Here is a 55819-nt window from a genome sequence, read left to right as displayed (position 1 = left end):
ACCTGCATCCATCCTATACGTATTGGAGCGCTAATTGGTAGCAAAGGAGCAGTGAAACCAGACGATTTTAATAGGTTAGGGTACTTTATGGGGGCCGCTTTTCAGATACAAGATGACGTACTCAATCTAGTTGGTGAAGAAACCTCGTATGGTAAGGAAATAGGCGGCGACATTATGGAAGGCAAACGTACCCTGATGTTGATACATTTATTGGAGAAATGTTCTGCCAGCGAACGCAGGTTTATTAAAGGGTTTTTAAATATCCCAATTTTAGATCGCAATTTGGCTGAGGCTAAAACAATCTTAGACTTCATGCATAGCTATGGTTCCATTACCTATGCAAAAAGTACTAGCAGGTATCTAGCTGGGGCAGCACTTAAAGAATTCTACACTCATTTTTCCCATTTGGAAGATAGTGAGGATAAGGCCTTTTTGGAGCGTATTATTTTATATATGATAAACCGTGATTATTAGCTATGGTACAGATACGCCAAAAAATAGAATATGATTGCGATGTGCTCATCGTTGGGGGAGGGCCTGCTGGTAGTGCCTTGGCGTATCATTTGGCGAAAGCCAACATCAAGACTATTGTTATAGAGGCTAAAAAGTTTCCCCGGGATAAGGTATGTGGCGATGGCGTGAGCCCTGTTGCATTGCGCGAACTTCATGCCATGGGCATCACCAAAACTGATACATTTAAAAAGGCCAACAGTATTGATACGGTTGGCCTGTTTATGAAAAACGACCAAGCCCATATTAACTTGGAAAAGCCAGATGACCTGCCATTTCATGCACGCATAATACCCCGAATGGAATTGGATGCTATGATTTATGATACAGCAAAAAAGGAGGGCGCTGTCTTTTATGAAAACTGTAGGATGATCGATTATAAGGTCTATGCCAACAAGGTGGTAACGACCTATAAAAATGGAAAGAAAGAAGGGCGGCTGATTTCAAAACTGATTGTAGGGGCAGACGGAAGCCGATCATTGGTAGGGCGAAAATTACGCGGCTATCAGCCAGACCCCGCGTATCAATTGTTGGGGTTGCGGTCGTATTATGAAGGTGTCAATGGCCCACGCAACCGGGTGGATGTTTATTTTAGTGAAGAAAACTTCCCTGGGATTTATTGGTTGTTCCCAAAAGGGGAAACAGGAGCCAACGTAGGGATGGCGATGATTTTTAAAACCTGTCCGAAAGAGGCTTCAGAAGTACGGCAATGTTTTGCCAACCATATAGCCACCAACCCCGATTTACGGAAACGATTGGGCAATGGCAAAGCAACCGAAAAAATACAGGGCTGGCCCATTACCTTTTACGATTCCCGGAACCCTATAACGGCAGACCGTGCGATGCTGGTAGGTGAAGCCGCTGGACTTATAAATCCCTTGAGCGGTGATGGTATTCAATATGCCGTGTTAAGCGCTCGCTGGGCTGCAGAAAGTTTAATTGATTGTATACAGCAAGATGATTGTTCAGTCGATGCGTTGGCGGGGTATAAAAAACAATTGGAGAAAGAGTTAGCCTATGATTTTTCTCTATCCAATTTACTGGTTCAGTTTGGGCGTAATAAAACTTTGACTCCTTTATGGATGACCTTTTTGAACATCCTAATTTCAAGATGTAAAAATGATCCCAAGTTTGCAGCCATCATTGCGGGTATTTTTGAAGGTACCTATCCATCATATAAAGCACTTACTCCAGATTTTATCATGAAAATTCTTCTTCAAGCGGGTATGGATGCCAATGATTACCTGCTTAACGGATTGACCCAACCAGGACAAATAGTCACCGATGGTGCTAAGTTGGCTGTAACCACTCGCAATACTGTTACAGAATTAGCTAAAAATCCTAAGGCACATTTAAGTTGGCTCGCAGACGTAGCTGGAAAAACATTGCATGTAGCGAAACATACTTTACATACAAAAATAGATAAATAAGCATTTTATCTAGCTGTGATTGTTTATAAAAAATGCTAATGTTATAAAATTTGGATTAAATTTTATAGTAGGTGTCCTTAACGTATAATAAAATATCAATTGATTGAAAAAAATAAGAAAAAACTTACAAAATGATGATTTTTAGTCGCTAAAAACCATTTTATTGACGATTATACACGTAAAAGTTAGATGAATTCAAATATTTTTTTAAATTTACATTCGATTTTTAACTTATTTATGTATTTAATTCTAGCCCCCGATGAAAAACAATACTTATTTATACCTTGGAAAAGGTACCCTTAAATTATTAGTATTTTTTATATTTATTGTTTTGCCAGCCACTGCACAAGTGGGTATTGGTACAGTAACACCTGCACCAAGTAGTGCCTTACAAATAGATAGTACTACAGGTGGATTTGTACCCCCGCGAATGACCAATACACAAATGAATGATATACCCACGCCGCTAGAAGGTTCTATTGTTTACAATACTACATTTTCTGCGTTGTTTTTATACTCTTCAGGAACTTGGAATAATATTACCCGTCCAGATCTTCCTTCCATTGTATTGAGCAAGGACTGGGGAGAAAACGATGATAACAACTTGGTACAAACTAGTACTAACACCTACTATAACTTTCCTTTGAATAAAAGTGAAATAGCTTCTACTGAAGAAAACTTTTTTACCGTTACAGCGAACGGAACCGTACAAGTGAAAAAGAGTGGTAATTATATGATTACCGCAGGTTTTTCCGTAAATAACTTGCCCATTGGCGGTCATAAATACATTATTGGTGTATATAAAAATAATAACTCTAACCTTATTGGATATTTAGTACGCGGGAATGTGGTAATGGAAACTGAAGATGAATTTGGTACCAGTGGTGTAATGACTTTCCCCTTTAACGCCGATGATAAAATAATTATGCGCTATGTGCTGAATAATAATGGGGAGCGATTAGACGCCCGTTTTTTCAAGATAGGGGTTATTAAAATATAATGAGTTATGGAATATTTAAAATTAAGACTAACAGCACTTCTCATATGTATGTCCTTTATACCTTTATTTGCTCAAAATGGAGTTGGAATCAACACCACGAACTTAGATGATGGTAGTGCTTTACAAATTGAAAGTACGATAGGTACTATGGCGCTACCCCGTATGACCAATACCCAAATGCAAGAAATAGATGGCCCTCTTGAAGGTTCAATTGTGTTCAACACCACTGACAGCAGTTTGTACATTCGTATTAATGAAAAATGGATTAAATATGTTCAGTTAAATAATACACCTTCTATAATACTTAACAAAAATGGCGGTAGTCTTGTACTACAAGAGAACCCACCATTACCGATACCACTCAATGGGACAAATATCTTACACAATGTAGCAGATTATTATGAGGTAAGCGCCGGTGAAGAGGAAACCAAAGGAGATAGTACAATAAAAATACTTCAAGATGGCCTATACCTAGTAACTGCGGGCATGTCTACAACCAACCTCCCTGCAGGACCGAGAAAATATAAGTTGCTCGTATATGTAAACGGAACTTTAAAATCGTATTTAACTAGCGGAAATGTAAATCTTAGTAAAAGTGATTTTTGGGGAACCAGTGGAAACTCTGTATTATTATTAGAGACCAATGATGTAGTAGAAATTAAGTATACTTTGGATGGTAACAGAACCATTACTGCCAAGTTTTTTAATATCGGAATTTCTAAATTGTAAAAATGTGCTTCACCAATATTCAACTACTTGAAAAGAACTAAATATAAACTAAAACCTTTAAATATTTGCTAGAAGTATTAATTTGTTAAAGCTTTTCCAACATATTTTAATTTACTTCCTTAATAGAATAGCTGAGTTTTCTTTCAGTTAACTTATAACCTCCTTTATTTTTTCAGAAAGAGTGTCAAAACCTATTATGTATTTCATTTATAAGGTTTCCAAAAATCTATCAGATTGAAGTAGTAACGGTAGAGAAACACAAAAATAAAAATTGTGAATATCTATTCTTGATTTTGAAAAGCAGGAGTGGTATAAATATTATTTTTGGCACCCTAAAAAAAATATAGATATGAGCGTAACTTGGTATGAATGTAAGGTGAAATACAGAAAAACACACGAAACAGGAGAGCAAAAAGTAACAACAGATACGTATTTATTGGATGCAGTATCGTATACAGAAGCTGAAGCTAGAATTACTGAAGAGATGAAGGCGTATACAAGTGAGGACTTCAGAATAATGAACATAAAAGTCGCAAACTTCTCAGAGGTGCACCCGTTTGAGAATTCCGATCGTTGGTTCAAGTCGAAGGTTTCCTTGGTAGCCATGGATGAGGAGAGTGGAAAAGAAAAAAAGACAAATATGTATTTGTTAGTGCAGGCCAATAACGTAAAAGAAGCATTTGAGAATAGTACGTTGGCAATGGCCGATACTATGGGAGATTATTCGATTCCTGCTATTACAGAATCTCCAATTCTGGATGTATTTCCATATTTCACTGGGGAAGAAGAGCAATTAGAAAAGTTTAATGTGCTAGAAACGGCTGAACCTGTAGAACAAGAAAATTAAAACATAAACTATTCAATTTTTAGTTTAAGAAACCCCGATGGCTATGCTTCGGGATTTCTTTTTTTCTAAACCTTTCGTTTAGGCAGACTTGAGAGCCATCAAAATCGTTTTTTGGTAGTTTCGGGTGAAGATTAAAACAGGTTTAGATTGTCTAGATTTATCTAAATTTTAAGAGCTTATTACCATTATTTAATTATGTTTAAGCGCATTGAGTTAGATGTAGCTATTGTTGATAGTTAGGCGTCTAAAAATCATTGCATTAACCCTTAAAGTAACATCTATCATGAATAGCAACAGAGCATACGGTATCGGTGGTAGTACGCCAGAAGAAGAACTTTCTAAGTTAAGCGCCCCAACCAACAAGCCGACTCCCATTACTGATAAAGAATTTAAAGACAGACTTGACAAAGCCTGTGTAGCCCTAAAAGCAAATGGATTGGATGCATTATATATTAATGCCGGCACCAATTTGTATTACTTTACTAATACGCAATGGAATGCATCAGAGCGTTTAGTTGGCGCAGTTCTTTTTGCCGATGGAAGTCTTCATTATGTAGTTCCTGAATTTGAAATAGGCACTTTTAATGATTTTATAGGAATTGAAGGCGACCTTATTCCGTGGTTGGAACACGAATCACCGGTACAGAAAATTTCAGAAGTTGCAACAGAAGGTACGCGTTTGGCCATAGATGATTCTACGCCGTTTAATTTGGTTTCTCGCTTGTAAGAACATAAAAAATTTACAATAAGCAGTGCTGAAGAACTTATCAGAGATATCAGAATGCTTAAAAGTGAAGCTGAAATTGCTCACATTCAGTACCCGATGGACTTAACGATGCAAGTACATCAAGCGGTAGCAAAAATTTTAAAACCAGGCATCACTACTGCAGAAGTGGAACGCTTTATTCATAAGGCACACCAAAAACTCGGTATTGCTAGTGGTTCTTACTTTTGCATTGTTCTATTTGGTAAAGACTCCAGTTTTCCGCACGGGGTAAAATCTCCAAAACCATTAGAAGAAAATGATATTGTTTTAGTTGATACGGGTACGCAATACAACGGCTACATTTCAGATATTACTAGAACGTATAGTTATGGTGACGCAACTGCTAAGGAAACCAAAATTTGGGATAACGAAAAAGCCGCTCAATTGGCTGCTTTTGATGCCGCACAACTCGGAAAGTCTTGCGGACATATTGACGATCAAGTTCGTGTACAATTAGAAAAAGACGGACTCGGTCCAGATTACAACCTACCAGGATTACCGCATCGAACTGGGCATGGTATAGGACTTGAAATCCATGAACATCCGTATATTCTGAAAGGAAACTATAGTAAAATACAAGTAGGAATGGCCTTTAGTATTGAACCTATGATTGTAGTACCAGAAGCATTTGGCGTGCGTTTGGAAGATCATATTTATATGACAAAAGAAGGTCCGAAATGGTTTACACAGCCAGCGCACAGCATTGAGAATCCATTTGGGGTTTAATCAATTAAAAACTTGAAAATAAACTTGTGATACTAATCTTCCTATATTTATTTTTTCAAAAAAGAGCCTCCCTCTATGCACATTCTTAATGCTTATCAAAATAACCTCAAGAACGTTGATCTACGTATTCCTGAAAATCAATTGATTGTAGTTACGGGTTTATCGGGCTCTGGGAAATCCTCCCTGGCTATGGACGTTATCGCCAATGAAGGGTATCGCTATTTTCTAGAAAGTCTCCCAGCGTATAATCAGCAAAATGGTCAAGTAATCCCTACTGCTGAAGTTGATAATATACAAAACCTCCCGCCTGTAATTAAAGTGGAGCAATCAAAACGGTTCCAGTCTATCAATACTACTTTTGGCACCCTTTCTGAACTGACGGCTGTCTTCAGAATTTTATTTGCACGCTATTCGGCTGCTGAAACGATGAGTAAGTCGCTCTTTTCTTTCAATCACCCGAGAGGAGCTTGTGAGGTCTGTCGTGGCATTGGAGAAGCGGAATATATTGACATTCATAAATTAATCGGAGATGAGAATAAGACCCTTAGAGAAGGAGCCATCACCACGACCTTGCCCAATGGTTATATTGTTTATTCTCAGATTACCGTTGAAGAATTAAATAAGGTATGTGAAGCACATGACTTTACTGTGGATATTCCTTGGAAAGAACTCACCGCCGAACAACAGGATGTAGTTTTAAATGGAAGTGACCGTCTCAAAGTCTTTTATGGCAAACACGGCTTAGAGTCCCGACTTAGATGGAAAGGAATTAAAGCAAAACCTCGGGAGGAAGGATTCTATAAAGGAATGCTTCCGATTATGCAGGACATTTTAAGACGCGATAGAAATCCTAATATTCTGAAATTTGCGAGTTCCAAGATTTGTCCAAGTTGTAAAGGCGGACGCATCAAGTCGGAACATCTAAAATATGAATGGAAAGGGCTTACCTTTCAAGCTTGGATGGAGCTTTCCTTACCTGAATTATATAAAAAACTGAAATCTCAAGAGTTGACATCCGGGGAAAAAGTATTGGTGGATAAAATCTGTACTAAACTGTTCGACCTAATTCGACTGGGTATGGAAGAATACCGACTAAGCACGCCAAGTATGGAGATTTCATCTGGAGACGGACAACGCATTAAGCTCATTAACCAAGTAAATAGCAAGCTGCAAGGTATTTTATATGTGTTTGATGAACCTTCCATCGGTTTGTCTGCAGCTTATCAACAGTATTTACTTCATATCTTGAATCGACTCATTCACAGAGGCAATACCGTGATGGTGGTGGAGCATGACTTAGATTTTATTCAGGCTGCAAATTGGATTGTAGAACTAGGCCCAGAAGCAGGAATCAAAGGAGGCGAAGTAATTTTTAACGGTCCCATTATTGATTTTTTAAAGGCAAAAAACCTAAACAGTCCAACACTAGCGACACTGAAAGCGGCCAAAAATAAAAATACAGCCAAAAATCAGCCTAAAAAAGTATCGGCAGAAGCTTTTCAGCCTAATGTAAAGGAGCTGAGCGTCGTGAGTAGAAAGACATCTCAATTGCTTGAAAATATTAGCCACTTTTGTGGAAAAGAGGACTTAAACCTTCTCACTGTAAATGATCAACCAATAGGTAAAACGCCTCGAAGTAACCCTGCTACTTATACAGGCTTAGCGAATAAAATACGTGACCTGCTCGCCAAAACTCCTGAGGCAAAGGCTTCAAAATTAACTAAGAGTGCCTTTTCTTTTAACAACAAAACCGGTAGATGTGAAGCCTGTGAAGGGGCTGGTGTCATTACTTTATCGATGAGTGCGCTGGGTACTATCAATCAGGTTTGTCCTACTTGTAATGGCAAGCGTTTTAAATCAGAAGTGCTTCGCGTGCATTGGAAGGATAAAAATATTGCAGAAATTTATACCTTAAGTATAGAAGAAGCTTACGATTTTTTTTCCGAGGAAAAGAAAATCAAAGAAATACTGTCATTAATGCTGCAGTTGGGGTTAGGCTATATCAAATTAGGACAGCCATCTAACACCTTATCCGGTGGAGAGGCGAAACGTATTAAACTGACCAAGCATTTCGCCAAGAAATCAAAAAAGACACTTCTTGTATTGGAAGAACCCAGTATAGGATTACACCAACAAAATGTACATCAGCTTTTGGAAGCCTTACACCAATTGAAGCAACAAACGGCTGGTATTATCTGCTTTGAAAATCACTCGCTATTTCAATCCACATGCGATACGTTTGTAGACAATGCATTGGAGGTTCAACCAATTGAAATAAAAGAAGAAACTGTGCAGCAGCGAGATAGTATCTCCATTCAGGGGGCGCGTACGCATTCCCTTAAAGACCTTAATTTAGATTTACAAAAGCATTCTTTAACAGTTGTCACTGGTATTTCAGGGTCTGGTAAATCCTCTTTGGTGATAGACACCCTGCATGGCTTTGGGTTACAAGAAATGACCAAACAGTTCTCGAGTTATCAGCAATCTAGAGCAGGTGTGAATTTTCAAATGGAGGTTGACCATATTGAAGGACTTACCCCAACAATTTGCGTTACCCGTAAGCAAAAGAATTACTCGCAACGTACGGACATTGCAAAACAAACAGGAATTGATAAAATCTTGCGTTTTGCTTTTTCCAGAAAGGCGCAGTATAAAGGACAAGAGTTATCAGCAAGTCATTTTTCTAATAATCATGAATTGGGGAAATGTGCAGTCTGTGAGGGACTGGGGCAAGAACTACTGCCAGATCTCAGCAAACTCGTATTGGATGAGAATAAAAGCATTGCCAACGGACTCTTTACGCACAATAAAGCAGTGGGGTATTATGGAGATCCAGCGGGCAAGCATATGGCGGTTTTAAAAAAAGTTGGCGAAGAACATGGATTTTCGCTAGAAACGCCGTTTAGGGAACTAACTAATTCACAAAAAGAAATTTTGCTTCACGGAGCAGGTGAAAAAATATGGGAAGTAAACTGGCTTTACAAAACGAAAACAAGGGAAGGAACGCAAGCCTTAAGTATGAAGTGGGAAGGACTCTTTCACTACTTGCAAGATGAATATTTTAAAACTCGGAAGAATAAACATATCAAGCAACTTACCGCGCTCTTTTCGTACAGCGAATGCAGTCGTTGTCATGGAAGCGGGTTAAAACCAGAGCGATTAGCTTTTCAAATCGCGGGTAAATCCATTCATGACATAAAATCAATGGATTTTAAAGCTTTGGGAAAGTGGCTTTCTGTTACTGATAACCAAGAAGAGGTGGATCAAAAACTCATAGCCAAAATTCAGCCCCATCTTATCAATACGATTAAAAGAGCGAAGCAATTACACATGGATCACCTGCAACTTAACCGAAAATCGCCTACGCTTTCTGGAGGAGAAAATCAAAGAGTAGAGCTTATCAAACAGTTGAATAGCCCGCTTAAAGGCATTACCTATTTGTTAGACGAACCTTCTGCTGGCTTATCGAATGACAATATTCCGGACTTGATTCAAATTCTCAAAGAACTTATTGAGAAAGGAAATACAGCGATAGTTATTGAGCACAACAAGGAGATAATCCTGGCGGGCGATCAGTTGGTTCAGCTCGGTCCCCAAGCTGGTAAATTGGGAGGTTATCTTACGTACCAAGGAAGTCCTCAGGATTTTTTGAAACAAGCCGATTGCCATCCTTATTTAAAAGCACCCACTACAGCGGTTGCGTTAAAAGAAGGAGAGGAGGAGTCTATCGTTATCCAGAAACTTTCTAAATATACATTAGTGAAAGAGGTATTAGAAGTACCTGTTGGTGGAATTACAGCTATTAGTGGTAAATCAGGAATTGGAAAAACCACCTTAGTGAAAGACATCTTGATTCCGAGTATTGAAACAAGGCAACCTGTGAACTGTGCGAATATAGTCTTTCCAAAAAATTACACAGGCGCGTATTATTTTGAGCCTAAAAAATTACGATCACATTCGAGTACTTTATTAGTATCTTATTTGAATCTGCTAAACGAGATTAGTAATTTTTTTGCAACTGAAACCGGCTTGAAGACCAAGGATTTTTCCTATAAAACAAAAAGCAGCCAATGTCCAAACTGTAAAGGAAAAGGTTCTATTGAAACTAGCTTGGATGTAGCCGCCAATGTGATTGAAAGGTGTGAGGTTTGCAAAGGACAACGGTATCAGTCGCACATTTTAGCGCATACCGTTCATTCTAAAAATATTGCGGAGGTACTTTCCTTGAATATCACGGAGTTAAGTGCATGGTTAGAAGAGAATAAGGTATCTACTAAAACGCTTCAATTGTTACATCAGTTAGAAGAAATTGGGTTGGCGCATCTTAGCTTAGAGCAGCCAGTACAATCTCTTTCTTCTGGTGAAAAACAACGCTTACTATTGTTGAATTGGTTACAGGAACGAACTACCGATACACTTTATATTTTAGATGAACCCAGCACCGGACTTCATTATGCCGATATAGATCTATTGTATGCGATTCTCAAAAAACTTAGTAAGGCCAATGATATTCTCATTATTGATCATAATCCTTATTTGCTAGAAAAAATAAAAGTAGGGGTGGTATTACAATAACAGTAGGGGAGCAATAATCCCAATTCTTACTTCATTTCTGTTATAATCAGCGGCATTAAATTGTTCAACAGCATAATTTGAATAATCATAATACCGACCAATATAAGCTAAGAAAAATCGTATGTCAAAGTCTTTAATGGGACTGTAGTATAAGGTAGGAACCATTCCGTAGCTAGTTCTCAAATGGTTACGACTGTTTCCAGTTTTACCATAAGCACTACTAGTCATAAGGCTTAATAATCCTTTCAGTTTTGGGCTGAAGCGGTACTCTGCTCGTAACCAGTTTTCAATATACAGTGCATCTTGGGCCACCGAATCATTATCAAAAATATTGGTCACAATACCTTTAGTATCCACCTCTTCATAACTGTAATTAAAGTCATACATCAGGGTGAGGTTATCATTTTGATATTTATTTCCTAACGTAAAAAAATAGGTTCCTTTATTTTTTACCTGGTTGGAGTAACTTAGACTATAGATGGTTTGAAATTTTCCATCAAAAAAGTTTCCACGCCAATTTCCAACAACCGCTACTGGCCAGATAGGTTCCTCAATATTTTCTGCAACTTCATCGCCATATAGGTCTTCATAAAGCATGGTGCGCGAATTTAATACCTGAAACCCAAATTTGTGATCCTCCATAGATTGATAAGTAATCCCAGCTCCGGTAACATATGCGAGTGCATTACTTTGAATATCATTGTATTCTAGAACCTCTAGAGCGCTGAATTCGTACTCGTAACCGCCGTAAAAAGCATATGTTTTCCCTACTAAAAGATTAAGTTTAGGACTTACTTTAAAGTCTACGTATGCCAATTCAATATTACTACCCAATTGATCAAGACTTTGAATATCGCTGCCTCTATTAAAACGATTTCTAAAATAAAAGTTCACCTGATCATGCAATTTAGCAGAGAATCCAAGTGCTGTGAACCCATTTTCAAACTGTACCCCATTGTAATAGCGATCTCCACCTCTGTAAGTATATGCTTGCAACTCTGTACGCATATCGAAAGTGATATCTATATTATTTAAGAGCTTAACATTTTTTACAGGAATTATAGGCTTAGCCAGAGTGTCATTTATCTGAGAAAAACCTAATAGAGGAGACATTAAAAGCACAATTATTAAAAATGACTTCATAAAATAATTAGGGTTTGTAAGATTAAATTATAATGAATTTGTACGCAGAAGTGTCAACAATGGTATGATTGTTCTTTTAGGGAGACTTATTTCTGCTAGAATCTCATTAAAATTACTAAATTTTTATGGAAATGAAGTTTAAGATCTAAATTCTCTGATACAGAAACTAACCAATACTAATCGTTTTTTAATTTTTTATAGAATTGGAGTTCTATTTCCCGATACAATATCTTTCAAGCACAGCATGGATAGTAGTTTTTAAAATATGAGTTGTACAAAAGGTGTACATTTAATGCGTTTCGTTGATAATTAGTAGCCTTTTTATAATCCTTTATCAATATTTCCTAAATGGTATTGATTTGCTTTTTTTATGCTAGAAAGCTCATTCCATGCTATGGGAGTAGCAACTCCAGCATTTTCCGTTGGGCGTAATGAATAGGGGCAAACCGATGTTTGGGCGTATGCATTTCTCAAGTAATCAATAAATACTTTTCCTTCTCTTTTATCTTTTCGTACTGCAGTGGTAAACAAGTCAGGATGCTCATTTTCTAAAACTTCAGCCAATTCCTTTATTTTAGGGCGTAAATTATCAAAGGTTTTGGTTCGGCGGACGGTATACCAAACATGAAATCCACTCTTTCCACTTGTCATAAGCTGTGGATCTTTTTCGTTCCGTTCTAAAAATTCTTTTGTCTTTTTTGCGGCTTCTTTTACTTTTTTAAAAGAGTTTTCTGCAGGATCCAGATCGAATACCACCTTATCGGGTTTATAAAGTTTATCTTTTTTAGATAGCCAAATGTGAAATCCTACCGTCCCTTGGTTCGCTAGATAGAGTAAACTTTTTTTCGTGTTGCAAATTACTTGTGTAATGTGACCATCTTCAGTTTCTATTTTTACCCTTTGTACAAAGTCAGGAAAATACTCTGCAGCTTTTTTCTGATAGAAACCATCTGTATGTATTCCATCTGGAAACCTATGTAGGGTAAGAGGTCTGTTTTTTAAATAGGGCAACATCTGTTTAGAAACCTTTTCATAATAATTAATCATGTCCAGTTTTGTAGCATTTATTTCTGGGAAAATTACTTTATCAGGGTGGGTTATTTCTATGCCGTATCGTTTCATTGTGGCTTCTCTTTAATTACTTTTTTTGCCTCTTTATCTTCCCGAATTCCTAAAAATCGAGGGTGACGAAGTTTGTTGTTTTTTGTCCATTCGGTAAAAGCAAATTGTCCTACGTAAATAGGCTCTATCCAGTGATTGTTGCCATTGTCAGAATCTTTAAAATTGACAAAAGGACTTTCTTCTTGTTGAATTGTATTAAACTTTTTTCGCCACTTTTCAAGAAAGTCATCATCAAATCCTGTTCCTACCTTACCTGCATAATGTAATTGCTGCTCTTTATAGAAACCGACTAATAGGGCCCCGAACCCTTTTCGTTCTCCTTGTGGTTCTGTAAAGCCGCCTATTACCAACTCTTGACCTTGTGAACATTTAAATTTTAGCCATTTTCTACTTCGGGAGGATACATAGGCAGCGGTACCGTCTTTAGCAATAATACCTTCCCAGCCTTTTTGGCAGGCTTCTTCCAAAAAAGTAGTGCCATTTTCATTGCGATGTGATGTATAGCGAATGGGGGATTGCCAGGAGATAATTTTTTTTAAAAGTTTCTTTCGGGACTTTAACGGGACTTCCATAATATCACGCGTACCATATACAAGAATGTCAAATAGATACAGATAGACCTTTGTTTTTGTTTCTGTTATTTTCTTTTTTTCGGTAAGGTGTATTCGATTTTGTAGTTTACTAAAACTCGTTTTATTACCTTCAAAAGCAACAATTTCACCATCTAACCACAAATCGGGAAGCTTTTTCTCACGTAAAGCATCAATTAGCTCAGGATACGAAGCAGAAATATCATTATTATTTCGGGAGAATAGATACACATTCCCTTTTTTAATATGAACCAAACAGCGCACCCCATCTAGCTTGCGTTCAAAAATCCAATCGGGATCATCAAAGTAATCGTCCGTTAAAGTTGCAAGCATGGGGTTGATAAAAGACTTGGATTCGGTTTTCTCAGTTTTTTCAAACGCTGCTTTCGATAATATTTTTTTTAAAGTGTCCATACTTCAATCCTTATCGCTGGTACCATTGGCTATTTGCTCCATCGTTTTATTGCTTACCACACTTTTATTTTCCGTATTTACCGGGTTTCTACGAGCATCGGCTTCATCATCATCCATTTTAATAAGTAACCAATTCCCTTTCATGTTGCCCGATTTCATTTTAACTAAAGCGTAACCACCCTTTATTTTTTCACCTTTTAAATAAACCTCTAGCGTTCCTTCTTCGTAAGCTTCTTTTAAACTCATAGCTGTGCCTTCATCTTGTTCTTTTATATTCTTAAAAGTTCCTTGGTCCCAAATCATAACCGTACCTCCCCCGTATTGACCTTTAGGAATTGTGCCTTCAAAATCTGCGTATGCTAAAGGATGGTCTTCGGTAGGAATGGCCATACGTTTAACACGAGGATCGGTACTGGGGCCTTTCGGTACAGACCATGATTTTAACGTGTTGTCTATTTCTAATCTAAAATCATAATGAAGGTTGGTAGCATCGTGCTTTTGGATAACAAAAATAGGTTCGTTATTACTTTTCTTTTTGGTGTTGTCTTGAGGTTCTTTAGTTTTTGAAAAATCTCTTTTCTGTTGATAGTCGCTTTTCTTTTTCATAATGAGATGTTATAAGTCAATACCTGAAATGTGAAGCTATTTTAGTTATGGCCTATATGATAGTCTGGAGATTTATACCAGATAATTCCTAAAATCACAAATGCCACACCAAAGAAAGTTAGCGGGTGTAACCAACTTAGGGTTTGTGAAATAAAAAATAGAATACCCCAAAGGACTAGACAAATAATACCGAGTGTTAAAAATGTTCTGTTCATAACAAGTAGCGTTTATTAAGTTAGATACTTAATATACCGTTTTTATAAAAAAAAAGAAAGTGCTTGAAGCAATCGAGCTAAAGAAAATTTTTTTAAAAGCAATTTTTGATTGATTTCGTAAATACATTTGAAATAAAGTACAATTACCATGGATAAAAAAGAAAAAGTTAGAAAAGAAAAAAATCGACAAAAAGAAAATACGAAGAATAAAAACAGAGAGAATCCTACAGCAACTACAGCAACAAATGCAGGGGTTTCTCAGAATAGCAAAAATAGAGGAACAGACGATAAATAGTAGGAGTTTCTTCTTTAAGAAGGAATAATATACAAGAGAGTGTTTTTCTTAATGAAGTAGTTAAAAAAGCTAGAAGGTGTGCTTTTTATATCCTTTCCTATAGTCGCTCAGGAAAGGATTTTTTTATTCTATTTTTTCTTACCATTGTTGTTACGCAAAGCAGAAGGGGAGAGCCCATATTTATCTTTATAAATTTTTGAAAAGTAACTTTTACTAGAAAGGCCTACCATAAAAACAATTTCTGAAATACTATAATCTGAGTTTTTCAGCAATTGGTTGGCTATTTCAAGTCTTTTGTTATGAACATAACCATTAACGGTAGATCCATAAATGCTTTTAAATCCATCTTGTAGTTTATTAGCATTAAGACCAACCTCTTGAGCTAGATTTTTAACGGTATCAAAATCGGAAATTCCATTGTCAATTAGGGAAGAGGCTTTTTGTATCATCTTAGTTTCAGACCTACGCAATATCGATTTATTTTTATCTTCTTTTAAGTCATCCTCAAATTGTAAAATTTGTAGAATTAAAATTTTAAAAGCACTACTTTCCAAAAATAACTTTTGTAAAAAGGGACCCTCTTTAAAGTTTTTCATGTCACTAAAAACATCGGCCATTTTAATGCAGTAATCCCCACGATGGTAAAAAGCAGTTTGAGCCGTTTCATCCCTAAATAGGTGTTCCATTTGTTTTTTAAGGCTTTTTACCTCACACTCCATAGTGAAAAGATATTCTTTCCGGTTCACCTCTAAACTGTTTATTACTGTTTTTTGTCCCCCTCTAAACTGAAGGATATGACCATTGTTTTGGTTACTGGCAACAATAATATTTTCAAGAAGGTCTGCATAATGCAAATCGGTTTTATCATTTTCAAAGTGATGAACAAAACTTCCTGTTTCACAGAATAAAAATTTTAGGGGGTGTATTTTATCTACCACGAAACGTATTTCCATATCTTTCGTAAAAGTGCAGTTATAAAGAATAATACCCATCCCGTGTTGAAAATCAATACCGGTTATAGATCCTTCCCCGTATATTTCGGGTATTTGCAAACTGTATTCGCTACAATTTTGTGTTACTGGAGTGTTTAGCTCTTTCGCTAGATCATTAATTACATCTTTAAGCGGAATAGACTGAGAAAGAATAGATTGCATAGAATAGGATTAATTTTATAAGGTAGGTAGGTTAAACAAGAACAACTAACTTATTTGATTTTATTTTTAACTTAAATGACGTAATAAAAAAAATATCGGGTGGAAAATCCACCCGATATTCATTGGCAATTATTCAAAATGAAAAAAAATTAATTGTCTATATAGTAAGGATGATACTCGTTAAATTCATTTTCATCTAAAGTACCATCTCGGTTTTTATCCCAAGCGCTAAGCGTTCGTTTGTTCAATTCGTCTCGGTCTATCGCACCGTCTTTGTTGGTGTCATAACTATCGTAATAATCTGAATTGGTAAAACTATCTCGGTATTCTTGTTGAGATATTTGTTGATCCTTGTTCTGGTCAAATTTACTATAAGGATTAGACGGTAAATAGTCTCGTTGTTGCTTGTCAAACCCTTTTTCCCATTCATCTTCGTTTAAGTTTCCATCTTGGTCTCTATCCATCCGATTAAAGGAAGCATCATAAAATTCACGATCGCTTATCTTTCCATCTCTGTCGGTATCATAGGTATTGTAAGTATTGCTATACCCTTCATTAAACTCCGTTTGATCGATAGACTTATCACTATTCCTGTCAAATGATTTAAAATCTCTTGTCTGCGAATATGCTATTGAAGTGATAAATAATAGCAGTAATATATTAATAGTATATTTTTTCATAATGGTTTCTTTTAAATTGCTTTTTTGTTTAAGCGACTTTTCGCTAATTCTTTTAATGTATCATCAGCTCCATATTCTTCATCAAGTGTTGTTTTTAGTTTTTGCAAGATATCGTCGTGACCTAATTCTTCAGCGTAAGTGCAAACAGTTCCATAGCCTGCTATTTCATAATGCTCAATGCGTTGCGCTTCAGCAATCATCCCAGCATTTTTAACTTCATCAGAAAGGTTTTGATCTAAAAAGTTTTTTGCTTCTTTAATTAGACCTTGCATGGCTTCACAGGTTTCAGATCCAGGCTCAACATCTAGAGTATCAAAAACTTCTTCTAGCCGCTTTTTGTGTTCTTTTGTTTCTTCTAAGTGGCTGGAAAATGCTTCTTCTAATTTAGAATTATTAGCTTGTTGCACCATTTCTGGCAAAGCTTGTATTAGTTGTTTTTCAGCACTGTACAAATCTCGTAATTGATGTATAAATAAATCGTGTAAAGTATTCATAGCTTTTTTGTTTAGAATTAATTTTTATTTCTCTACCTAAAAGTAGAAAAGCTCTTTTCTATTTATTAGTGCTATAAAAATGGATTTTAGTTCTAAAAACATAAGGGTTAAAAAAAGAAAAGCTAACGATAAGATTTAAACTTAGATTTCTTTTTTCGCTAAAGAGATATCATAATTTAAACACGATGCTTTAAAATTATGATGGAGACTACAATGACTGTTTTTAAACTAAAAAAAAAAAGTTTTTGCATCAAACTAAATGAGTATTGTAAAGTAATTTTGAGTTTTAAGTAGGTTTTGCCCCATGCCGATAGAACGAATTATTGATGATAAAAGCTATGAAGATTATAACAAACTTTACCAACACAAGAAAAGAAAGAACCAAAATACATTGGGGAAATGTAATAGCAGGAACCATGACCATATTGGGTTTTTTAATTGTACTCTATTTTTTAGGGGTAGGAACAGGTATTACAAATAAAGGTACAGAGCTAAACCCTTTGGTTTTAACAGATACTTTTATTTGGTTGTAGCTATCCACAATCCTAGCGGTTTTTACTGGTGGTTTTTTAGCCGCTATAACAAGAGGATCTACCTCAAAAATTGATGGGGGCTTACATGGTTTTTTAGCTTGGGCTCTTAGCATAGTCCTATTAGGGATATTTTTTAGTGTTACTGAAAGTTTCTTATATGTTGCTATAACCAATAAAGCCAGTATGCTTTTATTTTGGGTATTAATTATAGGGGCTTTAGTAGGACTATGTGGAGGATTGATTGCAGCTTCATCTCTTTTTACGAGTGAAGAATTAGAAAAGAGTTTTTCTAGTTAATTCTTAATTTGAATATAATATGAACCCGTTTAGAATATTACTACATGTTATAGTACCTCCCATAGCTGTATACCTAAAACAAGGTATGGGGACCGCTTTGGCTGTAAATATTGTACTTACTTTACTAGGTTGGCTACCAGGAGTGATTCATGCACTTATGGTAAACGAAGAAAGCCTATAAAATTTTAGGCTTAGCGTAGAGAGAATGATTTAAAAAAAATATTGGGGAATAGATTAAATAAAAAAATAATATTAATGCATCAATAAAATAAAAGAATATGGAACGTTTTTTATTCACCTTATCAATACTTTCTATTCTAGTTTGGGTAGTTGGAATGATTTTTTTCGAGCCGGGTTTTTTGTTTCATTCCTTGTGGTTACTGGCAATCCTTTTTTATATTTTAAAAATGATTCGAGTTGAGTTTTCAAAAAAATACCCTTATTTAAACAAAAAAAAATAATACGAACCTATCAAGCGCTTTCCTTATAAACACCCTCTTTTAGAGGGTTTTTTTTAGATTTCATTAAGATTTTTTTAAGCATTTTTAACAATCAATTTCGTTAATTTTAATTTCGATTTTGTTAAGCATTTAGACGGTAAGTATATACTTTTACTAAACTAACAAAAATAAATTAACACTAATCTTTTTGTTTTCGTAAATAAAAGGATGTATAGTGCGATTTTAATAAAAAAAACACTGTTCTATGAAACCTAACAAAAAAATCGACTCCTCCCCAGGTCAAAACGTAATTACAGCTCAACCGAATGCTTTTCCAGGAATGAAGTATGATAAAGCGCGAGTAAGCCATTCTATTTCTGAAGATTTTTATTATCTAGAATATTCCTTTTGCCTTTTAGATGATCGCGAGGTAAGTATCTCTATCACGGATGAAGAAGGCTTTTATTTTATTTATTGCTGGCAAGGAAACTTAACACTTTCTTTCCAAGGGGGCAAAAAGAAGAAGATTTATCCTTTTCAAAGTGCTATTATGTTTGATCGTTTTATTAATGGTATTAATTTAGAACTTAAAAAAGGGACACATTACGAGTTTTGTGTTATTGGGTTTACCAAGCCTAAATATTCCGAAAGTGATGTCTCAAATGCTTCCTACTATAAATTTAGGGATACATTCTGTAAACAAATTATGTGCGACTCTTTTATGTATACTGGAAAGCCCAATTTAAAGTTACTGGATAAAATAAATAATATTTCCAGAATGTCTAAAGAAAATGTAGCGTCTGAATTTATTATGGAAGGCTTAATATATGAAACACTCGGCTTGAAAATGGAACAAATGCTACAAACTTTACAAGCTGAAGAAACAGACAACGGGATACTCACACTTCGCGAAATGGAACAGATTCAAGCTATTTCTGGTTTCATTAGAGAAAACCCATCCTTAGAGTATACCATACAATTTTTGTGTACTGAGACGGGGCTTTCCCCGGCCAAACTACAAGAAGGGTTTAAAAAAATGCATGGTAAAACAGCTATTAATTTTATACGGGATATACGATTAGAAAAAGCAACGGAACTTATTAAATCGACCGACATGAATATTTCGCAAATAGTTTATAGTATTGGGTTGACAAGCAGAAGTTACTTCTCTAAAATTTTTAAGAAGAAGTATAAATGTTCCCCAAAATTCTTTCAAGCGCAATACAGGACTGTAGTAGAAACTGTATAAAAAGTTCCGCTTACTTTATTGAGAAATACGCTTCCCATTTAGTAGACACATGTAGGTTATTCATTAAACCGAAATTCCATAAGCTCTTTATAAATACTGATATACTCTTTTACCATATGCTCAGGACCTAAGGTATTATAGATCACTTTGTAATGGTGGTTCCAACGGCTTCCAATACGAGTACTAATTAGTATTAAATCGCAAAATAGTTTTTTTGAAACTTGAGAATTAAAGTTTTCGAGACGCATTCGCTCTCTATTATGTAGTGTAGTAATAAGAGCCGAATGCTCATACGGTCCCAGAGGAGCGGGCTGATTTTGAAAGGATTGGTTATGCACAATATCATAAGAACCGGTATTTATTTGTGAAAAAAGATTTGGGTACCATAACGTACTATCTATTTTTCCTGTTTTTTCAGGACCTATATCATATCCTTCTTCACCTTGATATGAAAACACTTTGGGTTTTTTAATAAAGGAACTATCAGATTTAGGATGAGCATATAAATCAACTTTATGCCCTATGGATTGTAACGATTTACATAACAGATGAGTGTGTTCCTCAAGTTTGCTCGCATAAGGTGCTATAATAGGAAATAGAGAATGTGCTAATAGAGCTATTTTCATAAAAATCTGTTTTTTAAAGTCATTAAATAGCACTTTTGTAAAAGTCGACTTGAACCAAATTTAAATTTTGTTTACTGGATCTCTTAGTGCGATACCATAAATCCTTGCACTTAAAAATTAAAATGGAAAGTTTCTTTTAAGGTTAAAATTTAATTTTATTGAATACCAGAACTATATAAATGGATTGTATATTTAAATGTGGTTACGAAAGCTATAGAAAAAGCACTTCACAAAAACAACTAAAAAACACATGCATGAAAGGGTAAAGTAATAATTGGTTGCAATGTGTTTTGCAAAACCCCCTGTATAAATTGGTGTACAGGGGGTTCTATTTTATGTAAGACAATGAGAGAATCACTTAAGTCGAAGTAAAAGTTACTAAATAAAGCTTATAATAAAATTATAGGTTAAAAGGTAAAGCTTTACAATGTTGTCAAGTTTTTAGTGTGATTATTCACTATAAGTAATTCGATAAATAACCCCGTTACTATCATCACTTAGGAGTAACGAACCATCTGGTAATTCGGCTAATCCTACGGGTCTTCCAAAGAAAGATCGGCCGTCAGTACTTAAAAATGCTGTTATAAAGTCGGTAGCTTTTACAGGAGTTCCCTCATTAAACCGAAGATGCATGACTTTATAACCTTTTGGGTCTTTCCGATTCCAGGAACCGTGAAAAGTTATAAATGCAGCATTTTGATATTCCTTCGGAAACATAGTTCCCTTATAAAATAGAAGGTTCATTGGAGCACTGTGAGCGGTAAACTCCATAACAGGGTGGGTAGACTTACGTGAGTATTCTTTATAAGTCATACTTTCAGGTTGATCGGCCTTATTATAATTGCCTTTTCCATAAATATAAGGCCAACCATAATCATTTCCTTCTTCTAGTAAATTAAGCTCTTCTTTTTGAATGTCATCTCCTAGCCAATCAATACCGTGGTCCATGCCGTATAGTTTGTTAGTTTTGGGTTCCCAGTCAAACCCTATGGTATTGCGTAAGCCTTTCGCAAAGATTTTCTTGTTTTTCCCATTGGTATCAAATTGCAATAGGGTAGCACTTTCCTCTCTTGTTTCTGCACATGCATTACAATCACTTCCAATAGAAATGTAGAGCTTACCATCTGGGCCAATTGCTAAAGTGCGGTTGGGGTGTTGTCCGCCATCTGGTAAATTTGTGATAATAGTTTTAAGCTCACCTATGGTACCATCTTTGTGTATTGAGCCTTTAAAAACATCGTTTACAGTGATTACATAGAGTGTATCTTCATGGATAGCGAGACCATGAACACCTTTTTTTGTAATAACTGTTTTTTGATTATCGGCCTTTCCATCATTGTTTGTGTCGGTTAGCATAGTTATTTCTCCAGATCTTCGACTAACATATACCTGGTTGTTATGTACAACCATCATTCTTGGTTTTCCTAAATTAGAAGCAAATACATTAATCTTAAATCCAGCCGGGAGCTTTAAACTTTTAATAGCTTTAGGAGTTGCTGCAACTTTCTGTGGCTTGAAAACGTGAACTTGAGCAGCCTCTGAGATAATACTATCCTTAGATTGACCCAATAATAAATAGGAACATAAGCACAGGCAAAAGAGAATCTTTAATTTCATAAGGTCTTTTTTATAAAGATTGAAATTTTGTTCCTTTTTAATTGATGCAATAAAATAAGAAATGGATGTAATAAAAGTAAAAAATACGATGTTTTTTTGAAGATGGCTTGTTTCTTCTACGCTTTAGATTAAGCGATCTGTTTCAATATTATCATCAAATTCATCTTCGCTTTCTTTAGAATAGGTGGTACCAGTTTGATGTTTCTTTTTAACATGTTTTTGCTTACTAATAGTATTGTTTTCAGTCTTTTTTTGATGCTTTTTACTCATGGTATGTAGAATTTAAATGATCAATGCCGTTATAGAGAAAAAGTAAAAGTAGATAGGTAGAAAATAATAGATTAACCCATTACATAAAAAAAGTGGTTTTAAAAACGTGAGAATTCATAATACCGCGATAGCTAAATTTTTTGGTTTAATTTTTTAATGTAAAGAATTAATTATCCTAATGATGTTTAGGTATTTTCGAAGTTGTAATGAAAAATTTGGGTAAGTAGATCCTTCCGCTTAAATAAAAGAATACTCTCATTTGTTAATTTTTTAAGTAGCTAACGGTTGTGGATATAGAATGAAGAAGTTTAATACATTTTAAAGGCATGAAACATACAATATCATATAAAAAACGCTATTTAAAAAAGTGTAAGATAAAACGAGAGTTTAGAAACTATTTGATAAACAAATCTTTGGTAGAGGTAAATAATGAATTTATAAAACAACCAGTACATCTTATATTGTATAGCTCTTCTAAATTAGTGAAAGAGCTATGGTTTTGGCTAAAGGGACATTCTGATAAGCATGCTAAATCTTTTATTGTGATTTTTAACAAGGAAATTGTAACCGAAAAACAAATGGAAGAACACGTATGGATTTTATTGTCAAAAATAGCGAAACTCCATGCGCTAAACATACAAGTAAGTAAAGAAACGAGTTTTCCAAGTTTTAGTTTCTACCTTCAAGAAAACCGCTTTTCAGTAGAAACCATGTACCCATTAAGTCCATGTGGTACAAAAAGAGCACCCTATCCCGCAATTGTATTTACCAAAATTGAAAATTCATTGTAGATAATATATCTCAGAAAAATTATTACAGGAATATACAGTGGTTTCTTTTAAAGTGTATTCTTACGTTGACTATTAAGAATTCAAATACCATAAAGTCTCCTATACATTAAATGAGTTAAAACCTTTTTTTATAAAGACAAGGTTTCCTTTTAGCTACAAATATATTTGAACAATAAGTAAGTACTTGATGAGTACTGGTTTATTTAGTTCAAAATTAAAAAGTTTTGAGGAGTACTTTTTAGAATCCTTTCTATTTACTTAGAGAGGATTTTTTTAATAAGTATTCTACCAATATGCGATATTCATTAAAAGCCAAAAATAACGGAACATGCATGTAGGGAAAAAAATAATACAGTATAGTACCATGGCTATCGTGGGCGGTTATTTTTTATTTTTAGTTTTAATTAAAGCAAAAGTCTTCTTCGCACCATTGGTTACGGCAGGAATATTAGCACTTCTGTTATTACCGCTCTCACAATATATGGAACACAAAATAAATCGTGTTTTAGCATCATTATTGAATACCTGCTTTTTATTAGTGCTAACCCTTGGAATGGTAACCTTATTTTCTTTTCAAATAAAAAACTTTATGAATGACTGGCCTCAAATTAAAAAAACAATAGAGCCTACCTTGAATAAAACAATAGACATTGTAAATACCCATACACCGCTAGAAAAGGAAGATTTTAAAATAGGACAACGAAATGGACTATTCAGTTTTTTGAATACTCCAAAAAATAAGCCGATTACTATTATAGATACAGTTATAGGGTATTTAGGGAGTTTTTTACTCACTTTTATTTATACCTTTTTTTTATTAAACTATCGTAGTAGGTTCAAAAAGTGTCTATTGCTATTTTTCTCTAGAGAGAAAAGAAAAAAAGTTGGTGAAATTATAAGTAGTGCCGCTAAGATAGCTCCCCAATATTTGCTTGGTAGATTAATATTAATTGGGTTTTTATCGCTTCTGTATTCATTGGGTCTCGGAATTTCCGGAGTGGATAATTTTATTTTAATTAGTATAATCGCCGCTATTTTTTCATTGATACCTTATATAGGTAATATAGTGGGTGTAGTAATGGCAATCGTCTTAGGGTATTTAGGAACAGGCGATACAACCATATTAGTGGGTATCGTTGTGACGTTTTCTATTGCTCAATTTATAGAAAGTTATGTTTTAGAGCCCTATGTAGTAGGAGATAAAGTAGATGTGCATCCTTTTATTGTAATCTTAGCAGTAGTAGTAGGAAACCTTATATGGGGGGTGATAGGAATGATAATAGCAATACCAATTATAGCAATTATAGCGCTAATATTGCTACACATTCCTGTGTTAAAACCACTCGGAATTCTATTCAGTAATAAAAATTTTAAATAAAATGAGATGGTTTGGTCATCTTAGTTTTTAAAAGAAAGAGGGTATACCATTAAAAACTTTTTTAATAAAGTTAAACAAGATACCAGAAGATTATAATCTTGTGAATAAACAGTAAAAACTCTTCAATTATGAAACATCCAATGATTTCTGTAGCGCATGGTAGTATAGTAGGGGTGATTTTAATAGGTTATTTCTTGGTGCTTTCTATTTTTGGAATACATACGCAGCCACTTTGGAGCTTTTTGAACATAGTAATTATAGGAGCAGGTATATATAGGGCGATACGAAAGTATAAAAGGGTTATGGGAGAAAGGTTTAACTACCCCAACGGTTTTAAAACTGGGTTTTATACTGGCGTTGTCGCGACAATAATTTTTACATGCTTTTTTGGAATCTATATTACAGAGATAGACACCAATTTTGTAGATGAATTAATGAAGGTTTGGAAGTTTCAATGGTTCGCTAATATAGGAATGGTTATACTAACAGTAGTGCTCATGGGGTTGGCCAGTACAATGGTACTTACATTATCTTGGATGCAGTTATTTAAAAATAGCTGGAATACAAAAGAAGGGAAAAGACATTCCCTATTCAATAAAGAAAAAAAATAAAAACCAATTAAAAATTACGACTACAATTTATCGCTTAAAAAAGTTTCTACTTCTTTTGGCAATGGTGTGGTTAAAGAATCTATGTGCGCTTCAGAAAGAAATCTTTTTAATGACTGCACGGTATTTAAAATAATTTCTTCTGTCGGTTTCTTCCACGGAAATTCATCTTCTCCATATTGTTCTTGAAGAGTTTTTACTTGGGTTTTCATCTCCTCTAAAGTGGAATATGTCAAAAGAGGGGCTTCTTGATACTTCCAGTTTTCTACATAAATTCCTTTTAAAATTATAGGAAGCTGAGAAACTAGCTTAAAAGATACCTCTAATGGTATTCTATCCCGTATAGTATGCATAACTGCCCGCCAAATTTGAAGCACACGAACTTTTTCAGTAGGATGTTCCAAGTGGTGGGCTAGATCGTTAATATATGTATGTGCATCTTTTGCAAAAGTATCAAAGTTTAAATCTGTTGAGGTCATAATGCTCTTTTATAATTAATAAGATTTAAGTTAATGAAATTACAATTCATATAAAATAATTCACGAAGGCTTAACTAATATTTATTAATATTAATTTTTTAGTATAAAATACTGTTAATTAATGGTTTGAGTCAGTAGTTGTTCTTATCGAATCAAGAAGGATAGAAAAATATAACTAAGTATTTTTGATGAATTAGCGTCTTGGAAGTAGGAGGCTATTTCTTGTTTTTTAAAGTTAATAATTTGTTTTATTAGATATAACCGTCCCAGGTTTCGGAAGTACATTTGAAATATAATAAATCTTAAAAACTAAAATTATGGAAAAGAGTAATAACCCACAGAGATCACAAAGCAATACAGGACTTGAAAACAAATGGGACAATATTAAGACGTCTTATCGTCAAAAATATCCAAATCTTACCGAGGAAGATGTACAATTCCGAGAAGGTGAATTTGATGATATGACCCAACGGGTTGCCGAACGTACTAATAGGAATAGAGATGAAGTTCGCAATGAAATACAGAACTGGGACGATAATGCCTATGAAGAAGAATAGTAGTTGGTTACTGTTTTAGGAAAAGAAACCTCAATTGTAAGCTGATTGGGGTTTCTTTATATAACACACTTTTTATTAAGGCAAAAATCAATTTTAAAGAACACCCAAACGTAACAATGATACAGTAATTTTGTTTTTTAACAATTAAAAAAAGAAACCTATGAAAATTTCACACAATTTTTTAATGGCATGCTTAATAACAGCCTTTATATCATCTTGTAACGATACAAATAGAAACAATACAGATGATGATTTAAATGACGTAGAGACCGTTGATGATAATCTCGATATTACTGATGATCGAATGGATACCGACGATAGAATGGGTACTGATGATCGAATGGACAATGAACGATTGAACACCCAAAACAATCGTAATTACAATTCACAGTCAAACTTAGATATTCAAAATAAGAACGAAATATACCGAGAGGTTAATATGGATCAAGATCAGATTAATGAATTTGAACGTGAATATAAAGATGACTTAAATAATGAACGTGGAAATAATGATGGAAATATAGATCAAGCTACACGACAACGGCTCTTGGATGAAAATATGAAAGCTGTACTTTCAAACGATCAATATGACAAATATCAGAATTGGAAAAATAATACTAATAACAATAGATGATTAAGTTGATTGCGTTTTGATTATTGTTTAAAAGAGGCGAGAGCCTCTTTTTTTAGTGTATAATCATGATTTCTTGTCTTTTCTAAAAGTAGATGGCTGCACGCCATATTCATCTTTAAAAATTCTGGAAAAATAACTTTTGCTAGAAAGGCCTATCTTATATACAATTTCAGAAATACTGTCATCTGTATTTAAAAGAAGATCTTTTGCTAGATTGAGCCGGGTTTCGTAAACATATTGATTTACGGTTTTATTGTACAGGTATTTAAACCCTTCCTGAAGCTTTGCAGCGTTAAGCCCTGTGTGCTTAGTTAGTCAAATCAGGCAAAGATTTATAAGTAGCAAGATGTGTATGAATATAATCTGAAGCTTTCTTTATGCCATCAATTTCCGTTCGTCTTAGAACGGTACGGTTTTTTTCTGGACGTTGATCGTCTAAAAATTGGGATATCTGTCTAACCAAAGTTTGATAAGCAATGCTTTCCATAAAAATCATATTAAGGAAATCACTACCTTCAAAATCAGATATTTTTTTAAAGATATCTGCCATTTTCAAGCTGTATTCCCCTTCATAATAAAAAGATTGCTTGGCATGTACATCCTTAAAGAGTTTTTTCATTTTAACGTTCATCCCGTCCCTTTTGAAGCTGGATTTTTTCTGAAACTCTTTCCGGTTTATTTCAAGACTGAAAATTGAGGTCTTAATATTCTTTTTAAAACTTAATATATGTCCGTGATTATCACAACTGGCCACAATAGCATTTTGAAATTGGTACACAATATGGGTAGTAGTGTCATTAGCAAATCGATGGTGTAAATTTCCATTACGCACGTAAATAAATTTCAAAGGATGTACTTTATTTACTAAAAATTGAATCTCGGTGTCTTCAAAAAAGGTACAATCGTATTGAATTATACCAAGACCGCCATCAAAACTAATACCTTTAATGGTACCGGTCCCTATAGCCTTAGGTAAAGTTACAAGATGTTCGCCATATTCTTTTGTATATGTTGTATTAAAAGATTGGGCAATTTCATGTAGTACATCATGTATAGGTAAAGAGGCTATTTCTATCGACCGCATGTAGTTTTGTTTAGGTTAAACCGCCAAAATTAGAGAGACAAAAAGTCTCGCTTTAACTGAAATGCATCGATATATAGCTCAATTGCGTGAAAAACCCGAAATAGTTCCAAAACGTATCTGTTCTGTAGTACAATTCCTATGAAATATTTTTTAGCGGCAATAATTAAATGGATTGCCATAATCTAATATTCTTTATTAAAATACCTTTTCGCTTATTTATAAAGTAACAGACGAACACTTAAAAAGTATTTTAAATGGAAGATAAAATAATTGATCATGTAAGCGGCGGTTCCAGACGCGAAGACAAGGAAGTTATCATCATTACCGGAAGCAGCGGTTTAATAGGATTTTCGTTAATTGAAAAGTTAGCTGAAAAATATAGGATCGTTGGATTGGATAGGCTAGGGCCTCCCTATCCACCTTTACAAGCAGAGTGTGTCAATTTTGATATTACTGATGAAAAAGCCATTGCCGCGGCTATGGAACGCATCCGGTACGGATATGGAAGTAAAATTGCTTCGGTGATACACTTAGCCGCCTTTTATGATTTCACTACAGAAAATAGCGAAAAATACGATGCTATTAACGTAGAAGGTACCCGCAAGTTTTTGAATCAGTTACAGGACTTTGAAGTAGATCAGTTTATATTTTCAAGTTCCGACCTTATTTATAAACCTACAGATACCGGAATTAAAATCGATGAGAATGCACCAATAGAAGCCAATTGGGGATATCCAGAATCTAAAGTTCAAACAGAACAATTAATTAAAGAGAATAACGAGGACATTCAAACCGTATTTCTGCGGATTGCAGGGGTGTATACAGATTACGGTCATTCAATCCCTGTTACACAACAAATAAAAAGAATTTACGAAAAAGAGTTGGTGGCTCATTTTTATTCCGGTGATGTAACGCACGGCGATGTCTATATTCATTTAGAAGACCTTTTAGATGCTATTGTAAATACGGTAGAAAAACGAGATACATTAGAAAATGAAATCGCCATTAATATTGGAGAGCCCGAAACCCCAACCTACAAAGAATTACAAGATGAGATTGGCAAACAGATCCATGGAACAGCCTGGGAAACTTTTGAAATGCCTAAGACAGTAGCAAAAGCGGGTGCTTGGCTTCGAAACGCTACAGGCGATCCATTTATAAAACCTTGGATGATAGATCGTGCGGGCGAGCATTATGAGCTCGATATAAGCCGCGCAAAAAAACTATTGGACTGGCAACCAAAACATAAACTGCTCGATACGGTACCTAAAATGGTGAAAAACCTAAAGGAAGATCCCGAAAAATGGTATAAACAAAACAATTTAAACTAAAAGATGGGGCAAGTAGAAAAATATATTCCGCCCGGCTGGGAATATAACCCAGCAAAATGGTCTCAGCGTATCCCTATTGTGGTGTTGGCCATCATTGGGTTTCTTATTGCAGGATATCTTTCATTGTATCAGTTTGATATAATCGATTCGGTATATGAGCCTTTTTTTGGAGATGGGAGTGTGAAAATCCTTAATTCAAAAATAAGCCATATACTTCCAATACCCGATGCGGCATTGGGAGCTTTTGGATATTTGGTAGATGCTGTAACCGGTATTATAGGGGGAACTAATAGATGGCGTAGAAAACCATGGATAGTTATTGTATTTGGGCTGGCTGTAGGACCTTTAGGATTTGTAAGTGTGATGTTGGTTGTTTTTCAACCGGTTCTCTTTTCTGCTTGGTGCTCCTTGTGTTTGGCTTCAGCAGTCATATCAATTTTAATGATAGGTCCCGCAATGGATGAGATGCTGGCAAGCCTTCAATATATGCAACGCGTAAAACGATCCAATGCTTCGTTTTGGAAGGCATTTTGGGGAGTAACATCAGAAACCGATAAAGTAGAATAATTATGTGGCCTAGATTTATAAATATAATAATTGGAATGTGGTTAATGGCGGCACCGGCACTATTGCGATATGGATCTGCCGCAACTGACAACGGACATATAATAGGACCGGTGTTAGCAACCTTTTCGGCTATAGCCATTTGGGAGGCTACTCGAAATGTACGCCTATGGAACTATCCCCTAGGTATATGGTTGTTGATAGCACCATGGATTTTAGGGTATGACAATACAATAGCAATTGTAAGTGATATGGGATCGGGGGTATTAATTCTTATTCTCAGTTCTATTCGTGGGAAAGTAGCACAACAATTTGGAGGGGGATGGAGAGCTTTATGGACCAACCACCCAAAACATATGAAGATTAATTCTAATACAAAGGAAGATACGCTAAGAGATAATAATATAAATTGAAAAAAAGCACGATGAAAAACTCAAAATCAGAAGAAAAGAAATCCAAGAAAATAAAGGATTTAGAAAAGGATACAAAAGAAATTAAAGACACTACCTTAACTACTAATCAAGGAGTAAAAGTAAATGACACAAACAATTCATTAAAAGCGGGGGAAAGAGGGGCTACTTTATTAGAAGATTTTCTTCTTCGCGAAAAGATAACAAACTTTGATCATGAACGAATCCCAGAACGCATTGTCCATGCGCGGGGTAGTGGGGCTCATGGCTATTTCGAATTATATGAAAGTTTAGAAGAATATACCAAAGCCGGAATTTTCACTGATACTAGCCGGAAAACCCCAGTTTTTGTCCGTTTTTCTACGGTAGCAGGATCAAAAGGTTCTACAGATCTCGCTCGTGATGTACGGGGCTTTGCAGTAAAGTTATATACCGATGAGGGGACGTGGGACCTAGTAGGAAACAACATGCCTATATTTTTTATTCAAGATGCTATGAAGTTTCCCGATTTAATTCATTCGGTAAAACCAGAACCGAATAGAGAAATACCTCAGGCAGCTTCTGCACATGATACCTTTTACGATTTTGTGTCCCATTCCACTGAGACATTACACAATCAAATTTGGTTAATGAGCGATCGTGCCATTCCGCGTAGCTACAGAATGATGGAAGGATTTGGTATTCATACCTTTCGGCTAATTAATGAAGAAGGGAAAGCACATTTTGTGAAATTTCATTGGAAACCTTTATTAGGAATACACTCAGTTACTTGGGACGAAGCCGTAAAAATAAGCGGAGCCGATTCCGATTTCCACCGTCGTGATCTATGGGATGCAATTGATGCAGGTCATTATCCAGAATGGGAACTTGGCTTGCAAATAATTCCTGAAGAAGACGAACACAAATTCGATTTTGATTTGTTAGACCCTACTAAGTTAATACCCGAAGAAATGGTACCTGTAAAGAGAGTAGGTAAAATGACACTTAATAAAAACCCAGAAAATTTCTTTGCAGAAACAGAGCAAGTCGCCTTCTTACCAGGACACATTATTCCTGGAATTGATTTTACCAACGATCCACTACTACAAGGCCGTTTATTTTCATATAGAGATACTCAGTTATCCCGACTAGGGAGCCCGAACTTTCATCAAATACCAATTAATAGACCGGTGGCAGAAACGCATAACAATCAACGAGATGCTAAAATGCAAACCACCATCCCCAAAGGAAAGACGGCTTATTTCCCTAATTCTATAAGTGGGGGATGCCCACATTTGGCTAAAATTTCTGAAGGGGCTTTTAATACGTATGAAGAAAAGATAGATGCTAAAAAAATTAGGACCCGAAGTGAAAGTTTTAATGACCATTTTTCACAACCGGCATTGTTTTATAGAAGTTTGGCGCCTTGGGAACAAGAACATGTGGCAGAAGCCTATACATTTGAATTAGGAAAGTGTACCTACGATCATATTAAAGAACGAATGTTATGGATATTGAACCAAATTGACGAATCCCTAGCACAAACAGTAGCCGATGGCTTAGGGAAAAAAATCCCTGATAGCATAGATGAACCAATTAATCAAGCCATTGGAGCAGATGCTGATGTAAATAAACACCAGCCAGATACTAAAAAAATATATTTAAAGAAGGACCCCGCATTAAGTCAAGCGAATACCGAGTTTTCATCAATAAAAACCAGAAAAATTGCCGTACTAGTAGCAAATGGTTTTTCTATGAAAAATTTCAAATCAATAAAAGAGGCGCTAGAAAATGATGGGGCCATATGTAACTTAATTGCTCCCCATGGCGGCTCAGTAACTTGCGATGCGAATAAAGACCATAAAGTAGACGCATCAATAACCACGACGGAAAGTGTTTTATTCGATGCCTTATACATTCCAGGAGGAGATAAATCAATTCAAACTTTAATAGAAAATGGAAAAGTTAAAAAGTTTATCAATGAGACCTTTAAGCATTGTAAAGCAATCGCTGCCGATGACGAGGGAGAACAACTCTTAGATAAAACAGTAATTAAAGATCATAAAGATGATGCGGCTATCTTAATTAATGAAGAATCAAGCAAATTTAAGGAAGCTATATCAAAACACAGAAATTGGGAAAGAAGAAAAATCACCAATAAAATTCCAGTATAGTTTAACGAAGTCTAATACATGAAAATGTACTTTAAAATGGGATAATGAGTTCACAATAGCGCAATTTTTTAATACTTCATTAGGCTATAGTTAACAGATTTTCAGAAGAATATATGCTAATTTTAATATAAGGTAAAATAAAAAATAAAGATTATGACAAAGAATCACGGAAATCAGATAAAAGACGATGAAAAGTATGAAGACCTTCGAGACGAAGGAATGAGCAAAGAAAAAGCCGCTCGAATTGCTAATACCGAAAACTCTGGTGAAAAAGGCGGAAGTGCCAAGAAGTATGAAAAACGCACCAAAGAAGATTTGGAGCAACAAGCTAAAAAGATTGGTATTGATGGGTATAGTACTATGGATAAAGAGGAACTTATTAAAGCGCTTCGTAATCATTGATAAAAACATGTCTCATCGAGATAATAAACCAGATACTGTAATCTAAAGTAATATGGATAAAGAAGATCAAAATAAAAAGCACGTAGTAGCCGATGAAACCCATCAAAAAAAGATGGAAGGCGAAACACATCAGCGAAACGATAAAGACTCGAAAAACTGGTGGGAGAAATTAAAAGCGTTATTTCACTAAACATGTAAAAGCATTTGTATGGGCAAGCCAGATAAATTTCCAGAACAATCACAAAAACAACCAGGGAAAGAACATAAAATGAATCCTGTTCCAGAGGTTATTCGAAAGAATTACCAAGGAAGTGATAAATTAAAGAATAAAATAGCCTTTATAACGGGTGGAGATAGTGGTATTGGAAGAAGTGTAGCTGTACATTTTGCGCGAGAGGGAGCCAATATCGCTATTATATATGTAGAAGAAAACGAAGATGCCAAACACACCAAAGAGTTAGTTGAAAAAGAGGGGAAGCAATGTTTGCTGTTGCAAGGTGATGTAAAAGAAAAGAAATTTTGCAAAGAGGCCATAAAAAAATGTGTGGAAACCTATGGGGGTGTTGACATTGTAGTGAATAATGCAGCGGTTCAATTTCCGAAAGATAATATAGAGGATATATCGGAAGAACAATTGCACACCACTTTTCAAACGAACATATATCCGTATTTTCATATTGTTAAGGCCGCACTTCCACATCTCAAAGAAAAGGGAGTATTCATTAATACAGCTTCTGTTACTGCTTATCGAGGAAGCGGCCACCTATTAGATTATTCCAGTACCAAAGGGGCTATTGTAACATTTACTCGCTCCCTTGCAAAAATGTTGGCAGAAAAGAAAATTAGGGTAAATGGGGTAGCTCCAGGACCTATATGGACACCTCTTATACCTGCTACATTTAATAATGTTTCAGATTTTGGACAAGACACTTTATTGGGTAGGGCAGGCCAACCTAGTGAAGTAGCTCCGGCATACGTGTTTTTAGCAAGTGAAGATAGCAGTTATATGACAGGGCAATTTCTTCATGTTAATGGAGGGGAATTAGTGGGAGCTTAACACTAAATGTAGAAATAATGGATATAGAGTTTACGGATTTTTTACTTAAAAGTATTGCGGCTTTAGTTGCGGGTTTTTTTATGGGGTTAGAACGACAAATGAAAGGAAAACATGCGGGCTTGAAGACGAATATGCTCGTTACCATGGGAGCAGCGATTTATGTAATGATTGCATTGACTTTTATAAATCACGAAACAACAGATATGACCCGTATTATTGGGCAAATTGTGGTGGGAGTTGGGTTTTTAGGAGCAGGGGTTATCTTGAGAAGCAATAGTAAAAGAAAAGTAGAAGGTTTAGCTACTGCAGCCACTATATGGTGTTGTGCGGCTGCAGGTTGTTTGGCTGGAATGGGAATCTACGATGTCTTAGCAGGATTCACTGTATTAGTAGTGGTAGTAAATATAGTTTTTGGTTATCTAAATAAAAAGGTGTCAAATAATACCAATAACTAAATTTTTTTTTAACTGTCAGAATGGGTTACTATAACATTCATAGTACTTATTTAAAGTATTGTTTACCAGCAAAAAAAAGTAGAAATAAAAGTGAAAATTATTTTACAGCAATTACGGAGTATGCAATGGGTTTAAAACTACCTCCATTGCTGTCTTCTGCTGAACAAGCGGTAAGCCCTACAATAAGATCCATCAAAGCTTCAAACGCTACATAATCTCCCGCTTTACTCATAGGTGGTTCTACCGATAGGGCACCGCTTTCAGCTACTTGTACATTCATAAAAATATTAAAGGCAGTCGGTACATCATCGGGTTGTATGTTGTAGGGAGCAAGATTAGTGTATAGGTTTTCAAAACAGCTGGGATGATAACCATCATATTGGTACATAATGGAAAAGGTTTCAGGACTACAAGGCGCTAATAAAAAATCGTTTCTACCATTGGTATCTTCTACAATTTTCATCATCTGGTTGCTTCGGTTGCTCCATAGATAATGTCCTTTCGTAATAAAAATAGTTTCTTCAAAATCTAAAGTTTTACCAGATGAAATTTTTTCACGGGGATCGGTCGCGTTAAAAAGGACCATATCGCTTACTTGTTGTCCAAATGGATCGATTACCCTTAGTTTTTCTCCCTTTTTTAGCACAAAAGCTGTTCCTGATTGCTTGGGAATTTCGTTTACCATGTTTTTTTGTATAAGTAAATTTGATAATATAATTTTTTAAGATGAATGATGATGAAACGGACACTTCCAATTATCTTCGACTTTTCGTCCGCTGTACTGTCTTGCTTCGCTAGTATTACCAAAATCTTCTAACATAGGGTTTATCGATCCTTGTAATGCTTTATCCCGTTCGCGTATGCGTTCTTTTACGGTGTCGTAGCTGCCCATTTCTCGCAATTGTTCAAATTGCCAGTGCAAGTTAAAGGCAATAGTTACAAAAGGACTTTGACGGGCAATGCGAGAACTTTTAGGATGCATTCCTACTACATAAAATGCTTTTCCTGCAATACTAAAGCTAAAGGTATCTTTGGTAGGATTTGAAGATACCGTTTCATCCCAAGTTCTTGTATCGGTTTCATGAATATGTTGAAGTTGTTCCCAAAGTGCTTTTTCAAAAGCTACTTCGGTTTTAAATTGAGCAGTAGGAAATACTGCTAAAAATGTCACAAAATTATTACTCTCAAAATCATAGGTATCTACGTATTTTTTAATATCAGCCACTAGTTTTCGAGCTGTTTTTTTTGTTCCAAATGTATCGTAAGCATGCAAGTCTATGGCATCCATTTTAAAAACAGTTTGCGCCATAATACAAGGATGATCTTTTTCCACGATGAATTCTTGAAAACGTTTTTTTAAAGAGGAAACAGAATTGCTTTCATTCACCTTAAAAGTTTGTATTTTTTCTTTCATTTTTCTGTTGTTTTCTTCTTAAAATTACATCATTATTCGATAAGCTAAACGTAGATTAAGAAAGGTTTAAGCGTATTTTAATGAAAATTAACAACACTGTAAGAAAGACTATTTTTTTCCGCTATAGCGTAGCATTAAGTAAAGCATGCTCATGTTTAAAACTAAGGAAAAACCATTGGTAACGATGATGGCTAAATCATCTTTTAAAACACCATATACAACCCAAAGACCTACTCCTAATAAAAGAATTGCAAACATAATGGGAGAAACATCTTTTACTTTTTTTGTTTTCCAAGCTCGAATCAGTTGTGGTACCACAGCAGATGTGGTACAAATACCTGCAAATAAGCCTAACAACGTTACAGCATCCATAATAAAAAATTTAGGTTTCCATTTAATTGGTGATGTTGGTTCGAGTTAAAAAATAAGGAGGAATGGAAGTTACTGGCATAACACTTACATCTATTAGTTTCCAGTGGAGCTCTAGAACGTCTTTTCGTATTTGTTCACATTTGACTGGAGCATTGCTTATAATTAAAATTTCCCCAAAATAAGTCTGCCCATGTTCTCGTAAACGAACCCCCACTTCAATGATATCGGATGAATAATTATCACATAAGTAATTAACAACTCGTTGGCCTATAGTATCATTTTCTTTCTTTACTGTAACAGGATGTCGATCCATCAACTCCAAAATAGCATCTTTTAAATTGGAGTAACCATCCTTTAAGACAGAAAAAGAAATAAAAAGTGCTGCTGTAGCATCAGCCCACCAAAATCCGAGACCTACCCCGACAATACCTAGCATAGCCGCCAAAGCGGTTGTCCAGTCTGCTTTTTGAGCCTGTGCATCGGTAAATAGAATCTTGTTGTGCAAAGCTTTAGATAAAGGAAGTTTAGCGTGACCCAGAAACATCGCAGGAATAGAACTGTAAATTAATAATGCGATCATAAGCCAGCCTAACCAAATTTGCTGCCCCCATATAGTAAACGACCCAATAGTTGGTTTTTCAATAGTAAGCAAACTAATACTCGAATCAATAAGTAAGTAAGAACCCATTAAAAATAAAGCCAAAGCTCCTGTAAGATGCGCAATATCAAACACCCTATGATAGCCGTATGGGAAATTCTGGGTGGGTTTTTTATTGTAAAAACGATAAGCAATTAAAAAGGAGATAGCAGGTAATATACTTAAAGCATCTTCCAACCACGCGGTTTTCATGGCTTGTGAATTTCCCATTACTAGATACATTAGAATGACTACGGTTATCAAATAACAAATAGTAATCCATTCCAGACGTTTAGCTTTCGAAAGTTTTTCTTGCAAACTTTTCGGAAGATGAAAGGAGTTTATAGATTTCATGGTGAAGAGAGATTGATAAAGGATTCTAAATTGAATAATAATTTATTTTCTCCCTTAGGGATAGCAAATACATGTTTGCTGTCATAGGGTTTGCTCAATCCTATCTCAGATTTCCAAGGTGTATTTTTTTCAATTCCTCCGACAACTAACGAATACTCATAATTTGTTAAACCCTCCATTAGTTTAGATGCTGAAGCAGAATAAAAGGATATTTGTAGTTTATTATTTTTTGCAAATTGTTTAATATATTGAATTTCACTACCTACAAAGGTGTCATTTTGCTTTGTGGCGAAAGGAGGATTATCGATGACACCGACCACTAAACCTTTGGTTTGTGCTTTTTTCCAACTTTCTTTACTATCATGGGGAAAAGAGCAAGAAATCAGAATACTGAAAATGATATACCAAATGCATTTCATGCTTATTTACTTAGTTGTGTGGCTTTTTCTTCTAATTCCTTTAAATTGGTCGGGTAGGGGTTTTCCTTTAAAAGTGTGGCCACGTGTATCATATTGTGAGCCATGGTTAATAGCATATTATTCGTAAACTCATGTGTATCTCCTTCGGCTTCTATATAACTAGGACCAGGACCTGCTTCTCCTACATAATAGCTAAAAGCATTGACCGGCACAGTAAAACCGTGTTCTGAAAAATCAAAAAGAATACTCGAAATGGCCTTTTTAGCTCCATCTTCATTTCCGTCAACTATTACTCCTGCTACTTTATTATAAGTAGGATATTGTCCATTTTCATTGTTTCCTTCTTCCAAAATTCCATCCAATCGCTCGGCTACCATTTTAGCAATCGAACTCCGATCTCCACGCCATATTGGGGTGGCTATAATAAATATATCAGCAGCTTTAATTTTATCTAATATGGTAGGCCATTCATCGCCATTCTTTTCATCTGAAGAAGTACCAAACTTAATAGAATAATCTGATAACCGAAGCACTTCTGTTTGTACTTGCAAATCTTTAAAAATCGATTCAGCTTTTTCTATAAAAGCACGCGTATTCGAAACTTCAGGGGGATATTTTAAGGTACAATTTAAAAAAAGGGCTTTTAAGTTCATGTTTCTTAGTTTTTTTATTAGATACAACAAGGTATTTATTCCTTTCTTAAAAAGTGGTTAAGTGGCTGTTAAAGAATACATAAGCTGCAAAATTAATGACAGTACTTTCTTATTTATAAGCGGAAAACGCGGAAGAATATATTTCTACCCATATAAAATCGAACTTTTAAAATGTGTATATAAAAAAGTAGGATATTTTAGCCGTTAACTTTTTGGGGCTACCATACATCTTATTAATTATCTTTTGTATAATCACTAACTCCTGGCTCTACATTTCGCTTTTATTCATTTAGATTTTTGGTCTCTTTATTAGTTGACCCTTTAAATTTCGGAACAGGACGTTTTTCCTTTTCTTCCTCTGTTTCTACAATTCCATTTTCTTTGATATCATGTATTAGCCATTGCATTTCCATAATTTCCTTGCGCTGTGCTTTAATAATTTTATCGGCAAGTTCTCTTACTCTTACATCTTTTATTTGAGATCGTTCGCTAGTTAAAACTGCAATGGAGTGGTGTGGAATCATTCCTTCCATATAGTCAGTATCCGTAACAGTTACTTGACTTCTTACGAGCCATAAAGGACCTAGTATCAATATAACCCCAAGAGCGAGAATTGCAATATTCATTTTTGGGGTTTTATACATTTGTAGCATATACAAGAGCATAATAATTGTCATAGAACCGCCCATAATTAATGTCATAAATAGGCGGGTCTCACTAAACCAAAAATGGTCTATTATTTGGTAAGAATGTAGGTACATTAAAAAAAACATTGCCATCATGGAAGTTCCAATCATGGCAAAAAATTTTAAATAATTTTTACTGTTGTTTTTCTTATTTTCCATGTTAGTTTCTTTTTTGGTTAATATTTTTTGTAACCAGTTAATTTAAAAACAGCTTACGTTTCCTCCTCCTCTTTTTCTTTCTTTTCATCATGAACTAAATAATGATCTCTCCCCAATCCTACAATATTAATAATATTGGTAACTGTCCCATATAGCATTAAAATAACGGTAATCATCATTCCACTTAAAACAGAAGAAAAAAATAGGGTAGTCCAATAGATACCGGTATACCATGACGTAGGAACATTTTCTGCTTCTGTAATGGGAATATTAAAAAGCTGAAATAAAATTAAAGCTCCAACAAATAAAACAGTATCAAATTTTGCAATTGATAAAACTTGTAAATAATGATCGTTTTTTAGTTTAGATTCGGTTCCCGTACTAATTCCTAAGAGGGTTAATAATAAAGCCAAAATAGTAGCCGAAGCTAAAACAATGGTATTACATAACATATTGATTCCTGAAAGCGAAGTGCTGATCAATTGTTTGGCTTCGTACCCAGTTAAGTTTCCTAATAAAAAAACACCCAATCCGGTAAATACAGTGGCGATAATACCTCCATAAACCGCACGTTTATTTGTTTTAAAAAATCGTTTCATTTAGATAAATGTTTTGATGTTTCCTTTTCTATTTCTGTAGCTACCGCTGCCGTACTAGGATTGCCCCTTAACTTATTACAAATTCGCTCACGGGTATCTGCAGAGACATCTTGATGGTATTTGGCAATTCCTTCTATAGCAATGGGTTGCGCTGTAAAGCCAACAATAAAAGGAAGATGTTCTTGTAATAAAGAGGGGGGGAGGTCATGATAAAAAGTGGGATTGTCTTGTTCTTTTTCAAACCGATATACCAATTTCTGTAAAGAGGTTTCTAATTGTACTGCTGTTTGAAGTTGAAGCGAGGCCCGAACGTGAACGGCACTGTAATCCCATGTACTAATATCATTATAATCATACCAAGATGAAGAGACATACGCATGAGGACCTTGAAATATAAATAAGGCTTCCATACCATCTTTTAAATGGCTGGCCTGCGGATTCGATTTGGCAATGTGGCCTACAAGATGAAAAGCGTTTTTAGTTCCTTTTGTAAGTACAGGAATATGTGTGGCTACTAAGCCTTCTCCTTGAATGACCATCGTGGCAAAAGGATGATCCTGTATAAATTGATAGTGATAGTCAGTTTCTTTTTTTTGATAGGTACGTGGGCAAAACATAGGAAATCTATTTTCGTTTAACATCGGTTAATAGCCATTCAGCTACTTGAGCATCGGCATTTTTAGAATGAATAACAATAATATCACCAGTAGTTTCAAAAACTACAGCTTTAACTTCAGAAAGAGATAAAATATTAGCTTCCCGCAGTTTCGAACGCAAATCTCCTTCTGACACCCGAGCTTTTCTTAAATTATCATCTAGGATAATTGAACCCTCCATTAATAGGAGAGGGCGGTTATCAATAACCTTTTTAAAAGGTTCCCAACGCCTGGAGATAGCAGCAAGTAATTGGGTGGCATAAATCATAAAACACCCAAAAATTCCTTCGAGTAAGGAAACAGAATGGGAGAGGATGGTAGTAGCTATAAGGGAACCAACAGCCACCGTCATGGCAAAATCAAAGCTCGACATTTTCGAAAAACTACGCTTTCCAAAAATGCGAGTATATAAAATTACCGCTAGATAGATGCCTACCGTTGTAAGGGCGATAGCAGCAAGAGTTGTAAAATCCGTGGCAAACCATTTTTCCATAGTATACAAGTTAAGAATTTTTAATAGGAGCGGGCTGTTGGCTATGGGAGTGCCCATTTAGTTGCGAAATACGAGTGCGGTTAGAAACGAACGTTTGTAATAACTTGCGAGCTTCATGATAATCTTCTACATAATAGCGAGCGGCAGATGCCGAACGTCCTACTTTAATAGTAATGGCACTATCAGGTAGTTTCTTGAACATCGACTCGTCCGTAACATCATCTCCCATAGCAAAAATAAAATCACATGGGTGGGTTTCTAAATGAGCACAAACAGCATTTCCTTTATTAATTTGATTGTTCACAATTTCTATAACCTTGTTTCCCCATAAGATAGTGATTTCATATCTTTCTCCTATAGCCTTTAACTCTTCCATAAGTTCAGAAGCATGTTTGATACCTATATAGGAAGAAGTCTGACGGTAATGCCAGGCTAAGGATTTTCTTTTCTCTTCAATAAAAGCTCCCTTTGTTTTTTGGGTAAATCGCTTTAGAATAGCTTTTACTTCTGGCATCCAAGAATTATTGTAAAGGGTCTTATCTTCCCAGTTAACTCGGTCCTTTCTAATACTCAATCCATGCTCCGCAATTAAAGAAATACGAAGACCATCAAACCAAGCATGTAAATCCTGTTTTGTCCTGCCACTTATTATTATTAATTCATTTTTAGTGGGACTACCCAATCTACTTAAAAGTTGTAAAAGGGATGGATCAGGGCGTGCTTCATCTGGATCATCTGTAAAGCCTACCAAAGAACCGTCATAATCTAAAAAGAATGATCTGCTGCGAGCTTCCGTATACTTTTGGCATAGTTGGTTTAGAATAGAAGAGGTCATTTTTTGGGGCTTTCGCACAGTTTGTTGTTGTTTGCGTTCATTAAGGCGATCCATAAATTGTGCCGCCCAAGTATAGATATTGTGTTTTTTAAGATGGTTTTGGAGAATAGTATTTCGAGCTATTTGCTCATCTTTTGGCATCTCGATAGCCTGAGTTAAAGCAGTACTGATTTCATCAAAACTATTAGGGTTAATAATTAAAGCTTGATCCATCTCTTTGGCCGCTCCGGTCATTTCACTCAAAATAAGAACCCCAGTTTTATCAGTACGAGAACTAATATACTCCTTGGCAACTAGATTCATACCATCACGTAGCGGAGTAAGAAGGGCAATCTCACAAGTTGAATACAAAGCAATTAAATCTTGAAAGGGAAGAGAGCGGTAATAGTACCAAATAGGCGTCCAACTAATAGTAGCGTATCTTCCATTTACACGTCCTACTAATTCATCTACTTCTTTTTTTAGTAATTGATATTGTAAAACATCCGTACGAGAAGGGACAGCAAGCATTAATAGACTAATTTTTCCCAAGTATTGAGGATACTTTTTTAAAAAGTAAGAAAAGGCCTGAATTCGATTTAAGATACCCTTTGTATAATCCAAACGATCTATCGATAAAACCAATTTAACATCGGGATTCCTTTTTCTATAGGTATGAAGTGCAGTTTGAATCTCGCTTGTCTTCTTAGTTTTTTTACGTTGCTCTTTAGCAGCTTTTTCTAACTTTTCAGTATCGATCCCCATGGGGAATGAAGCTACTTTTACCGTGTGGTTTCCAGAACAAATTTCATCGCCGTGTGTAGGGTAGGTGAGTAGAGAAGTGACCGTCTTTAAAAAGCATTTTTTATAATCAAAGGTGTGGAAACCAATAATATCTGCTCCTAACATACCTTCTAATAAAGCATCTCTAAAAGGAAGTGATCGGAATACCTCGTAGGTAGGAAAGGGGATATGTAGGAAAAAGCCGATTGACAGATCAGGTTGTTCTGCACGTATATATTGAGGTACCAACATAAGTTGATAATCATGAATCCATACCGTATCTCCAGGTGATGCTTGAGCTAATACTTCGTCTGCAAATTTTCTATTTACGGCTTTATAGGCTTCCCAGGTAGTTGTATTGTATTTTGTGTAGCAGAGAAAATAGTGAAATAAGGGCCAAAGAGTCTTATTGGAAAAGCCATAATAGTAGTTATCTATCTCTTCTCGACTAAGGGAAATAGGAATACAGTTTTTTTCAAGCGTCTGCTCTATAAGAGTGTCTTTTTTATCATCACAGGGAATTTCATCTTCAGCTAATCCCGTCCAGCCAATCCATATACTGTTCCCTTGCTCATGGATCGAAAGCATACCCGTGGCCAAACCTCCGGCACTTTTACTATAACTAAGTTTATTTCCCGCTATGGAAAATTTATAGGGCAACCGATTTGATACAATAATTGTTTTACTCATAATGTATAATATTAAATAGAGGTATTACCGACCCATAACGTAAGTAGAATATCTTCAGAATCTTCTAATTACCTACGATTGTGTTTAATAAAACGGATTCCCTGAAAAATTAAATACCAAGAAAGCAGACGGGATATTAACTTAGATGAGAGATACAAGCGTCAGCACAAGCTCTGCAGGCCTCAGCACACTTAGTACAATGGCTATGCTCATGCTTTTCACATTCTTGCGTACAGCTTTTACATAGCTTTATACAATACTCAATCATTCCTCGAATGTCGGAATACTGCATAGCTAGCAAAGAGGCTGTAGCAGTACAAACGGTAGCACAGGCATGAGCTTTTTGTATGCATTCTACCAATATAGGGTCTTCATTTAAAGAGGCATCCGCACAGTGATTACAATAAGCAGTGCAATTTTGGAGTGTTTCAATTAATTCTGGGTTTTTCATGGGAGTGAAATTTTGTTATACTCCCAAAAATACCGGGGTTTCTTCAATTACATGTGTCCGGTACGTTTTATTATTAACGTGATAAAATTTATTGTTTTAGGGAAATATTAAGAACAGTTCAAGCCTCTCATATGTAACTTTATATTGTACTATTTAAAATTAGAATATGAAAAATTCACTGCTAAAAACCCTTCAAGAACAGATAGAAAATTTTACCGATATACAGGATCTTGAGCCGTTAATTACCAGCTTAAAAGATAAAAAAGTAGTGATGTTAGGCGAAGCCTCGCACGGTACTCATGAATATTACATTTGGAGGGCAAAGATTTCTAAAATTTTGATCGAAGAACACGGGTTTAATTTCATTGCCGTAGAAGGCGATTGGCCACCGTGCTATCAACTAAATCGTCATATAAAAAAATATGAAGATGCCACAAAAAATACCTGTCAAGTGTTACAAGAATTTAAACGTTTGCCTTCTTGGATTTGGGCAAATTGGGAAGTGCATGAATGGGTGCAGTGGCTAAAAAAACATAATAAAAATCAAGCTCCCGATAATAGAGTAGGTTGGTATGGGTTAGATGTGTATAGTCTATGGGAATCCCTCGAGGCAATTATGGAATATTTAAAGAAGGAAGACCCCCAGGCCTTTCAGACTGCCAAAGAAGTAGTGCGTTGTTTTGAACCTTATCGCGAAAAAGATGGGGAATCGTACGCCTTTTCTACCAAATTAGTTCCCGACGGATGCCAAAGAGAGGTAAATCAAATGTTGGTAGAAATACGTAATAAATATGCAAGTTATAACTCCGATAAAGAGCATGCTTTTAGCACCGAACAAAATGCTATTGTTGCCAAACATGCGGAAGAATATTATCGGGTGATGGCCTCTGGGGGCGCAGCCACATGGAATATTAGGGATAGACATATGATGGACACCTTAAATAGGCTGCTCGATTTTCATGGGAAAGATGCTAAAGGAATCGTTTGGGCGCATAATACTCATGTAGGCGATGCTTCTTATACTGATATGGCAAAACAGGGGTTATACAATATTGGTGAACTGGCTAGAAAGCAATTGGGGAAAGAAGAAGTAGCTCTCATCGGTTTTGGTTCCTATGAAGGAACTGTACTTGCAGGAAACGAATGGGGAGCAAAAGTGGAGAAAATGACAGTACCGAAAGGACGGGAGAACAGTTGGGAGTCAATTTGTAATAACTTGGGGGATCAATTTTATCTAGATTTTGGAAAAGTAGCCACTAATAATGAATTGCAGAAAAAAATACCCCATCGTGCAATTGGAGTGGTATATAAACCCGAATATGAACAGTATAGTAATTATGTAGCCACAAATATTTCTAAAAGATATGATGGTTTTCTGTTCTTCAACCAAACGAAAGCATTACATGCTATCGATAACAATGTAGAGCGTTCTAAAACACCCGAAACCTATCCTTTTGGAGTATGATTATTAATAAGATGAAAGAAGTAAAAAATATTAATTTAAAATAATAGGAATCAATTTTAAAAAAGATAATCATGAAAAATATAAAAAGAATATACCTTATTTTACTAGTTCCTTGCCTAGTAGCCTGCAATTGGGGCCATGAAAATTCAGATGATAATAAAGCCCCTATTCAGTTAAATACGGAAAAAGAAGATACATCTAAAATCATGCATAATGACATGCCGAATGAAGCAAAAACAGGAGTAGGTCCTATTAAAAATGAGGTAGAACTAGGTGAACAAATTGATCAAGAGATGGCCGCAAAAGGGGAGGAGTTATTTAACAATCAATGTACTGTTTGTCACGAAATTCATAACAGCAATAGAGGTCCCGCATTGGGAGGAGTATTGCAAAAACGTTCTCCGCAATGGGTAATGAATATGATTTTAAACCCAGATGGTATGATTGAACACAATGCACAAGCAAAAGCATTGAAATCAGTATATGAAATTAAAATGGTCGATTTGGATCTTTCAGAAAAGGAAGCAAGACAAATTGTAGAATACCTAAGGAATTATTAGAAAATAAGAAGTGCTTATTGCACAAAGTATTTGATAAAAATTAAAAAGGAATGCGCTCATATATTTTGAAAAGATTTTAATGCACTTATAATACCTCTTCGAAATAGAACGGTGGTTGTGAAAAGAAGTTGCACCAAATCATTCCCTTTATGAAGTCTGTTATTTTTCTTCTTCCACTTCTTCGTAAAATTGCTTCTGCATGCGCGCTTGAAGGCTTTTAGGAATAACACGTCTAATAAAGGTCATCATCTTATTGGTAGCTCCGGGAATATAAATTCGCTCTCCATCCATTAATGCCTCATAAGCACCTTTGGCTACATCTTCTGGTTGTTTCATTAACGAGTCTTTTTTATCTACCACACGCGTTTTTTCCATGTCTGCTCGTGAAAAGAAATGGGTGTCCGTGGGCCCAGGACATAAACAGGTAATTGTTACTTTACTATCCAGTTCATCCAATTCAGTAGCAATGGCTTCAGATAGGGATACTACATACGCCTTGGTTGCATGGTAGACCGCCAAATAAGGGCCTGGCTGAAATCCTGCTACAGAACCTAACTGCAATATTTTTCCTTCATTTTGGGCTATCATATTATTTAAAAATAAATGAGTTAACTCTGTTAATGCCAAAATATTAAGATGAATTATTTCTTTGTATTTTGAAAAGGGTATTTCTGCAAAATTTCCTCGCTGTCCTATCCCGGCATCATTTACTAATGTTGTGATTGGGCGTCCTAGTTTCTGAACTTCCTCATATAATTCAGTTACTGCATCAGGGAGTGTCAAATCTTTTTCATAAATCCATACATCCACATCAGTAATAGCTTGAATTTCTTCTCGAGCTGTACGCAAAGAATTGCGATGTGGTGCTACTAGAATCACATCATAATCGTGGGTAGCAAATTCTTTAGCAAGGGCTTTTCCTATTCCACTTGAAGCACCCGTAATAAGTGCAGTATTAGTGTTTGGTTGAGTATCCATAGTTATATTTGTTAAGGGGTTAATATTACTTTGATGCATCCATCATCCTTATTACGGAATTTCTTATAAGCTTTAGGAGCTTCACTTAATTTCATGCGGTGAGTTATAATAAAAGAGGGGTCTATTTTTCCTGCTTCCACTTTTTTCAACAAGGGTTCCAAATAGTGTTGCATGTGAGTTTGTCCCATTTTAAGATTAAGAGATTTATTCATTGCTATCCCAAAAGGTAATTCTTGTACCTTTCCAAGATAAACACCGGGAATGGATACATTTCCACCTTTTTTACATGATTTAAAAATCTGGGCTAAAGCATCAGGTTGTGACTTTTCAAGATTCTTGTTAAATCCCTCCATTCCATGAGCTTCGGCTCCTACAGCATCAATGCAACAATCTGGACCCTTCCCGTTGGTCATTTCCATAAGCTTTTCATATACTTCATTGGGGTCAATAGTGCGGATAACTTCTGCCTTACTGTTCTTTTCTGCCAAATCCAATCGTTCCTTTATTATATCTATAGCAATTACTCTTTTGGCTCCCAACATCCAGGCACTTTGTATGGCAAATTGACCTACCGGTCCGCATCCCCATATGGCAACCGTATCTCCGTCTTGAATATCTGCATTTTCTGCTCCCATATAGCCGGTGGGATAAATGTCTGATAGAAAGAGACTTTGTTCATCGCTTAGGGAATCAGGCACTTTTATAGGACCTACATCTGCGTAAGGCACTCGCACATATTCTGCTTGTCCGCCGGAAAATCCACCTAGCATGTGGGAATAGCCAAATAACCCCGATATAGAATGACCTAAATTCTCTTTACACAATTCTTCATTGGGGTTGGAGTTATCACAAAGTGAGTACTTATGATCATTACAATAATTACAATGTCCACAGGCTATGGTAAAAGGAACAACAACCCTATCTCCTTTTTTAAACTTTTTCACCTCTTTTCCTAATTCAACTACTTCGCCCATGAACTCATGTCCCAAGACATCACCTTCCTTCATAGTCGGTACAAGATCTCCAAAGATGTGGAGATCTGAACCACAAATGGCGGTCGACGTAATTTTTATAATTATATCTTGAGGATCCTCAATTTCGGGATCGGGTACAGTGTCAATACGTACATCTTCTTTTCCGTGGTAACATAATGCTTTCATAATCTCTTTTTTTAAATTTTTATTTTTTTTAAGGTAAATGTAATTTTGAATGAGTTAAATAAATTATATCTTCAGGGCTACCTTTAACAGTTAACATTGAACATATATTTATTTTGAATTTTAGTACTTTTCTAATAATAGCACCTATTGCTACATTCATGATGACTTTTTTTAGTTATACAATTTCTTTTATTAGGGGAAAGGAATTCAAAGAGCCTCAATTGTTGACAAAACTATTATATCGTCAAATCCATACTTCCCGGTTAAGGGGAGTAGAAAATATGCCAGGATGGATAATCCATTTGAGTATAGGCTATATCTTTATTGCCATAATGGACTGTGCATTTTTATTTTCTGGTGTACAACCATCCCTCTGGTGGGGAATGATTTTTGGCACAGGTTTAGGAATAATAGGAGTAGCCGGATGGAAAATCCTTTTTGCCATACATCCTAACCCTCCTGAAATTCATTTTCGTGAATTTTATATTCAATTGCTCATAGCCCATATAATCTTTGGCTTAGTTGGAAGTTTAGGGTACGTCATTGAAACATTCCCTAATTAACTTGTTTTCTGTTCTCAAAGTACAAGTTTTCTTTTGCGAACAGTTCCTCAAAAAAAATAATAATTAACCCAAAAAAAAGATTGAGGAAGCCTTACCTAAACATGAAGGATATAAAAGAGAATATGCTATATTTTACTAGTATCTAGTGTAGTACCTTGTACACAGGGTCATGAAAATTCAGATAATAAACGTAATCGTTACTTAGATAAATGCGCAAAAAATGATACATCAATCTATAATGACATACCTGCTTAAAGCTATGGAGAGTGAAAAAAAACAGATTCTTAGTTTAGATTGATTATACTTGTGGTAAAGAATTTGTTGTTTTTTTATTCTAAGAAGGAATTTGCGCATTAGCATAAATAAGACCCTCCTTTTTAAGTTCTTTCCAAAAATCGTTTGGGATATCTGTTTTCCATGCTCGTTTGTTATCCTTCACTTGCTTAGAACTACTAGCACCGGGAATAATAGAAGAAAATTCGTCTGCGGCTAATACAAAATGCAAAGCTGCGGTAATAATATTAATCCCATATCCTTTAGCTATGCTTGCCATGCGATCCCGTTTTTCCTGCATCCCTTTTGGTATATGCTTTTTATAATTATAACGATCTCGACCAGCAATAAAGCCAGAGTTGTACCCGGCTCCCGAAACCAATTTAACACTATTTTTTCGTATTGCAGGTAATAGGCGATCAACTGCTTCTTCATGCTCTAAAATAGAATACTGAGTAGCAGATAAACAGATATCTGGATCCGCGGCTTCCATACAGTCTATAATAGGTTTTATTTTATTGACGCCCATGCCCCAAGCTTTAATAATTCCTTGTGATCTATAATCAGAAAGAACTTTAAAGGCACCTTTCTTAGCAATATTCATATGGTACGGATAACGATCGCCTACTTGGTCTTCTGAGAGATCATGTACATACACAATATCTATACTATCCAATCCCGTACGTTTCAGACTATCTTCTATAGAACGTTTAGTAGCATCTGCGGAATAATCGTGTTTGTAGTCAAAATTTAATGGATTTTGCCACATTGTAGGTGGTACATCATCTTGTTCCACCTTCTCAAATAACCGGCCTACTTTGGTAGAAAATATAAAATCATCTTCATCTTGTTGGCTCAAAAAAGCACCAAATCTACGCTCACTTTTAGTAAGTCCATACCATGGGGACGTATCAAAATAGCGAATTCCTTCATCCCATGCCTGTTGCAATATCTCGGCAGCTTGTTCTTCAGTAATATTTTCAAAAGCAGTACCTAAGGCAACCCCACCAATTCCTAATTCATGTTCTTTTTGTAATAACTCATGTTTCATAATAATAAAGTATATATGGGTAAATAGTTTCTTTTAAAATTAAAAATCTCGCTTCGTTTGTGGCGTTAAAGAAAGGTTATATTATCCTATATAAGGAGCTATAAATCTTTAACAAAGAAATAGATTTATCCATATTTCATAATAACCTAATCGCTCGGTTAAAATAAGATACCTATCTGCAATAAACTTCTTAGTTTAATACTATTTATAATGGTAGATGTATTTAGTGACTCCGTAAAGGGTATAAATCATATAGAGAACCTGCTATTATTTAATACGGCACGCATAGGAAGTTATTTAGTAAATAATTTGAGGGAAATTAAATAAAATAGGAACTTTAATGAACTGAACTAGTGTTTTTCAAAGGAATAGGTTCTGGTGGGCAGTTCTTAATTTAATAATTATATATATCTAATTCATCAAAGTCCCTTATTTCAGATAGTTTGATTAAATTCTCTATTATAACATTATTCCAAGTTTCCTTGAATATCTCATCTCCACCTTCTGCATTTTTATTGGTATTCTCTTTGATTAATTTCTTTTTTGTCAAGAAGTTAATGCTTGTTTCTATATGTACCACTGGTCCACGATTACTACTTGAATTAAATACAATTAGCTTAAAATTAGAGTTTTGAAATCGGAATGTATATGCCCAATATCCATATCGGCCGTGATTATAATGGACATACAATTTTTCATTTTTAATCTCAATCCATAAATTGGGCGGAAAATAAACGCCACCATCTTCATTTTCGGAGTAAAAACAATTGTAATTTTTGTCAGCAAGTTGATAACCTTTCTCATTTTTAAATAAGACTATTATTCCTCGTCTATTTCTGTCAACTTTTTTATCAAACCGATTTGTAACGATATTTGTTGTATCTGTTTTTTTTGATTATTAAAACACAATCTTTCCGTCCATCTTTATTTAAGTCTCCAAAATATTTTTCAAATTCAGTATATCCTTTTGGAATAAAATCAGAAGGTTCACTATCCTGTGCTTTACAGCCAAAAACGATCAACAGAAAAAAAGGTGCTATTTTTAAAATTCTATTCATTCGGTTTTAATCTTCCGGTAGTTGGTTTAAATGGACCACATTGTGTTTGGCCATGGTTTTGTTACGTGAAAATTTGCGAGGATTTTCTACCGTAAACCGAAGATAACAAATTTGCAAGGAATTTTCAGAAGTAGGAGAGAACAAGCAATTACGTATAGCCTATTTTTTATTCTTTTTGCATGTAATCAGGAACATAGGCTGATTTTCGGCTACTTCTGTGATGTTGTAAAGACCGTATTTTTCAAATTCTAATAGAATAGATCCTCGTTCGTAGTAAAATAGATTTACTCCTTTATGGGTTTCGTAACGATCTTTACTAATTAATTCGCCTTGTCCATACTGAGGTGCATTTTTGGTTATGGCGGTAAATACCATATAGCCGTTTTGGGTGAGTTGATTGTAACAATCTTGTATGAATTTTTTTCGTTCTTTACTGTTTAATAAATGAATCAGCGCATAGCAAAAAATACCATCATATTTTTTGTCGTTAAAAGGCATTCGGGTTACAGAACCTTGATAAATGTTTATTTCAGTACCGTAGTGTTTTCTGGCCAATTTTATAGCTGTTTTTGAAATTTCAATGCCTGTAACTTTAATGCCGTTTTCAATAAAAGGTTGTGCATTTCGTCCATATCCAATTCCTGGAATTAGAATGTTTTTCATATTTTTTTCTAGGAAGAAATCCCTTGTCAGTTCAGCAGATGTTGCCGGATTCATTCCCCACATTTCTTGTTTGTTGTTAAATGCTGTTTCCCAAAAATCTGCCATACTACACGCAAATTTTATCTTCTAAGAGTCCACACCTAAAACCTTTATTCTTAAGTTGTTCTTTAATAACGTTTGTATCTATGAAGCTTCCTTCAATTCTTAAAATGGAATGATCACAAGGATAAGGTTTGTCGAAATCTTCCAAATCAAAATTAAATTTTAGTTGCGGATGTGCTCCTTCTAAAAAATGCAGCATTTCTGTTGCTATACTTTCTAATTTTATGTTAGTTATTAACACGTCTACCATATCAAAAAAAATCTTGTGTAAGTTCATTATTAATCACTGCTCCTGTGATGTTTCCTCCAGAAACTGCAAGTGCAACGGAGCGCATTCTTGAACTATTGTCGCCACAAGCAAAAATGTCTTCTTCTGTAGTTTTTTGCATAACATTCACTTCAATGTGCCCATGCTCTGTGAGCTTGCAACCCAATTCTGTGGGTATAGTAGAGTTTTGCTCAAAAGGAATAGAGGCGTAGGCACAGTCAAACGTTTTGGTGCTTCCATCTTTAAAAATAATTTTTTCTAGTTGTCCATTTTGGTGTTCTATTTCTGAAATTTCTTTTTCAATAATTTCAATATGATGTTGCTTAAATTTTTCTAATTGCTCGTCCTCAAACTCCTTTGCACCCGACGTAAGTATGGTGATGTCTTTGGTTAAATTGTTTACCAAAGAAGCAAGATGAAACGCTCTTTCACCATTGGCAATAATAGCCGTGTTCTTGTTTCTTATTTCATAACCGTGACAATAAGGACAATGTACAACGGATATCCCCCAACATTCTGAAAAACCTTTTATATTTGGCATCAGGTCTTTAATACCTGCAGCAAACACTAACTTTTTAGCTGTAAATGTGTCTCCTTTTAAAGTGGTGATTTCAAATCCTTTGTTACTTCTCTTTCCGCCCACCGCAAGTCCGTCATAAAATTTTATACTGTTGTATTTTTTGATTTGATTTTTTGTAATTTCAGCAATTTCCTTTGGCGTGCTTCCGTCTTGTGTTAAAAAATTGTGTGAATGTGGCGTTTGGCGATTGCAAGGTTTACCCGAATCTATTACCAATGTTTTTCTAAGTGAGCGTCCTAATGCCATTGCGGCCGAAAGCCCTGCATAACTTCCACCTATGATGATGACTTCAAATTCCTTTTTATTCATATTGTTTTTGTATTGAGCAAAGAGCGATAAAGGTTTTGGTAGTGTAAGCACTAAACCTGTTACTCCAAATAGTTTAATTAGTTCTCTTCGGTTCATTTATTTTAATTAAATGCGAAGTTGTCGCATTAGTAATTTTTGTCAAATATACAATCTTTTTGTATTATTGCAACTTATTCGCAATAAAAGATGAATCGAAGAAATACGCCTACAAAGGAAGCCGTACTAAACTTGCTTTTAAATTCTAAAAAAGCGTTAAGTCAAGACGCTATTGAAAAGCAATTAGATATTGATATCAATAGAGCTACCATCTATAGAGTGTTAAACCGATTTTGTGAGGACGATATCGTACACAAAATTGTTGCAGAAGACGGAAAACAGTATTTTGCTGTTTGTAAAAAGTGTGAGAATCCGCCAGAAGTTATTCAGCATCATTTTCATTTTCGGTGTCTATCGTGTGATTCGATTGAATGCCTGCAAGTACCTGTCGACTATTCAGTGCCTACTGGGTATGAGGTACAAAATGCAAATTGTGTTCTTACTGGGGTTTGTAATGATTGTTCGTAGATTTTATACCCATTTCTCATAATGGTCGAGTATAAGTTTAGTATGGGATTTCGGTACGATTCACTTTCTACCACTTCTAATTTTAGCCATTCAAACTTATGACAAATATAAAGTAGTAGATAGAGTATTCTTTTTTGTTCGTGGAGGTAGGCACACTTATTGACAAATTTGGGATTGTACGGTTTATTTAAACGATTTGGTAATATGTGTAGCTGTCAAATAATGCTTTTATATCAATGTTGTAGCACGTTATTTTTTCTGGTATTCAGAATACTCTATGCTACTTGCTTTGTCAAAATTAATATTGTAATCTTGTTCAATCGACCTTTTTTCTTCTAAATTCACTATACCTATGAGCACCTTGCTTCCCATTAAATCTATTTCAATTTCTAAAGGTTCTGCATTTAAAACATTTGAAGCTAAAGGGAAATGATTTGGTAGATTTGGGATTTCATCTGAAACGTACATATTCATTTTGGTTGATGCTTCTTGTTGCATTTGCATAGCAACTTTGAAGCATTTCAAATTTGCTATGGTTTTTGTTGAGTCCCTATAAATCGTATAAAATTCTTTCATCATTTCCTGTTGTTCAGGTGTAATTTCATTCAAGTTTTGGTCAATGTAATTATATTTTGAAACTTTAATGAGTTTATCATCCTTTATGAAATAAAAATTAGCAAACGATTTATCAGAGTTGTATTCAATAATTTCAGTTGTACCGTTGTTATCTTGGACTGAATAGATTTTCGTAGGGCTTTTATAAATCTTCTTTTTGTATTTATTATTCATTAATTGTTTAAAAGGTGTATCGTTTGTAATTCCCAATTCGATAAACGTTTGATTTTCTATTTGGCTACTTGCAATGCCTGAAAATATCAGGGCAAGTATTAAGCAAAATTTTTTCATCTTTTTTTTTATTCTTTAAACATTTCATTGTATGCCTTCACATGGTGTGGAAATTCTTCTTCATAGAACGGATATGGAACTCCTAATAACGTGACTTCATATACGTCACTATCCATTCCGCTTATTTGATTTCCTATTCCTTTAACTTCAATCCCATTTTCATTTTTAACAATAAGGGTGTCTATCGTCATTGTTGATATTAATTTATCCTTTGGATAATCACTTGCTAATTCAATGTCCATTGATTCACAATAATTTTTAATGAAGTCATAACCCATATTCTGGTCAAAAAATTTTATATTTCCAAATACGACTCCCATTGGAGCATCTGCTTTTTCAAGCTTTGTTGTTCCTACTTTAATATCTCCGATTTGAATTGAATATTCCATAATTAGTTAACTTATATAGTCCCAAAACTTATCCATTTCAGATTCTTTGTAAGAATTAATTAGCATCCTGAAATCATTTGACAATTCTAATTTTAGTAATTCGTCTGATAAGTCAGGTCTAAATGGCCAAATCCAAGATAATTCCTCCTCTCTCAAGGGCGGTTCATTATCAGGGCAGAATTCAATATAATTTTCACAAACACCAATAGTATTTACAAACAATACACAAATCGCAGAAAGCCTTTCGTCAAAATTATCAAAGTCAACAATTTCCTTCCAAGACACCGCTTTCGGTATTGATTCAATTATTTGGTCTAATTCACTTTTCATTTTCTTCTAATGCCTTGTCCTGAAATATGACTATAGGTTAAAAATGATTTTAAGCTATTAATTTACCCGCCTATAGGAAGGACAGGTATGCCATTTTCGGTGTTTTATAAGCTAAAGATAAATGTAATCTTATTTCGTTATACAGTTTAATCGCAATTTTTGTTGTCTTTTTACCGGAGTCACGTTAGTAAAGGTTTTCAATACATTAAAAATTAAGAGGATGAATTAATTAAAAAAATAAAATAGTAACTTTAAAGAACCGAACTAGTGCTTTTCATAGGATACGTTGTTAACTAACGTTTTTTTATCAGTTTTATATTCTTCTCAATGTTCGTTTTTAACATCGAATTATCGTTTTTTATTATTATTCTGTCAATAACCATTAAGCTGTCTGTTAATGATTTAATTCTCCATTCATTCTCAACACCTAATTTTAACGAATGTCTTAAATTCATTGTTAAAAGCTCAAATGAATTATTGATTTCGATTTCAGATTTTTCTTTTGTGTAAAAATCTAATTCAATTTGATTTTCTGTGATTTTATAGTTTGGTGGCCAGTCATATCTAGGGTATCCGATTGGTGGTGGCGGAAAGTCAGTTGAGTCGGTTCCAATATATTTCTCTTCAATCCAAGTTCCATATATTAATTTCTTGTCCCATTTCAGCTTCCTTTTCATTAATTCAATTTCAGTATCTTTTTCTCCAATATATAAACCCTCGTAATAATCATCATCAATTTTTTTTATGGCTATTATTCGACTGTTTAAAACTAAAAAATCTGATTCATTAAAATTAGCTATACGATAAGGTAAATTCCTGTCGCTATACTGATAGATAGTATAAGTTGAATCATTAAAATCAAAAATCAGAGTATCAATTTCCGATTCGGCTATTAAATTGAAAGTTTTTCCTTTCAATTCAATTTTAGGGTTTTGATATTCTGTATCTTTTTTACAACTAACAATCATTAAAATCAGAAGTAAAAATATTGTTGGTTTATTCATTTTTAAATGTTAGCTAACGTGTTTGTGTATAGTTATTTGTGTGGTTAAGCAACTAATTTAGCAAATAAATCACAGATAAAAAGTCCCAGAGGACTTTCGTAAGTAGGCTTTAACTAGCAATAAATTATACACATTGTGCCTGTTGCACAAGTCTCGCCAAAGATAAATATATTTTGTAACTTACT

General features: G+C 35.0%; 65 protein-coding genes (1 of these 65 cut by a window edge). 29 read left to right on the top strand and 36 right to left on the bottom strand.

Annotated elements, in window-relative coordinates; genetic code table 11:
* The 8 genes from AACZ92_RS05290 to AACZ92_RS05255 all read left to right on the top strand — a co-directional run.
* Positions 1–474 carry the end of a polyprenyl synthetase family protein gene (locus AACZ92_RS05290; RefSeq protein WP_339697954.1) on the top strand. The gene continues 555 nt to the left of window position 1, outside the view, so 474 of the gene's 1029 nt are visible here — the last part of the coding sequence; its start codon lies off the left edge, out of view; it ends in the stop codon at positions 472–474.
* A 2-nt stretch (positions 475–476) separates the two neighbouring features.
* Positions 477–1940: a geranylgeranyl reductase family protein gene (locus AACZ92_RS05285; RefSeq protein ID WP_339697951.1), complete on the top strand. Its 1464-nt coding sequence runs from the start codon at positions 477–479 to the stop codon at positions 1938–1940.
* 259 nt (positions 1941–2199) lie between these two features.
* Positions 2200–2940, top strand: coding sequence for a hypothetical protein (locus tag AACZ92_RS05280; protein ID WP_339697948.1), 741 nt, complete (start codon positions 2200–2202; stop codon positions 2938–2940).
* Between the two features lie 6 nt (positions 2941–2946).
* On the top strand, positions 2947–3669 hold the full coding sequence (locus AACZ92_RS05275) for a hypothetical protein (protein WP_339697945.1): 723 nt from the start codon (positions 2947–2949) through the stop codon (positions 3667–3669).
* 349 nt (positions 3670–4018) lie between these two features.
* Positions 4019–4516, top strand: coding sequence for a DUF4494 domain-containing protein (locus AACZ92_RS05270; protein ID WP_339697942.1), 498 nt, complete (start codon positions 4019–4021; stop codon positions 4514–4516).
* A 283-nt stretch (positions 4517–4799) separates the two neighbouring features.
* Complete coding sequence (locus AACZ92_RS05265; RefSeq protein WP_339697939.1) at positions 4800–5243, top strand: aminopeptidase P family N-terminal domain-containing protein; 444 nt, start codon at positions 4800–4802, stop codon at positions 5241–5243.
* A gap of 54 nt (positions 5244–5297) precedes the next feature.
* Positions 5298–6008: a Xaa-Pro peptidase family protein gene (locus AACZ92_RS05260; RefSeq protein ID WP_339697936.1), complete on the top strand. Its 711-nt coding sequence runs from the start codon at positions 5298–5300 to the stop codon at positions 6006–6008.
* Positions 6009–6083: 75 nt separating this feature from the next.
* Positions 6084–10583, top strand: a complete 4500-nt coding sequence (locus tag AACZ92_RS05255; RefSeq protein WP_339697933.1) for an excinuclease ABC subunit A — start codon at positions 6084–6086, stop codon at positions 10581–10583.
* On the opposite strand, the gene AACZ92_RS05250 is transcribed toward AACZ92_RS05255, so the two are convergent.
* The 5 genes from AACZ92_RS05250 to AACZ92_RS05230 form a co-directional block, all read right to left on the bottom strand.
* Positions 10575–11726 carry a porin gene (locus AACZ92_RS05250; protein ID WP_339697930.1) on the bottom strand — a complete coding sequence of 384 codons (1152 nt, stop codon included), beginning with the start codon at positions 11724–11726 and terminating at the stop codon, positions 10575–10577. The two genes, AACZ92_RS05255 and AACZ92_RS05250, sit on opposite strands and share 9 nt — an antisense overlap.
* 321 nt (positions 11727–12047) lie before the next feature.
* Entirely contained in the window at positions 12048–12848 is an 801-nt protein-coding gene (gene ligD, locus AACZ92_RS05245; RefSeq protein WP_339697928.1) for a non-homologous end-joining DNA ligase, read from the bottom strand.
* Complete coding sequence (gene ligD, locus AACZ92_RS05240; RefSeq protein ID WP_339697926.1) at positions 12845–13852, bottom strand: non-homologous end-joining DNA ligase; 1008 nt, start codon at positions 13850–13852, stop codon at positions 12845–12847. The genes ligD (AACZ92_RS05245) and ligD (AACZ92_RS05240) overlap by 4 nt, the downstream gene beginning before the upstream one ends.
* 3 nt (positions 13853–13855) lie before the next feature.
* A complete protein-coding gene (locus AACZ92_RS05235) occupies positions 13856–14458 on the bottom strand; it encodes a DNA polymerase ligase N-terminal domain-containing protein (protein ID WP_339697924.1) in 603 nt (200 codons plus the stop codon).
* A 41-nt stretch (positions 14459–14499) separates the two neighbouring features.
* Positions 14500–14673, bottom strand: a complete 174-nt coding sequence (locus tag AACZ92_RS05230) for a hypothetical protein (protein WP_339697921.1) — start codon at positions 14671–14673, stop codon at positions 14500–14502.
* A gap of 148 nt (positions 14674–14821) precedes the next feature.
* Here AACZ92_RS05230 and AACZ92_RS05225 point away from each other — a divergent pair, with 148 nt between their 5' ends.
* Positions 14822–14968, top strand: a complete 147-nt coding sequence (locus tag AACZ92_RS05225; RefSeq protein WP_339697918.1) for a hypothetical protein — start codon at positions 14822–14824, stop codon at positions 14966–14968.
* Between the two features lie 128 nt (positions 14969–15096).
* Here AACZ92_RS05225 and AACZ92_RS05220 read toward each other — a convergent pair whose 3' ends face one another.
* From AACZ92_RS05220 to AACZ92_RS05210, 3 genes are all read right to left on the bottom strand, one after another.
* A complete protein-coding gene (locus AACZ92_RS05220; protein ID WP_339697915.1) occupies positions 15097–16122 on the bottom strand; it encodes an AraC family transcriptional regulator in 1026 nt (341 codons plus the stop codon).
* A gap of 149 nt (positions 16123–16271) precedes the next feature.
* Positions 16272–16802: a hypothetical protein gene (locus AACZ92_RS05215; protein WP_339697912.1), complete on the bottom strand. Its 531-nt coding sequence runs from the start codon at positions 16800–16802 to the stop codon at positions 16272–16274.
* A gap of 11 nt (positions 16803–16813) precedes the next feature.
* Positions 16814–17296 (bottom strand): ferritin-like domain-containing protein, encoded by a 483-nt coding sequence (locus AACZ92_RS05210; protein ID WP_339697909.1) that lies wholly within the window; start codon positions 17294–17296, stop codon positions 16814–16816.
* Positions 17297–17634: 338 nt separating this feature from the next.
* Between AACZ92_RS05210 and AACZ92_RS05205 the strand changes: the two genes are divergently transcribed.
* The 3 genes from AACZ92_RS05205 (at position 17635) to AACZ92_RS05195 (ending at position 19815) form a co-directional block, all read left to right on the top strand.
* The gene (locus AACZ92_RS05205) at positions 17635–17829 is read left to right on the top strand and encodes a hypothetical protein (RefSeq protein WP_339697906.1); all 195 of its coding nucleotides are present in this window, start codon (positions 17635–17637) and stop codon (positions 17827–17829) included.
* Between the two features lie 316 nt (positions 17830–18145).
* Positions 18146–18307, top strand: coding sequence for a YqaE/Pmp3 family membrane protein (locus tag AACZ92_RS05200; protein WP_339697903.1), 162 nt, complete (start codon positions 18146–18148; stop codon positions 18305–18307).
* A 524-nt stretch (positions 18308–18831) separates the two neighbouring features.
* The gene (locus AACZ92_RS05195) at positions 18832–19815 is read left to right on the top strand and encodes an AraC family transcriptional regulator (RefSeq protein WP_339697899.1); all 984 of its coding nucleotides are present in this window, start codon (positions 18832–18834) and stop codon (positions 19813–19815) included.
* A 56-nt stretch (positions 19816–19871) separates the two neighbouring features.
* On the opposite strand, the gene AACZ92_RS05190 is transcribed toward AACZ92_RS05195, so the two are convergent.
* The 3 genes from AACZ92_RS05190 to AACZ92_RS05180 all read right to left on the bottom strand — a co-directional run bounded on the left by AACZ92_RS05190 (position 19872) and on the right by AACZ92_RS05180 (position 22328).
* Positions 19872–20441: a hypothetical protein gene (locus tag AACZ92_RS05190; RefSeq protein ID WP_339697896.1), complete on the bottom strand. Its 570-nt coding sequence runs from the start codon at positions 20439–20441 to the stop codon at positions 19872–19874.
* A 450-nt stretch (positions 20442–20891) separates the two neighbouring features.
* The gene (locus AACZ92_RS05185) at positions 20892–22058 is read right to left on the bottom strand and encodes a PQQ-dependent sugar dehydrogenase (RefSeq protein ID WP_339697893.1); all 1167 of its coding nucleotides are present in this window, start codon (positions 22056–22058) and stop codon (positions 20892–20894) included.
* Positions 22059–22181: 123 nt separating this feature from the next.
* A complete protein-coding gene (locus AACZ92_RS05180) occupies positions 22182–22328 on the bottom strand; it encodes a hypothetical protein (RefSeq protein WP_339697890.1) in 147 nt (48 codons plus the stop codon).
* Positions 22329–22654: 326 nt separating this feature from the next.
* Between AACZ92_RS05180 and AACZ92_RS05175 the strand changes: the two genes are divergently transcribed.
* From AACZ92_RS05175 to AACZ92_RS05165, 3 genes are all read left to right on the top strand, one after another.
* Positions 22655–23119 carry a hypothetical protein gene (locus tag AACZ92_RS05175; protein ID WP_339697887.1) on the top strand — a complete coding sequence of 155 codons (465 nt, stop codon included), beginning with the start codon at positions 22655–22657 and terminating at the stop codon, positions 23117–23119.
* 328 nt (positions 23120–23447) lie between these two features.
* Positions 23448–24497, top strand: a complete 1050-nt coding sequence (locus AACZ92_RS05170; protein WP_339697884.1) for an AI-2E family transporter — start codon at positions 23448–23450, stop codon at positions 24495–24497.
* A 128-nt stretch (positions 24498–24625) separates the two neighbouring features.
* A complete protein-coding gene (locus AACZ92_RS05165) occupies positions 24626–25108 on the top strand; it encodes a DUF4199 domain-containing protein (protein ID WP_339697882.1) in 483 nt (160 codons plus the stop codon).
* Positions 25109–25128: 20 nt separating this feature from the next.
* Here AACZ92_RS05165 and AACZ92_RS05160 read toward each other — a convergent pair whose 3' ends face one another.
* Positions 25129–25584 carry a DUF2267 domain-containing protein gene (locus AACZ92_RS05160; RefSeq protein ID WP_339697879.1) on the bottom strand — a complete coding sequence of 152 codons (456 nt, stop codon included), beginning with the start codon at positions 25582–25584 and terminating at the stop codon, positions 25129–25131.
* A 317-nt stretch (positions 25585–25901) separates the two neighbouring features.
* Here AACZ92_RS05160 and AACZ92_RS05155 point away from each other — a divergent pair, with 317 nt between their 5' ends.
* Together AACZ92_RS05155 and AACZ92_RS05150 are read left to right on the top strand one after the other, a co-directional pair.
* Positions 25902–26141, top strand: a complete 240-nt coding sequence (locus tag AACZ92_RS05155) for a general stress protein CsbD (RefSeq protein WP_339697876.1) — start codon at positions 25902–25904, stop codon at positions 26139–26141.
* A gap of 160 nt (positions 26142–26301) precedes the next feature.
* Entirely contained in the window at positions 26302–26775 is a 474-nt protein-coding gene (locus AACZ92_RS05150) for a hypothetical protein (RefSeq protein ID WP_339697873.1), read from the top strand.
* Between the two features lie 307 nt (positions 26776–27082).
* Here the strand turns inward: AACZ92_RS05150 and AACZ92_RS05145 are convergent, their stop codons facing one another.
* A complete protein-coding gene (locus AACZ92_RS05145; protein WP_339697870.1) occupies positions 27083–27859 on the bottom strand; it encodes an AraC family transcriptional regulator in 777 nt (258 codons plus the stop codon).
* 254 nt (positions 27860–28113) lie between these two features.
* Here AACZ92_RS05145 and AACZ92_RS05140 point away from each other — a divergent pair, with 254 nt between their 5' ends.
* The 8 genes from AACZ92_RS05140 (at position 28114) to AACZ92_RS05105 (ending at position 34231) form a co-directional block, all read left to right on the top strand.
* On the top strand, positions 28114–29190 hold the full coding sequence (locus AACZ92_RS05140) for an NAD(P)-dependent oxidoreductase (protein ID WP_339697867.1): 1077 nt from the start codon (positions 28114–28116) through the stop codon (positions 29188–29190).
* A 3-nt stretch (positions 29191–29193) separates the two neighbouring features.
* Positions 29194–29757 carry a vitamin K epoxide reductase family protein gene (locus tag AACZ92_RS05135; RefSeq protein WP_339697864.1) on the top strand — a complete coding sequence of 188 codons (564 nt, stop codon included), beginning with the start codon at positions 29194–29196 and terminating at the stop codon, positions 29755–29757.
* 2 nt (positions 29758–29759) lie between these two features.
* The gene (locus tag AACZ92_RS05130; RefSeq protein WP_339697861.1) at positions 29760–30167 is read left to right on the top strand and encodes an SPW repeat protein; all 408 of its coding nucleotides are present in this window, start codon (positions 29760–29762) and stop codon (positions 30165–30167) included.
* An 11-nt stretch (positions 30168–30178) separates the two neighbouring features.
* Complete coding sequence (locus tag AACZ92_RS05125; RefSeq protein ID WP_339697858.1) at positions 30179–32317, top strand: catalase; 2139 nt, start codon at positions 30179–30181, stop codon at positions 32315–32317.
* 153 nt (positions 32318–32470) lie between these two features.
* On the top strand, positions 32471–32719 hold the full coding sequence (locus AACZ92_RS05120; protein ID WP_339697855.1) for a Rho termination factor: 249 nt from the start codon (positions 32471–32473) through the stop codon (positions 32717–32719).
* Between the two features lie 52 nt (positions 32720–32771).
* Positions 32772–32909: a hypothetical protein gene (locus AACZ92_RS05115; RefSeq protein WP_339697852.1), complete on the top strand. Its 138-nt coding sequence runs from the start codon at positions 32772–32774 to the stop codon at positions 32907–32909.
* A gap of 18 nt (positions 32910–32927) precedes the next feature.
* The gene (locus tag AACZ92_RS05110; protein ID WP_339697849.1) at positions 32928–33776 is read left to right on the top strand and encodes an SDR family oxidoreductase; all 849 of its coding nucleotides are present in this window, start codon (positions 32928–32930) and stop codon (positions 33774–33776) included.
* Between the two features lie 17 nt (positions 33777–33793).
* Positions 33794–34231, top strand: coding sequence for an MgtC/SapB family protein (locus AACZ92_RS05105; protein ID WP_339697846.1), 438 nt, complete (start codon positions 33794–33796; stop codon positions 34229–34231).
* 97 nt (positions 34232–34328) lie between these two features.
* Here the strand turns inward: AACZ92_RS05105 and AACZ92_RS05100 are convergent, their stop codons facing one another.
* The 12 genes from AACZ92_RS05100 to AACZ92_RS05045 all read right to left on the bottom strand — a co-directional run bounded on the left by AACZ92_RS05100 (position 34329) and on the right by AACZ92_RS05045 (position 43228).
* The gene (locus AACZ92_RS05100) at positions 34329–34916 is read right to left on the bottom strand and encodes an urea carboxylase-associated family protein (RefSeq protein WP_339697843.1); all 588 of its coding nucleotides are present in this window, start codon (positions 34914–34916) and stop codon (positions 34329–34331) included.
* Between the two features lie 36 nt (positions 34917–34952).
* Positions 34953–35645 carry a guanitoxin biosynthesis heme-dependent pre-guanitoxin N-hydroxylase GntA gene (gene gntA, locus AACZ92_RS05095; protein WP_339697840.1) on the bottom strand — a complete coding sequence of 231 codons (693 nt, stop codon included), beginning with the start codon at positions 35643–35645 and terminating at the stop codon, positions 34953–34955.
* Positions 35646–35753: 108 nt separating this feature from the next.
* Positions 35754–36017: a SemiSWEET transporter gene (locus tag AACZ92_RS05090; protein ID WP_339697837.1), complete on the bottom strand. Its 264-nt coding sequence runs from the start codon at positions 36015–36017 to the stop codon at positions 35754–35756.
* 22 nt (positions 36018–36039) lie between these two features.
* Entirely contained in the window at positions 36040–37008 is a 969-nt protein-coding gene (locus AACZ92_RS05085; protein WP_339697834.1) for a cation diffusion facilitator family transporter, read from the bottom strand.
* Positions 37005–37427: a transporter substrate-binding domain-containing protein gene (locus tag AACZ92_RS05080; protein ID WP_339697831.1), complete on the bottom strand. Its 423-nt coding sequence runs from the start codon at positions 37425–37427 to the stop codon at positions 37005–37007. Before AACZ92_RS05080 ends, AACZ92_RS05085 begins: the two co-directional genes overlap by 4 nt.
* A 2-nt stretch (positions 37428–37429) precedes the next feature.
* A complete protein-coding gene (locus AACZ92_RS05075) occupies positions 37430–38080 on the bottom strand; it encodes a flavodoxin family protein (protein ID WP_339697829.1) in 651 nt (216 codons plus the stop codon).
* A 281-nt stretch (positions 38081–38361) separates the two neighbouring features.
* Positions 38362–38925: a DUF305 domain-containing protein gene (locus AACZ92_RS05070; protein ID WP_339697826.1), complete on the bottom strand. Its 564-nt coding sequence runs from the start codon at positions 38923–38925 to the stop codon at positions 38362–38364.
* A gap of 53 nt (positions 38926–38978) precedes the next feature.
* Entirely contained in the window at positions 38979–39524 is a 546-nt protein-coding gene (locus AACZ92_RS05065; protein ID WP_339697823.1) for a hypothetical protein, read from the bottom strand.
* On the bottom strand, positions 39521–40141 hold the full coding sequence (locus AACZ92_RS05060) for an FMN-binding negative transcriptional regulator (protein ID WP_339697820.1): 621 nt from the start codon (positions 40139–40141) through the stop codon (positions 39521–39523). Before AACZ92_RS05060 ends, AACZ92_RS05065 begins: the two co-directional genes overlap by 4 nt.
* A gap of 7 nt (positions 40142–40148) precedes the next feature.
* Entirely contained in the window at positions 40149–40673 is a 525-nt protein-coding gene (locus tag AACZ92_RS05055) for a YetF domain-containing protein (RefSeq protein ID WP_339697817.1), read from the bottom strand.
* Positions 40674–40683: 10 nt separating this feature from the next.
* Positions 40684–42960: a bifunctional alpha,alpha-trehalose-phosphate synthase (UDP-forming)/trehalose-phosphatase gene (locus AACZ92_RS05050; protein ID WP_339697814.1), complete on the bottom strand. Its 2277-nt coding sequence runs from the start codon at positions 42958–42960 to the stop codon at positions 40684–40686.
* Between the two features lie 136 nt (positions 42961–43096).
* Positions 43097–43228 (bottom strand): four-helix bundle copper-binding protein, encoded by a 132-nt coding sequence (locus AACZ92_RS05045; protein WP_339698017.1) that lies wholly within the window; start codon positions 43226–43228, stop codon positions 43097–43099.
* 349 nt (positions 43229–43577) lie between these two features.
* On the opposite strand from AACZ92_RS05045, the gene AACZ92_RS05040 reads away from it, so the two are divergent.
* Positions 43578–44876: an erythromycin esterase family protein gene (locus AACZ92_RS05040; RefSeq protein ID WP_339697811.1), complete on the top strand. Its 1299-nt coding sequence runs from the start codon at positions 43578–43580 to the stop codon at positions 44874–44876.
* A gap of 71 nt (positions 44877–44947) precedes the next feature.
* Positions 44948–45436 carry a c-type cytochrome gene (locus AACZ92_RS05035; protein ID WP_339697808.1) on the top strand — a complete coding sequence of 163 codons (489 nt, stop codon included), beginning with the start codon at positions 44948–44950 and terminating at the stop codon, positions 45434–45436.
* Positions 45437–45595: 159 nt separating this feature from the next.
* On the opposite strand, the gene AACZ92_RS05030 is transcribed toward AACZ92_RS05035, so the two are convergent.
* The gene (locus tag AACZ92_RS05030) at positions 45596–46414 is read right to left on the bottom strand and encodes an SDR family oxidoreductase (RefSeq protein ID WP_339697805.1); all 819 of its coding nucleotides are present in this window, start codon (positions 46412–46414) and stop codon (positions 45596–45598) included.
* 11 nt (positions 46415–46425) lie between these two features.
* On the bottom strand, positions 46426–47574 hold the full coding sequence (locus AACZ92_RS05025) for a zinc-dependent alcohol dehydrogenase (RefSeq protein ID WP_339697800.1): 1149 nt from the start codon (positions 47572–47574) through the stop codon (positions 46426–46428).
* A gap of 281 nt (positions 47575–47855) precedes the next feature.
* Between AACZ92_RS05025 and AACZ92_RS05020 the strand changes: the two genes are divergently transcribed.
* Positions 47856–48137 (top strand): hypothetical protein, encoded by a 282-nt coding sequence (locus AACZ92_RS05020; RefSeq protein ID WP_339697797.1) that lies wholly within the window; start codon positions 47856–47858, stop codon positions 48135–48137.
* Between the two features lie 334 nt (positions 48138–48471).
* Here the strand turns inward: AACZ92_RS05020 and AACZ92_RS05015 are convergent, their stop codons facing one another.
* The 5 genes from AACZ92_RS05015 to AACZ92_RS04995 all read right to left on the bottom strand — a co-directional run bounded on the left by AACZ92_RS05015 (position 48472) and on the right by AACZ92_RS04995 (position 52441).
* Positions 48472–49461, bottom strand: coding sequence for an aldo/keto reductase (locus tag AACZ92_RS05015; protein ID WP_339697794.1), 990 nt, complete (start codon positions 49459–49461; stop codon positions 48472–48474).
* Positions 49462–49855: 394 nt separating this feature from the next.
* Positions 49856–50152: a hypothetical protein gene (locus AACZ92_RS05010; protein WP_339697791.1), complete on the bottom strand. Its 297-nt coding sequence runs from the start codon at positions 50150–50152 to the stop codon at positions 49856–49858.
* 160 nt (positions 50153–50312) lie between these two features.
* Positions 50313–50519: a hypothetical protein gene (locus AACZ92_RS05005; protein ID WP_339697788.1), complete on the bottom strand. Its 207-nt coding sequence runs from the start codon at positions 50517–50519 to the stop codon at positions 50313–50315.
* A 159-nt stretch (positions 50520–50678) separates the two neighbouring features.
* Positions 50679–51287, bottom strand: coding sequence for a class I SAM-dependent methyltransferase (locus tag AACZ92_RS05000; protein ID WP_339697785.1), 609 nt, complete (start codon positions 51285–51287; stop codon positions 50679–50681).
* Between the two features lie 248 nt (positions 51288–51535).
* Positions 51536–52441 carry an NAD(P)/FAD-dependent oxidoreductase gene (locus AACZ92_RS04995; protein WP_339698015.1) on the bottom strand — a complete coding sequence of 302 codons (906 nt, stop codon included), beginning with the start codon at positions 52439–52441 and terminating at the stop codon, positions 51536–51538.
* A gap of 186 nt (positions 52442–52627) precedes the next feature.
* On the opposite strand from AACZ92_RS04995, the gene AACZ92_RS04990 reads away from it, so the two are divergent.
* Positions 52628–53005 carry a transcriptional repressor gene (locus tag AACZ92_RS04990; RefSeq protein ID WP_339697782.1) on the top strand — a complete coding sequence of 126 codons (378 nt, stop codon included), beginning with the start codon at positions 52628–52630 and terminating at the stop codon, positions 53003–53005.
* A gap of 249 nt (positions 53006–53254) precedes the next feature.
* On the opposite strand, the gene AACZ92_RS04985 is transcribed toward AACZ92_RS04990, so the two are convergent.
* The 4 genes from AACZ92_RS04985 to AACZ92_RS04970 all read right to left on the bottom strand — a co-directional run bounded on the left by AACZ92_RS04985 (position 53255) and on the right by AACZ92_RS04970 (position 55634).
* Positions 53255–53911: a hypothetical protein gene (locus AACZ92_RS04985; RefSeq protein WP_339697779.1), complete on the bottom strand. Its 657-nt coding sequence runs from the start codon at positions 53909–53911 to the stop codon at positions 53255–53257.
* An 8-nt stretch (positions 53912–53919) separates the two neighbouring features.
* Positions 53920–54300 carry a hypothetical protein gene (locus AACZ92_RS04980; RefSeq protein WP_339697776.1) on the bottom strand — a complete coding sequence of 127 codons (381 nt, stop codon included), beginning with the start codon at positions 54298–54300 and terminating at the stop codon, positions 53920–53922.
* A gap of 6 nt (positions 54301–54306) precedes the next feature.
* Positions 54307–54630, bottom strand: a complete 324-nt coding sequence (locus AACZ92_RS04975) for a hypothetical protein (protein ID WP_339697773.1) — start codon at positions 54628–54630, stop codon at positions 54307–54309.
* A gap of 293 nt (positions 54631–54923) precedes the next feature.
* Positions 54924–55634 carry a hypothetical protein gene (locus AACZ92_RS04970; protein ID WP_339697770.1) on the bottom strand — a complete coding sequence of 237 codons (711 nt, stop codon included), beginning with the start codon at positions 55632–55634 and terminating at the stop codon, positions 54924–54926.
* Positions 55635–55819: the final 185 nt, after the last annotated feature.

Origin of the sequence: uncultured Marixanthomonas sp. (genome assembly GCF_963974425.1) — a bacterium.
In the GTDB taxonomy this organism is placed as follows: Bacteria; Bacteroidota; Bacteroidia; order Flavobacteriales; family Flavobacteriaceae; genus Marixanthomonas.
The sequence above is the reverse complement of the archived record's forward strand: the minus strand, read 5'-3'. Positions and strand labels throughout refer to the sequence as shown.

Bases quoted from the DNA above. Each gene is read 5' to 3' on its own strand.
- AACZ92_RS05140 (WP_339697867.1), top strand. From the start codon at position 28,114: ATGGAAGATAAAATAATTGATCATGTAAGCGGCGGTTCCAGACGCGAA.
- AACZ92_RS05020 (WP_339697797.1), top strand. From the start codon at position 47,856: ATGCCAGGATGGATAATCCATTTGAGTATAGGCTATATCTTTATTGCC.
- AACZ92_RS04995 (WP_339698015.1), bottom strand. From the start codon at position 52,441: ATGAATAAAAAGGAATTTGAAGTCATCATCATAGGTGGAAGTTATGCA.
- AACZ92_RS05255 (WP_339697933.1), top strand. From the start codon at position 6,084: ATGCACATTCTTAATGCTTATCAAAATAACCTCAAGAACGTTGATCTA.
- AACZ92_RS05270 (WP_339697942.1), top strand. From the start codon at position 4,019: ATGAGCGTAACTTGGTATGAATGTAAGGTGAAATACAGAAAAACACAC.
- AACZ92_RS05105 (WP_339697846.1), top strand. From the start codon at position 33,794: ATGGATATAGAGTTTACGGATTTTTTACTTAAAAGTATTGCGGCTTTA.
- AACZ92_RS05235 (WP_339697924.1), bottom strand. From the start codon at position 14,458: ATGAAAAAGAAAAGCGACTATCAACAGAAAAGAGATTTTTCAAAAACT.
- AACZ92_RS05065 (WP_339697823.1), bottom strand. From the start codon at position 39,524: ATGAAACGATTTTTTAAAACAAATAAACGTGCGGTTTATGGAGGTATT.
- AACZ92_RS05135 (WP_339697864.1), top strand. From the start codon at position 29,194: ATGGGGCAAGTAGAAAAATATATTCCGCCCGGCTGGGAATATAACCCA.
- AACZ92_RS05180 (WP_339697890.1), bottom strand. From the start codon at position 22,328: ATGAGTAAAAAGCATCAAAAAAAGACTGAAAACAATACTATTAGTAAG.
- AACZ92_RS05035 (WP_339697808.1), top strand. From the start codon at position 44,948: ATGAAAAATATAAAAAGAATATACCTTATTTTACTAGTTCCTTGCCTA.
- AACZ92_RS05200 (WP_339697903.1), top strand. From the start codon at position 18,146: ATGAACCCGTTTAGAATATTACTACATGTTATAGTACCTCCCATAGCT.
- AACZ92_RS04985 (WP_339697779.1), bottom strand. From the start codon at position 53,911: ATGAAAAAATTTTGCTTAATACTTGCCCTGATATTTTCAGGCATTGCA.
- AACZ92_RS05280 (WP_339697948.1), top strand. From the start codon at position 2,200: ATGAAAAACAATACTTATTTATACCTTGGAAAAGGTACCCTTAAATTA.
- AACZ92_RS05260 (WP_339697936.1), top strand. From the start codon at position 5,298: ATGCTTAAAAGTGAAGCTGAAATTGCTCACATTCAGTACCCGATGGAC.
- ligD (WP_339697928.1), bottom strand. From the start codon at position 12,848: ATGAAACGATACGGCATAGAAATAACCCACCCTGATAAAGTAATTTTC.
- AACZ92_RS05000 (WP_339697785.1), bottom strand. From the start codon at position 51,287: ATGGCAGATTTTTGGGAAACAGCATTTAACAACAAACAAGAAATGTGG.
- AACZ92_RS05015 (WP_339697794.1), bottom strand. From the start codon at position 49,461: ATGAAACATGAGTTATTACAAAAAGAACATGAATTAGGAATTGGTGGG.
- AACZ92_RS05205 (WP_339697906.1), top strand. From the start codon at position 17,635: ATGAAGATTATAACAAACTTTACCAACACAAGAAAAGAAAGAACCAAA.
- AACZ92_RS05150 (WP_339697873.1), top strand. From the start codon at position 26,302: ATGAAAATTTCACACAATTTTTTAATGGCATGCTTAATAACAGCCTTT.
- AACZ92_RS05285 (WP_339697951.1), top strand. From the start codon at position 477: ATGGTACAGATACGCCAAAAAATAGAATATGATTGCGATGTGCTCATC.
- AACZ92_RS05195 (WP_339697899.1), top strand. From the start codon at position 18,832: ATGAAACCTAACAAAAAAATCGACTCCTCCCCAGGTCAAAACGTAATT.
- AACZ92_RS05155 (WP_339697876.1), top strand. From the start codon at position 25,902: ATGGAAAAGAGTAATAACCCACAGAGATCACAAAGCAATACAGGACTT.
- AACZ92_RS05070 (WP_339697826.1), bottom strand. From the start codon at position 38,925: ATGGAAAATAAGAAAAACAACAGTAAAAATTATTTAAAATTTTTTGCC.
- AACZ92_RS05185 (WP_339697893.1), bottom strand. From the start codon at position 22,058: ATGAAATTAAAGATTCTCTTTTGCCTGTGCTTATGTTCCTATTTATTA.
- AACZ92_RS05090 (WP_339697837.1), bottom strand. From the start codon at position 36,017: ATGGATGCTGTAACGTTGTTAGGCTTATTTGCAGGTATTTGTACCACA.
- AACZ92_RS05215 (WP_339697912.1), bottom strand. From the start codon at position 16,802: ATGAAAAAATATACTATTAATATATTACTGCTATTATTTATCACTTCA.
- AACZ92_RS05145 (WP_339697870.1), bottom strand. From the start codon at position 27,859: ATGCGGTCGATAGAAATAGCCTCTTTACCTATACATGATGTACTACAT.
- AACZ92_RS05175 (WP_339697887.1), top strand. From the start codon at position 22,655: ATGAAACATACAATATCATATAAAAAACGCTATTTAAAAAAGTGTAAG.
- AACZ92_RS05060 (WP_339697820.1), bottom strand. From the start codon at position 40,141: ATGTTTTGCCCACGTACCTATCAAAAAAAAGAAACTGACTATCACTAT.
- AACZ92_RS05210 (WP_339697909.1), bottom strand. From the start codon at position 17,296: ATGAATACTTTACACGATTTATTTATACATCAATTACGAGATTTGTAC.
- AACZ92_RS05085 (WP_339697834.1), bottom strand. From the start codon at position 37,008: ATGAAATCTATAAACTCCTTTCATCTTCCGAAAAGTTTGCAAGAAAAA.
- AACZ92_RS04970 (WP_339697770.1), bottom strand. From the start codon at position 55,634: ATGAATAAACCAACAATATTTTTACTTCTGATTTTAATGATTGTTAGT.
- AACZ92_RS05120 (WP_339697855.1), top strand. From the start codon at position 32,471: ATGACAAAGAATCACGGAAATCAGATAAAAGACGATGAAAAGTATGAA.
- AACZ92_RS05080 (WP_339697831.1), bottom strand. From the start codon at position 37,427: ATGAAATGCATTTGGTATATCATTTTCAGTATTCTGATTTCTTGCTCT.
- AACZ92_RS05030 (WP_339697805.1), bottom strand. From the start codon at position 46,414: ATGGATACTCAACCAAACACTAATACTGCACTTATTACGGGTGCTTCA.
- AACZ92_RS05250 (WP_339697930.1), bottom strand. From the start codon at position 11,726: ATGAAGTCATTTTTAATAATTGTGCTTTTAATGTCTCCTCTATTAGGT.
- AACZ92_RS05025 (WP_339697800.1), bottom strand. From the start codon at position 47,574: ATGAAAGCATTATGTTACCACGGAAAAGAAGATGTACGTATTGACACT.
- ligD (WP_339697926.1), bottom strand. From the start codon at position 13,852: ATGGACACTTTAAAAAAAATATTATCGAAAGCAGCGTTTGAAAAAACT.
- gntA (WP_339697840.1), bottom strand. From the start codon at position 35,645: ATGAAAGAAAAAATACAAACTTTTAAGGTGAATGAAAGCAATTCTGTT.
- AACZ92_RS05055 (WP_339697817.1), bottom strand. From the start codon at position 40,673: ATGGAAAAATGGTTTGCCACGGATTTTACAACTCTTGCTGCTATCGCC.
- AACZ92_RS04975 (WP_339697773.1), bottom strand. From the start codon at position 54,630: ATGAAAAGTGAATTAGACCAAATAATTGAATCAATACCGAAAGCGGTG.
- AACZ92_RS05230 (WP_339697921.1), bottom strand. From the start codon at position 14,673: ATGAACAGAACATTTTTAACACTCGGTATTATTTGTCTAGTCCTTTGG.
- AACZ92_RS05220 (WP_339697915.1), bottom strand. From the start codon at position 16,122: ATGCAATCTATTCTTTCTCAGTCTATTCCGCTTAAAGATGTAATTAAT.
- AACZ92_RS05265 (WP_339697939.1), top strand. From the start codon at position 4,800: ATGAATAGCAACAGAGCATACGGTATCGGTGGTAGTACGCCAGAAGAA.
- AACZ92_RS05165 (WP_339697882.1), top strand. From the start codon at position 24,626: ATGAAACATCCAATGATTTCTGTAGCGCATGGTAGTATAGTAGGGGTG.
- AACZ92_RS05160 (WP_339697879.1), bottom strand. From the start codon at position 25,584: ATGACCTCAACAGATTTAAACTTTGATACTTTTGCAAAAGATGCACAT.
- AACZ92_RS05045 (WP_339698017.1), bottom strand. From the start codon at position 43,228: ATGATTGAGTATTGTATAAAGCTATGTAAAAGCTGTACGCAAGAATGT.
- AACZ92_RS05225 (WP_339697918.1), top strand. From the start codon at position 14,822: ATGGATAAAAAAGAAAAAGTTAGAAAAGAAAAAAATCGACAAAAAGAA.
- AACZ92_RS05100 (WP_339697843.1), bottom strand. From the start codon at position 34,916: ATGGTAAACGAAATTCCCAAGCAATCAGGAACAGCTTTTGTGCTAAAA.
- AACZ92_RS05075 (WP_339697829.1), bottom strand. From the start codon at position 38,080: ATGAACTTAAAAGCCCTTTTTTTAAATTGTACCTTAAAATATCCCCCT.
- AACZ92_RS04980 (WP_339697776.1), bottom strand. From the start codon at position 54,300: ATGGAATATTCAATTCAAATCGGAGATATTAAAGTAGGAACAACAAAG.
- AACZ92_RS05125 (WP_339697858.1), top strand. From the start codon at position 30,179: ATGAAAAACTCAAAATCAGAAGAAAAGAAATCCAAGAAAATAAAGGAT.
- AACZ92_RS05130 (WP_339697861.1), top strand. From the start codon at position 29,760: ATGTGGCCTAGATTTATAAATATAATAATTGGAATGTGGTTAATGGCG.
- AACZ92_RS05040 (WP_339697811.1), top strand. From the start codon at position 43,578: ATGAAAAATTCACTGCTAAAAACCCTTCAAGAACAGATAGAAAATTTT.
- AACZ92_RS05275 (WP_339697945.1), top strand. From the start codon at position 2,947: ATGGAATATTTAAAATTAAGACTAACAGCACTTCTCATATGTATGTCC.
- AACZ92_RS05190 (WP_339697896.1), bottom strand. From the start codon at position 20,441: ATGAAAATAGCTCTATTAGCACATTCTCTATTTCCTATTATAGCACCT.
- AACZ92_RS05110 (WP_339697849.1), top strand. From the start codon at position 32,928: ATGGGCAAGCCAGATAAATTTCCAGAACAATCACAAAAACAACCAGGG.
- AACZ92_RS04990 (WP_339697782.1), top strand. From the start codon at position 52,628: ATGAATCGAAGAAATACGCCTACAAAGGAAGCCGTACTAAACTTGCTT.
- AACZ92_RS05050 (WP_339697814.1), bottom strand. From the start codon at position 42,960: ATGAGTAAAACAATTATTGTATCAAATCGGTTGCCCTATAAATTTTCC.
- AACZ92_RS05115 (WP_339697852.1), top strand. From the start codon at position 32,772: ATGGATAAAGAAGATCAAAATAAAAAGCACGTAGTAGCCGATGAAACC.
- AACZ92_RS05170 (WP_339697884.1), top strand. From the start codon at position 23,448: ATGCATGTAGGGAAAAAAATAATACAGTATAGTACCATGGCTATCGTG.
- AACZ92_RS05005 (WP_339697788.1), bottom strand. From the start codon at position 50,519: ATGAATAGAATTTTAAAAATAGCACCTTTTTTTCTGTTGATCGTTTTT.